The 51,915-nt window shown below is 39.0% G+C and carries 49 protein-coding genes and 1 tRNA gene; 16 read left to right on the plus strand and 34 right to left on the minus strand.

Annotation, left to right across the window (positions count from 1 at the left end):
• The first annotated feature begins 343 nt into the window (after positions 1-343).
• Both Q8M41_RS00335 and Q8M41_RS00340 read left to right on the plus strand, forming a co-directional pair.
• Positions 344-760: a GNAT family N-acetyltransferase gene (locus tag Q8M41_RS00335; RefSeq protein WP_305363238.1), complete on the plus strand. Its 417-nt coding sequence runs from the start codon at positions 344-346 to the stop codon at positions 758-760.
• 79 nt (positions 761-839) lie between these two features.
• Entirely contained in the window at positions 840-1,205 is a 366-nt protein-coding gene (locus Q8M41_RS00340) for a hypothetical protein (protein WP_305363239.1), read from the plus strand.
• 200 nt (positions 1,206-1,405) lie between these two features.
• On the opposite strand, the gene Q8M41_RS00345 is transcribed toward Q8M41_RS00340, so the two are convergent.
• Together Q8M41_RS00345 and Q8M41_RS00350 are read right to left on the minus strand one after the other, a co-directional pair.
• A tRNA-Phe gene (locus tag Q8M41_RS00345) sits at positions 1,406-1,478 on the minus strand.
• Between the two features lie 202 nt (positions 1,479-1,680).
• The gene (locus tag Q8M41_RS00350; protein ID WP_305363240.1) at positions 1,681-2,700 is read right to left on the minus strand and encodes a type I restriction enzyme HsdR N-terminal domain-containing protein; all 1,020 of its coding nucleotides are present in this window, start codon (positions 2,698-2,700) and stop codon (positions 1,681-1,683) included.
• Between the two features lie 447 nt (positions 2,701-3,147).
• Between Q8M41_RS00350 and Q8M41_RS00355 the strand changes: the two genes are divergently transcribed.
• On the plus strand, positions 3,148-3,960 hold the full coding sequence (locus Q8M41_RS00355; RefSeq protein ID WP_305363241.1) for a ZIP family metal transporter: 813 nt from the start codon (positions 3,148-3,150) through the stop codon (positions 3,958-3,960).
• Between the two features lie 302 nt (positions 3,961-4,262).
• On the opposite strand, the gene yiaK is transcribed toward Q8M41_RS00355, so the two are convergent.
• Entirely contained in the window at positions 4,263-5,246 is a 984-nt protein-coding gene (gene yiaK / locus Q8M41_RS00360; protein ID WP_305363242.1) for a 3-dehydro-L-gulonate 2-dehydrogenase, read from the minus strand.
• Between the two features lie 234 nt (positions 5,247-5,480).
• On the opposite strand from yiaK, the gene Q8M41_RS00365 reads away from it, so the two are divergent.
• From Q8M41_RS00365 to Q8M41_RS00380, 4 genes are all read left to right on the plus strand, one after another.
• A complete protein-coding gene (locus tag Q8M41_RS00365) occupies positions 5,481-6,362 on the plus strand; it encodes a bestrophin family protein (RefSeq protein WP_305363243.1) in 882 nt (293 codons plus the stop codon).
• Positions 6,363-6,472: 110 nt separating this feature from the next.
• Positions 6,473-8,647, plus strand: coding sequence for a DUF5916 domain-containing protein (locus Q8M41_RS00370; RefSeq protein ID WP_305363244.1), 2,175 nt, complete (start codon positions 6,473-6,475; stop codon positions 8,645-8,647).
• 833 nt (positions 8,648-9,480) lie between these two features.
• Entirely contained in the window at positions 9,481-10,782 is a 1,302-nt protein-coding gene (locus Q8M41_RS00375) for a (Fe-S)-binding protein (protein WP_305363245.1), read from the plus strand.
• A gap of 183 nt (positions 10,783-10,965) precedes the next feature.
• Entirely contained in the window at positions 10,966-11,757 is a 792-nt protein-coding gene (locus tag Q8M41_RS00380) for a (Fe-S)-binding protein (RefSeq protein WP_305363246.1), read from the plus strand.
• 200 nt (positions 11,758-11,957) lie between these two features.
• Here Q8M41_RS00380 and Q8M41_RS00385 read toward each other — a convergent pair whose 3' ends face one another.
• The gene (locus Q8M41_RS00385) at positions 11,958-12,458 is read right to left on the minus strand and encodes a hypothetical protein (protein WP_305363247.1); all 501 of its coding nucleotides are present in this window, start codon (positions 12,456-12,458) and stop codon (positions 11,958-11,960) included.
• A gap of 84 nt (positions 12,459-12,542) precedes the next feature.
• Positions 12,543-13,298, minus strand: a complete 756-nt coding sequence (locus Q8M41_RS00390) for a DUF3575 domain-containing protein (RefSeq protein WP_305363248.1) — start codon at positions 13,296-13,298, stop codon at positions 12,543-12,545.
• A gap of 203 nt (positions 13,299-13,501) precedes the next feature.
• On the opposite strand from Q8M41_RS00390, the gene Q8M41_RS00395 reads away from it, so the two are divergent.
• A complete protein-coding gene (locus Q8M41_RS00395; protein WP_305363249.1) occupies positions 13,502-13,975 on the plus strand; it encodes an ABC transporter ATPase in 474 nt (157 codons plus the stop codon).
• 129 nt (positions 13,976-14,104) lie between these two features.
• Here the strand turns inward: Q8M41_RS00395 and mtgA are convergent, their stop codons facing one another.
• From mtgA to rpsF, 4 genes are all read right to left on the minus strand, one after another.
• On the minus strand, positions 14,105-14,791 hold the full coding sequence (gene mtgA, locus Q8M41_RS00400; RefSeq protein ID WP_305363250.1) for a monofunctional biosynthetic peptidoglycan transglycosylase: 687 nt from the start codon (positions 14,789-14,791) through the stop codon (positions 14,105-14,107).
• Positions 14,792-14,918: 127 nt separating this feature from the next.
• The gene (rplI, locus tag Q8M41_RS00405; protein ID WP_305363251.1) at positions 14,919-15,362 is read right to left on the minus strand and encodes a 50S ribosomal protein L9; all 444 of its coding nucleotides are present in this window, start codon (positions 15,360-15,362) and stop codon (positions 14,919-14,921) included.
• A 16-nt stretch (positions 15,363-15,378) separates the two neighbouring features.
• Positions 15,379-15,642 (minus strand): 30S ribosomal protein S18, encoded by a 264-nt coding sequence (gene rpsR / locus Q8M41_RS00410; RefSeq protein WP_305363252.1) that lies wholly within the window; start codon positions 15,640-15,642, stop codon positions 15,379-15,381.
• The gene (gene rpsF / locus Q8M41_RS00415) at positions 15,642-16,010 is read right to left on the minus strand and encodes a 30S ribosomal protein S6 (RefSeq protein WP_305363253.1); all 369 of its coding nucleotides are present in this window, start codon (positions 16,008-16,010) and stop codon (positions 15,642-15,644) included. The genes rpsR and rpsF overlap by 1 nt, the downstream gene beginning before the upstream one ends.
• Before the next feature lie 529 nt (positions 16,011-16,539).
• Here rpsF and Q8M41_RS00420 point away from each other — a divergent pair.
• From Q8M41_RS00420 to Q8M41_RS00430, 3 genes are all read left to right on the plus strand, one after another.
• Positions 16,540-18,366 (plus strand): DNA polymerase III subunit gamma/tau, encoded by a 1,827-nt coding sequence (locus Q8M41_RS00420; RefSeq protein WP_305363254.1) that lies wholly within the window; start codon positions 16,540-16,542, stop codon positions 18,364-18,366.
• Positions 18,367-19,310: 944 nt separating this feature from the next.
• On the plus strand, positions 19,311-20,546 hold the full coding sequence (locus Q8M41_RS00425) for an isocitrate dehydrogenase (NADP(+)) (protein WP_305363255.1): 1,236 nt from the start codon (positions 19,311-19,313) through the stop codon (positions 20,544-20,546).
• 125 nt (positions 20,547-20,671) lie between these two features.
• Positions 20,672-21,514, plus strand: a complete 843-nt coding sequence (locus Q8M41_RS00430; protein ID WP_305363256.1) for an oxidoreductase — start codon at positions 20,672-20,674, stop codon at positions 21,512-21,514.
• A gap of 154 nt (positions 21,515-21,668) precedes the next feature.
• Here the strand turns inward: Q8M41_RS00430 and Q8M41_RS00435 are convergent, their stop codons facing one another.
• Positions 21,669-22,400 (minus strand): RluA family pseudouridine synthase, encoded by a 732-nt coding sequence (locus Q8M41_RS00435; RefSeq protein ID WP_305363257.1) that lies wholly within the window; start codon positions 22,398-22,400, stop codon positions 21,669-21,671.
• A gap of 13 nt (positions 22,401-22,413) precedes the next feature.
• Entirely contained in the window at positions 22,414-23,229 is an 816-nt protein-coding gene (gene panB, locus Q8M41_RS00440; RefSeq protein WP_305363258.1) for a 3-methyl-2-oxobutanoate hydroxymethyltransferase, read from the minus strand.
• A gap of 253 nt (positions 23,230-23,482) precedes the next feature.
• Between panB and carA the strand changes: the two genes are divergently transcribed.
• The 3 genes from carA (at position 23,483) to Q8M41_RS00455 (ending at position 26,649) form a co-directional block, all read left to right on the plus strand.
• Entirely contained in the window at positions 23,483-24,583 is a 1,101-nt protein-coding gene (carA, locus tag Q8M41_RS00445; RefSeq protein WP_305363259.1) for a glutamine-hydrolyzing carbamoyl-phosphate synthase small subunit, read from the plus strand.
• A 136-nt stretch (positions 24,584-24,719) separates the two neighbouring features.
• Positions 24,720-26,012, plus strand: coding sequence for a phosphopyruvate hydratase (gene eno / locus Q8M41_RS00450; RefSeq protein ID WP_305363260.1), 1,293 nt, complete (start codon positions 24,720-24,722; stop codon positions 26,010-26,012).
• Positions 26,013-26,349: 337 nt separating this feature from the next.
• On the plus strand, positions 26,350-26,649 hold the full coding sequence (locus Q8M41_RS00455) for a septum formation initiator family protein (RefSeq protein ID WP_305363261.1): 300 nt from the start codon (positions 26,350-26,352) through the stop codon (positions 26,647-26,649).
• Between the two features lie 171 nt (positions 26,650-26,820).
• Here Q8M41_RS00455 and Q8M41_RS00460 read toward each other — a convergent pair whose 3' ends face one another.
• The 11 genes from Q8M41_RS00460 to fabG all read right to left on the minus strand — a co-directional run bounded on the left by Q8M41_RS00460 (position 26,821) and on the right by fabG (position 38,320).
• Positions 26,821-27,330 (minus strand): CPBP family intramembrane glutamic endopeptidase, encoded by a 510-nt coding sequence (locus tag Q8M41_RS00460; protein ID WP_305363262.1) that lies wholly within the window; start codon positions 27,328-27,330, stop codon positions 26,821-26,823.
• A 698-nt stretch (positions 27,331-28,028) separates the two neighbouring features.
• Positions 28,029-28,241, minus strand: a complete 213-nt coding sequence (locus tag Q8M41_RS00465; RefSeq protein WP_305363263.1) for a hypothetical protein — start codon at positions 28,239-28,241, stop codon at positions 28,029-28,031.
• 5 nt (positions 28,242-28,246) lie between these two features.
• Complete coding sequence (locus tag Q8M41_RS00470; RefSeq protein WP_305363264.1) at positions 28,247-28,432, minus strand: hypothetical protein; 186 nt, start codon at positions 28,430-28,432, stop codon at positions 28,247-28,249.
• Positions 28,433-29,871: 1,439 nt separating this feature from the next.
• Complete coding sequence (locus Q8M41_RS00475; protein WP_305363265.1) at positions 29,872-30,129, minus strand: HTH domain-containing protein; 258 nt, start codon at positions 30,127-30,129, stop codon at positions 29,872-29,874.
• Positions 30,126-32,300: a peptidase domain-containing ABC transporter gene (locus tag Q8M41_RS00480; protein ID WP_305363266.1), complete on the minus strand. Its 2,175-nt coding sequence runs from the start codon at positions 32,298-32,300 to the stop codon at positions 30,126-30,128. The genes Q8M41_RS00475 and Q8M41_RS00480 overlap by 4 nt, the downstream gene beginning before the upstream one ends.
• Positions 32,297-33,484, minus strand: a complete 1,188-nt coding sequence (locus tag Q8M41_RS00485) for an HlyD family secretion protein (RefSeq protein ID WP_305363267.1) — start codon at positions 33,482-33,484, stop codon at positions 32,297-32,299. Before Q8M41_RS00485 ends, Q8M41_RS00480 begins: the two co-directional genes overlap by 4 nt.
• 384 nt (positions 33,485-33,868) lie before the next feature.
• Positions 33,869-34,108 (minus strand): hypothetical protein, encoded by a 240-nt coding sequence (locus Q8M41_RS00490; protein WP_305363268.1) that lies wholly within the window; start codon positions 34,106-34,108, stop codon positions 33,869-33,871.
• Between the two features lie 74 nt (positions 34,109-34,182).
• Positions 34,183-34,506: a hypothetical protein gene (locus Q8M41_RS00495; RefSeq protein WP_305363269.1), complete on the minus strand. Its 324-nt coding sequence runs from the start codon at positions 34,504-34,506 to the stop codon at positions 34,183-34,185.
• A 20-nt stretch (positions 34,507-34,526) separates the two neighbouring features.
• Positions 34,527-36,614, minus strand: coding sequence for a hypothetical protein (locus tag Q8M41_RS00500; protein WP_305363270.1), 2,088 nt, complete (start codon positions 36,612-36,614; stop codon positions 34,527-34,529).
• 53 nt (positions 36,615-36,667) lie between these two features.
• Entirely contained in the window at positions 36,668-37,393 is a 726-nt protein-coding gene (locus tag Q8M41_RS00505) for an SIMPL domain-containing protein (RefSeq protein WP_305363271.1), read from the minus strand.
• A 183-nt stretch (positions 37,394-37,576) separates the two neighbouring features.
• Positions 37,577-38,320, minus strand: coding sequence for a 3-oxoacyl-[acyl-carrier-protein] reductase (gene fabG, locus Q8M41_RS00510; RefSeq protein WP_305363272.1), 744 nt, complete (start codon positions 38,318-38,320; stop codon positions 37,577-37,579).
• Between the two features lie 67 nt (positions 38,321-38,387).
• On the opposite strand from fabG, the gene Q8M41_RS00515 reads away from it, so the two are divergent.
• Positions 38,388-39,080, plus strand: a complete 693-nt coding sequence (locus Q8M41_RS00515; protein WP_305363273.1) for a trans-aconitate 2-methyltransferase — start codon at positions 38,388-38,390, stop codon at positions 39,078-39,080.
• Here the strand turns inward: Q8M41_RS00515 and Q8M41_RS00520 are convergent.
• The 12 genes from Q8M41_RS00520 to truA all read right to left on the minus strand — a co-directional run bounded on the left by Q8M41_RS00520 (position 39,065) and on the right by truA (position 51,085).
• On the minus strand, positions 39,065-39,451 hold the full coding sequence (locus tag Q8M41_RS00520; RefSeq protein ID WP_305363274.1) for a methionine-R-sulfoxide reductase: 387 nt from the start codon (positions 39,449-39,451) through the stop codon (positions 39,065-39,067). The genes Q8M41_RS00515 and Q8M41_RS00520 overlap by 16 nt on opposite strands.
• A 79-nt stretch (positions 39,452-39,530) precedes the next feature.
• Complete coding sequence (locus tag Q8M41_RS00525; RefSeq protein ID WP_305363275.1) at positions 39,531-39,974, minus strand: septal ring lytic transglycosylase RlpA family protein; 444 nt, start codon at positions 39,972-39,974, stop codon at positions 39,531-39,533.
• 139 nt (positions 39,975-40,113) lie between these two features.
• Positions 40,114-41,811 (minus strand): AMP-binding protein, encoded by a 1,698-nt coding sequence (locus tag Q8M41_RS00530; RefSeq protein ID WP_305363276.1) that lies wholly within the window; start codon positions 41,809-41,811, stop codon positions 40,114-40,116.
• Positions 41,812-41,968: 157 nt separating this feature from the next.
• Positions 41,969-42,301 (minus strand): hypothetical protein, encoded by a 333-nt coding sequence (locus Q8M41_RS00535; RefSeq protein WP_305363277.1) that lies wholly within the window; start codon positions 42,299-42,301, stop codon positions 41,969-41,971.
• Positions 42,302-42,341: 40 nt separating this feature from the next.
• Positions 42,342-42,593: a hypothetical protein gene (locus Q8M41_RS00540; protein ID WP_305363278.1), complete on the minus strand. Its 252-nt coding sequence runs from the start codon at positions 42,591-42,593 to the stop codon at positions 42,342-42,344.
• 105 nt (positions 42,594-42,698) lie between these two features.
• Positions 42,699-43,628: a 5'-nucleotidase gene (locus Q8M41_RS00545; protein WP_305363279.1), complete on the minus strand. Its 930-nt coding sequence runs from the start codon at positions 43,626-43,628 to the stop codon at positions 42,699-42,701.
• 180 nt (positions 43,629-43,808) lie between these two features.
• Positions 43,809-44,495: an RloB family protein gene (locus tag Q8M41_RS00550; RefSeq protein WP_305363280.1), complete on the minus strand. Its 687-nt coding sequence runs from the start codon at positions 44,493-44,495 to the stop codon at positions 43,809-43,811.
• On the minus strand, positions 44,495-45,781 hold the full coding sequence (locus Q8M41_RS00555; protein WP_305363281.1) for an ATP/GTP-binding protein: 1,287 nt from the start codon (positions 45,779-45,781) through the stop codon (positions 44,495-44,497). The genes Q8M41_RS00550 and Q8M41_RS00555 overlap by 1 nt, the downstream gene beginning before the upstream one ends.
• Positions 45,782-46,154: 373 nt before the next feature.
• Complete coding sequence (gene sucD, locus Q8M41_RS00560; protein WP_305363282.1) at positions 46,155-47,033, minus strand: succinate--CoA ligase subunit alpha; 879 nt, start codon at positions 47,031-47,033, stop codon at positions 46,155-46,157.
• Between the two features lie 132 nt (positions 47,034-47,165).
• Positions 47,166-48,449 carry a dicarboxylate/amino acid:cation symporter gene (locus Q8M41_RS00565; RefSeq protein ID WP_305363283.1) on the minus strand — a complete coding sequence of 428 codons (1,284 nt, stop codon included), beginning with the start codon at positions 48,447-48,449 and terminating at the stop codon, positions 47,166-47,168.
• 63 nt (positions 48,450-48,512) lie between these two features.
• Complete coding sequence (locus Q8M41_RS00570) at positions 48,513-50,279, minus strand: ABC transporter ATP-binding protein (RefSeq protein WP_305363284.1); 1,767 nt, start codon at positions 50,277-50,279, stop codon at positions 48,513-48,515.
• Between the two features lie 41 nt (positions 50,280-50,320).
• Positions 50,321-51,085, minus strand: coding sequence for a tRNA pseudouridine(38-40) synthase TruA (gene truA, locus Q8M41_RS00575; RefSeq protein WP_305363285.1), 765 nt, complete (start codon positions 51,083-51,085; stop codon positions 50,321-50,323).
• Between the two features lie 112 nt (positions 51,086-51,197).
• On the opposite strand from truA, the gene Q8M41_RS00580 reads away from it, so the two are divergent.
• Positions 51,198-51,665, plus strand: coding sequence for a DUF4293 domain-containing protein (locus tag Q8M41_RS00580; protein WP_305363286.1), 468 nt, complete (start codon positions 51,198-51,200; stop codon positions 51,663-51,665).
• Positions 51,666-51,915: the final 250 nt, after the last annotated feature.

Genomic DNA, 51,915 nt, shown 5'->3' on the forward strand with positions numbered 1-51,915 from the left:
GTTCAAACTCTAAGAGATAAAAGGAATGAGGCTATTTCTCTACGACAATATACTTCCTGAGTTATTTAGACGCTAATGTGCTCTCATTCCTTCTCACTTTAATTTCATAAATTTAAAGCTTTGTAAACATAGGAGACGCTACGCTACGGTCAGCAGATCGTAATCTCTTTAAAAGAATCACAGAACGGTATTAAATAAAGGGTTGGGTTATCGTAGCGCAGAACTATAAAGACCTGAAATTCGATCTTCTTCAAGACGGCAGTAAGACTGAATTTGTTTTCAAATCGGTCGGCTCTGTAATTGATTGAAGAATGAGTATAAAAGATGAAAAAAGCCACAATACATGACCAAACATTTTTATGTATCGACAGACAAAACTAAATTAGATATTGATTTAATAGTCGACTTTCTTAATTACGAATCTTACTGGGCTAAAACCAGAAATAAGGCTACAATAGAGAAATCAATAATGAATTCAGTATGCTTTGGCATATTTGACCAAGAAAACAGGCAGGTTGGTTTCGCGAGGGTAATAACAGACTTTGCTGTCTTTGCATGGATACTGGATGTATTCATACTTCAAGAATACCAAGGTAAAGGCCTGGGGAAATTATTGATGCAGGAAATAATGTCTCATCATGATTTATCTGGTATAAAGAGATGGGGATTAGGTACAAAGGATGCGCATGGATTATATCAAAAATTTGGTTTTAAATCTTTATCAAACCCTAACGAAATGATGGAGAAAATAAGCAAGTAAATATATTATACTACATCTGTTTATAGCGTTACCGCTCCTGAAGTTGGAGAAGAATTAAAACTACACAAACTATTAAAATATGAAAAGGAAGTATTTTGCCATATCCGCTGGGTTAATAGCCTTAATAACTGTCATACTATCTCTGCGACCTGTACCGATTCTTGCTGAGAAAGACTGCTTAGTTTTGAAAGGGACTGTTTTAAAAATTTATGAAAGTGGTGTAAAGGATGTAGTAATTGAACTTAGTGGCAATAATCAAAAATTTTATGTAAACAGAGGCTTGCAGCGAGGATTAAATTTAAAAGAATTACAAGCGAAATTGACCGGCTCTGAGATTATTTTAAAATATCCGGACCACTGGACACCTTTGGACCCCGGAAAATCGATCATTCATATCTCCAAAATTGAGCATGAAGGACAAACGGTTTTTACTGAACTGAATTGAGCATTGAGTAGACAGTCTATCTGCCCTTATTTAGTTTAGCACTCAAATACACCAAATTTACTAACTAATTCCTCTATATCACCCATTGTTAAACCGGCGTACAAATGTTAGATAGGACGGCTATTAGAAATATTGAGCAAAAAGGTACTCTGGACTATCCTAAATCAAAAAACCCCCAGATCTCTCTGAGGGTTTCGATGTGGTACCAGCTGGAATCGAACCAGCGACACAAGGATTTTCAGTCCTTTGCTCTACCAACTGAGCTATGGTACCAGACCATACCCGTTTTGTTCGGGACTGCAAATGTAGTGTCTTTTTTCGTTTAAGAAAATAATATTTGAAAATTTCTGTTAGGATTTAAGTCCAATATCTAATAATGGTTTTCATGATCAGAGGTAGCAATGCGCAAATATCTGAACACCAGCATTAAACATTTGATTGAATTTAAATTAAGCAGTTCTACCAAAACTTTCTGTTAGTCAAAATATTGAAGTGCGCTTTCTGTCAAATCCTTTTTAAGTGCAAGTACACTATCAATATTATCAAGTTCAAACTCTTTTGCCCCAATTATCATTTTCTTCTTTTTACCATTAAAAATTAGAGTACAAACATTCTTCCTAATATTGCCGTCAACAACGATTATAAAACTGTTCTTTTGATCTTTATAAGAAAGTCTGTCAGAGTGTATCTTTTTATGATGAAGTAAAATGGTTTTGATAATGTGATAATATTTAAGCTCATCTTCTGTAGTTACAATTCCATTATTCCCACCCTTCTTTGTTTCTTCAATTGTTAACTTATCTAATGCGGACTTTAAAGAAAATGAATTAATTAAATCTTTGATTTTAGTTTTTATACTATCATTTGCCCGAATAATTCCCATCCTTGAAGAAATTGCTTTAATTAAATCATCTGAAGGAGCCATTAATTCCTTAAATAGCGCTTCATCAAATTTGCTTAAAAAATGAGTCTCGTTGGCTTCGTCAATTAATTCTTTTATTTCAATTGCACTTCTATGAAACTTAGATAACATTTCATAGTCAGAATCATCATAATTATTTAAATAAAAAACATAAAAGGGGCTTTTATTAAGAATGGAATCCTTCTTTTCAGAGGCATAGAATCTATATTCAATACCGTTTGTAAGAATTCCAACCTTGGCGGAGGATGTATTAACAAAATAATTATTTAATTGTCCTGCATCTTTATCATTCAGCTTTTTCCCAAATCTCTTACATTCAATTACCATAACAGGCTGTTTCGAATTAATACAAATTGCATAATCAACACGATTAATATCTCTATCGCCAAAATCAGCTGAATGCTCAGTGACCAAATCCTTCAATCTGTTATAGCCCAATATTTCCAAAAATGGCTCAATTAAATAACTACGGGTCTGAGCTTCATTTGAACACTTTTGTTCTCCAATAGCTAGTGCCTGAAATTTGCTTAATTCCTTCTTTATATAGGAGACGAGTTGTTTTTTGTTAACCATATTGAAATAAGTTTAATTTGCAGCTTAATTAAATATAGTAATTTATATTAAGTAAGGACTTCAATTTCAAGGTAGTACCAACTGGTTCCGATAGCTATCAGGACGAACCAGCGACACAAGGATTTAATGCATTCTCAACTGTCAACTGCCAACTAAACAGATCTCTCCTCGCGATCAAAGTCCCATTGAACTGAAAATCCTTTTCGCTCGAGATGACGGTGAATGAAAAATACCCTAAAATAACCATCAATTCTGCTTAAAGAAATATTTCATAATGTAAAGAAGGATTCCAATTTGCTAATTTTCTAATTTGCTAATTTTCTAATCCACATCTGCGTCTACTGAGCTTTTTCCTAAACTACGAACAGGAATGCCCACACTAGATTTTTTTATTTAAAACCTCAGTTTCCTTTTATATTTTCACATTAAAATTGTGTAGCATTACGAATGAATATCAGCTGGTTACTTGAGTATAACCCCATATTTTTAGCCTTTATGGCCACGCTTTTTACCTGGGGAATTACTGCTCTGGGAGCATCCTTAGTCTTTTTCTTCAAAACAATAAACAGGAGAGTTTTGAACTTAATGCTGGGCTTTGCTGCTGGTGTTATGATTGCCGCCAGTTACTGGTCGCTCCTGGCTCCTGCAATAGAAATGGAGAAGGATTCACAATACCCCTGGCTACCTGCTGTTACCGGTTTTTTAGCAGGCGGTGCATTTATCCTGCTGATTGATAAAATATTGCCGCACTTACATTCCAGATTATCCATCGATAAGTCGGAAGGAATTAAAACCTCCTGGGACAGGAGTATTTTATTAGTACTGGCAATTACACTGCATAATATCCCCGAGGGACTAGCCATTGGAGTTGCCTTCGGAGCTTTAACCAATAATCCGGACTTGGGTGTACTTTCGGGCGCCGTGGTTCTGGCAATTGGCATTGGCTTGCAGAATTTCCCTGAAGGCACTGCGGTTTCGGTACCATTAAGGAGGGAAGGCTTGTCAAGGAGGAAAGCATTTTTCTACGGACAATTATCAGGAATGGTAGAACCACTGGCTGGTGTCCTTGGAGCCTATCTGGTAGTTACAATCACTCCACTACTCCCTTATGCCTTATCTTTTGCAGCCGGTGCGATGATCTTTGTTGTTGTTGAAGAATTGATACCTGAATCCCAATCAGGCGGTGAGACCGATCTTTCAACTATCGGAGTGATGATTGGATTTGCATTAATGATGCTGCTGGATGTTGCTTTGGGATAGATTTCCCTCATTATCCTTTAGAAGTTTACAGATTTTTACTCTACCCATGACATGTTGCAAAATATTTAAGGATACAGCCATTTGAAATCAATAATTCAGGCCATAATTTGGAGTTAAAACAGCGAAGTTCCTTCACTGCGTTCAGGATGACAGGCTGGAATGCTGCTATTAAGAAATGGCGTACAAAAAGCACTGTCATCCCGATAGCTGCCCTTCAGCAGCTGAGGGAACTCAGTGATTTTAGATCGAATTTTGTTTCATGAGTCTGGTAACTGGGACAATGCTTTGGGTTATACCCTTTATTACATTTTCAAAAGCTCTTCCCATATCCGCTCATCTACCGGAATACCATGCTTTTCATTAAAGCGGCGGGTTGCCAGGGTATTTTCTCCGGGATAGCTGATACGCCCGCCGGGTTCTACCGGAGTACTCGATTTTGTATATCGAATGATTTCTTCAATAAGCATTTGATTGTAATCGCTCTTGTACAAACAGAGGAAAAACTGGGATACCGCTGATTCCTTAACCGTGGAATTAATCGCTGCGGTAGACTTTCCCCCGCTGATTGCAGTAAGCAGGACATCCAGAACAAAAGCCAAACCTGATCCTTTCCAATAACCTATCGGCAATGCTCTTCTGGATCTGATTATTGCCGAAGGATCATTAGTTAAATTCCCTTCCTCATCATAGCCACCGTAAACCTGCAGTTCCTCATTCTTCAAACTGCTTTGCTGTAATTTACCATAGGAAAATTGCGACATCGCCATATCCAGCACAATATGTCCCTCAGCACGCGGAACAGCAATAATCAAAGGATTATTGCCCAAACGGGGTTCTTTGCCTCCCCAGGGCGGCATATTTGCCATCGTGTTTGTAAAACAGATGCCGATACATCCCGCATCAGCAGCCTGCCAGCCATAAGTCCCTCCCCGCATCCAATGATTCGTGTTCCGCATTGCAAGACAGCCAATCCCATTGCTTTTAGCCAGTTCAATTGCCCTGCCCATCGCCACGGTTGCATTGTACATCCCCGCACCTGAACGTCCATCCCAAATCTCAATCATACCATGAGAATCAACAACGCCCGGCTCAGCGTATATATCAACTACCCCCTCTTTTACAGTATTAACAAAAGCAGAAAAACGGTTCAAACCATGGGAATACACTCCATCCCTGCTATTTCCAGCAAAGATATCCGCACATAATTCGGCCTTGCCCTCTTTAAATGACAGGCTTAGTAAGACTCGTTTAAACTCCTTTTTCAGATCTGCAAACGGAACAAGCATAATTTCTTTATTTAAACCCTCTTACAGCAAATTTGCAAGTTTTTTGTGAATATTTAGTTGTTGGTTGGTTAGGGGATTTCCAGTTCTCAATAATCAACTCATTGGCTAAGTTCCCTCCTGCGTCGGGATGACATCGTGCTTTGTTTCACTCTCCGTTTCCAATTCTCAACTCTCCACTCTCAATTCTCAATTGCAAATTCCCAGTTAATCAGAACAATTTCCTTATTTTGCCTTATGATCGTTTACAATCCAAAAGACTGGTTCTATGCAACCTTTTATCTTCATAAATCTGATACGGCGCGCAAGCTGTTTCCGCTTATACTAGCTCTGGCTGCATATTCTGCAGGTATTGCTTATCTGGAACTGGAGTACATCAAGCTTTCGGATGTTAGCTGGGTAAAAAATATCACCATTGTCCATAATTTATTAGGTTTTGTAATGTCTATTTTATTGGTATTCCGCACAAATACGGCATACGATCGCTGGTGGGAAGCCCGTAAACAATGGGGAACACTGACCAATGTAAGCCGGATGCTCGCCATAAAGATGAACGCATTTCTTAAGCCTGATGACCGGGTGAACCGCAGTTTCTATAAAAAAGCAATTCCTTTATTTGCCGATACCTTATTTGATCATCTTCGCTCAAACAAAACCCGGTTCATGCTGGATGAGATTGAGCATCCCGAATTTGAAACGCTCGATGTGCAGAAACATGGCCCCAATCAGGTTGCCTCGATGATCTTTATCCGCAGCAATAATCTGTATCAGGAAAGGGTTATCAGTGGCGATCAGCTGATTGTAATCAATACAGAACTGAATGCCCTGACCGATGTTTGCGGGGCATGCGAACGGATCAAAAATACACCCATACCGATGTCTTATAGCTCATTTATTAAGAAATTCATCTTCATTTATGTGCTTACACTTCCGGTGGGTTTCGTATTTTCCATGGGCTATTTTGTCATTGCTGCAGTTCCCTTTATCTTTTATGTTATGGCTTCCCTGGAACTGATTGCCGAATCCATAGAAGACCCATTTGGGATTGATCCTGACGATCTCCCCATCGATAAAATAGGCGAAAATATCAGAAAACATGTTACAGAAATAATACACTAAATAGCGGAATTAATTGATTTTATGTAATTAAATATCATCAGGTATTTGCTCTTTTTTGTTAATTTTAAACCCGATCCCAGAGGGATTTCACAGCTTTACTATTTGTTGTTTTGAGATATTTATTCCTGTTTATACTTTGTATTCTTTCCGGCACCAGACTTTATTCTCAAAAAATAAATAGCGCCTACAAACTTCATATTTCTGAAACAAAACTCCCTATTGTAATCGATGGATTTATTGATGAGGAAGCATGGAATGTACGGGATTCGGCTGCTAATTTTTTCATGGTTAGTCCGATGGACACCAGCTATGCAAAGGTCAGAACCACTGTCCGCATGACCTACGATCAGCATAACCTGTATATTTCAGCCATTTGCTACGAACCCAAGCCGAATACAAATTATGCGGTTGAATCGCTGAGGAGGGATTTTGCCTACACCAAAAATGATAATTTTCTGCTTATTGTAGATCCCTTCGACGACCAGACCAATGGATTTACCTTTGGTGTGAATGCGGCAGGTGCGCAATGGGACGGACTTATATTCAATAGCAATGGCTACGACCTGAGCTGGGACAATAAATGGTACTCGGAAGTGAAGCATTATGCGGATCGCTGGGTTTTTGAGGCTGCTATACCCTTTAAATCAATCCGTTATAAAAAAGGTATTCAAACCTGGGGAATCAATTTCAGCCGACTGGATATCAAGGCTCCTGAAAAATCGGCCTGGGCAAAAATTCCAAGACAGTTTAATGTGGCCTCGCTGGCCTATACCGGAAATCTGATCTGGGATAATCCACCGCCTGAAGCCGGAACCAATATCTCTGTAATTCCTTATGTTTTAGGAGGATTTACCAAGGATTATGAGAACAATACCAGTACTAAATTTAAACGGGATATTGGTGCTGATGCCAAGATCGGGATCACTTCATCTTTAAATCTGGATCTGACAGTAAACCCTGATTTTTCACAGATTGAAGTCGATAAACAAGTCACTAACCTGGATCGTTTCGAACTCTTTTTCCCTGAACGCCGGCAATTCTTTCTCGAAAATGCAGATCTCTTTGCAAATTTCGGCTATTCTACAATAAGGCCATTCTTTTCGCGAAGAATCGGACTGGGTGTACCCATTGAATTTGGGGCTCGCCTGAGCGGTAGTCTGAATAAGAAATGGCGTATCGGAGCAATGGATATGCAGACCAAGAGCATGGATGATACAGGCCTTCCGACTCAGAATTTCGCGGTTCTTGCCTTGCAGCGAAGGGTATTCTCGCGGTCCAACATCCGCTTTATGTTTGTAAATAAACAATCTCTTAATTATGATCCGGCACAACATCCCGGGAAACCGGTCTACAATGCTTTTAACCGGAATATCGGACTGGAATACAATCTTGCTTCGACGAATAACCTCTGGACAGGAAAATCGATGTTCGTCAAATCATTCAGTCCGGTAAAGAACAGTGATGACCTGGTGCATGCCGCCAACCTGCAATACAGCAGCAAAAAATGGCTCCTAAGCTGGCAGCATGAATATGTAGGCGAAAATTATACCGCAGAAGTTGGTTATGTACCCCGTATTAATTACATCAAACTGAATCCAAAACTCAGTTATCAGTTCTTCCCGAAAGGAGGTAAAATATTGAACCACGGGCCGATTGTGAGCTCAACACTCTATTTTAACAAGTCTTTCAATCAGACAGATAATGAAACTTCATTCAACTATAAATTCACTCACCGGAACCAGAGCACATTTGAAGTTTGGACCTCAGATAATTTCATCCGTCTGCTCAGACCTTTTGACCCTGTAAATACAGGAAAAGGTAATTTAAGTACCGGAACCGAGCATATGTGGAATACCTGGGGAGCTAATTACTTCTCCAAGCCACAAAAACTATATACCTACTCCTTTTCAGGTCAATATGGTGGCTATTTTGCTGATGGAAACCGGTTAAATCTATCGGCAGATCTTGGCTACCGCTTTCAGCCTTATGTAAATATTGCGATGAGCACCAGCTATAATCACATTGTTTTGCCTCAACCCTGGGGAACAACCAATTTCTGGCTTGTTGGTCCAAGGACTGATGTTACTTTTAGTAATAAACTGTTTTTTACCACCTTCATTCAGTATAATAACCAACAGAAAAACCTGAATATCAATACGCGACTTCAATGGCGGTATAAACCGGCAAGTGATCTTTTCCTGGTTTTTACTGACAATTATTACCCTTCTCCTTTTGCCATTCGGAATCGAGCCCTTGTGCTGAAGTTCACCTATTGGTGGAATTAGAATAATAAGCTTCATCTGAAATACTCATTACCTGAGTTGGATGTAAGGAATGTTAATAGATAGCATATAATTTTTCAGATATTCTCTGGAGCTAATTAATTTGATTTTGAAAATCAATGCCTGTGTGTTATAGGCTAGTTCAGCCCTTTCCTCCAATGTAGTTCCGGCAAGAAATCGCGTTTTATTTCAAATTACGAATAGCCGGAAGCTACATCCTCCGGCAAGGTTTATTTTACCCGGTGCTGTTTTTCATTGGGACGGCAGCCCGGCAAAAGGACCATTTGCAATACGGAACCGTGCCCTGGTGTTGAAATTTACGTATTGGTGAAATTAGAATCCTAATTATGCTTCCTATCATCATATCTAGCTTAAGGCAAATGCCAGTGGGTATTGGAATGTCATCTGGCCTAAGTAGTATCTCCCCGTTCACTTTTTTTCCTCCGCCCAAGGCGGATGGTGCGGTAGAGACAAGCCAAGCCTCAGTACTGACTTTCGAAGCAGTCCCGAACTTTCGGGACAGCGGCGGGGTTTATTCGCTGTTTGTATATTGTTAATTAAGGTACTCATGGTCTCGTCGTTCCTCCTCGGCATGGTCCTTTTTTCCTGGAGAAAAAGGACTAGGCCCCCGCGACCATGAGCGGTATTAGTTCGGTTGATTCTTGATGACATCCCGTTTACATCTGATAAATAACATGAAAATATCTGTGGGCATTCAGTAAACCGATAATGGAGCACAAAGCATAAGAATTGAGCAAATAAAAAATAAATATTATGCTTGCATAGTAATTGATTTGAAGGATAATACTTATTTTTACGTATTAACCTATAACCATATGGTTCTACAAATCCTTTTTCTGATTATTGCAGCAGCAGCTATCGCACTTTTCAGTCTGAATGTGCGCAAGATCATCCGGAATATTAATCTGGGCAGACCTCTTGATCGTTCTGACCGGCCATCCGAGCGTCTGGCTATCATGCTGAAGGTCGCTTTCGGTCAGTCGAAAATGGCTAAACGTCCGGTAGCTTTTGTCCTGCATCTCTTTGTTTACATCGGCTTTGTAATTATAAATCTCGAGGTACTCGAGATCATCATCGATGGGCTTTTTGGCACACACCGCATTTTTGCAGAACCCCTGGGCGGACTTTACAATGTTTTGATCGCCTCTTTCGAAGTACTGGCAACATTGGTTTTGATCGGGGTCATCGTTTTCTTCGCACGAAGGAATATTGTTCATATCAAACGTTTTAGTGGCACAGAAATGGGCACATGGCCCCGGTCAGATGCAAACATTATCCTGATCGTGGAGGTTTTGCTGATGAGTGCATTTTTAACCATGAATGCGGCAGATTATAAACTTCAGCAATTAGGTACTTTGCATTATATCAGTGCCGGATCCTTTCCTGTCAGCAGTTTTCTTGTTCCACTCCTGCCCGATTCAGAAACGGCATTGATTGCTATTGAACGATCCTGCTGGTGGTTCCATATCATCGGAATTTTTGCCTTTTTGAACTACCTGCCCTATTCCAAGCATTTCCATATCATTCTGGCTTTCCCGAATACTTATTTTTCGAATCTGAAGCCTAAGGGTGAATTCACGAATATGGCATCGGTCAGCAATGAGGTTAAAGCAATGCTGGATCCGACGTATACTCCTGAGCCGGTACCTGAAGGCGGGCGTTTCGGTGCAAAAGATATCGGCGACCTGAGCTGGAAAAATTTAATGGATGCTTATACCTGTACCGAATGCGGAAGGTGTACCTCAGTTTGCCCGGCGAATATCACAGGAAAGCTGCTTTCTCCGCGCAAGATTATGATGGATACCCGCGATCGGATGGAAGAAATGGGAAAAAATATCGATAAGCACGGCAAGGATCATCAGGATGGTAAATTCTTATTGGATAGCTATATTTCGAGAGAAGAAATCTGGGCCTGTACCACCTGCAATGCCTGTACTGATGCCTGTCCGGTAAATATTGACCCACTATCCATTATCGTTGAATTAAGAAGATTTGCCGTGATGGAAGAATCACAGGCTCCGGCGAGTATCAATGCCATGTTCGGAAATGTAGAGAATAATGGTGCGCCATGGAAATATGCGGCGGTGGATAGGTTGAATTGGGTGGAAAATGATTAGACAATTTGTTGATTTGTCAATTTGTCAATTGATTAAAATGTAATCAGAATAAGTTGATATTAATATTAAACGACCGAATCATGATTTTAATAACAATTTCCTCTTATTCTCGACTGCATTGACAAATAGACAAATCGAATAATTGACAAATCAAATAATCGAATAATCGACAAATTATTACATATGGACAAACTAACAGTTCCAACAATGGCCGAATTGGCTGCAAAGGGTGAAAGTCCGGAGATCTTATTCTGGGTTGGATGTGCAGGAAGCTTTGATGAACGGGCACAGAAGATCACACGTGATATCTGCAAAATCTTGCAACATGTAGGAATTAAATTTGCGGTTCTTGGTACTGAAGAAAGCTGCACCGGAGATCCGGCAAAACGTGCGGGAAATGAATTTCTTTTTCAGATGCAGGCGATGAGCAATATCCAGGTGTTGGATGGATATAATATCAAAAAGATAGTAACAGGCTGTCCGCATTGTTTTAACACCCTGAGAAATGAATACCCTGGATTGGGCGGCAATTATGAGGTGATCCACCATTCTCAACTTATACAACAACTGATTGATGAAAGCAAATTGAAAGCCGAAGGAGGAGAGTCGTTCAAAGGAAAAAAAATCACCTTCCACGACCCCTGCTATCTGGGCAGAGCCAATAATGTATATGAGGCTCCCCGAAAGGCTCTTGAAATTCTGGATGCCGATCTGGTAGAAATGAAACGCTGTAAATCAAACGGACTCTGCTGCGGTGCCGGTGGTGCTCAAATGTTTAAAGAACCAGAAAAAGGGAAAAAAGATATCAATATTGAACGAATCGACGAAGCATTGGCGCTGAATCCTAATATAGTGGCATCCTCCTGCCCTTTTTGCATGACTATGCTGAGTGATGGGGTAAAGAACTATAATAAAGAGCAGGAAGTCAAAGTGCTGGATATTGCCGAAATTACCGCAAGAGCAAACGGGCTTTAAACTTCGGATATAATAAAAAAGGTACTTTCAATCACGAAAGTACCTTCCAATTAATAAAAGTTAACCAATCCAATCCTTAATAATCGCTTTTTAAGGTATTAAATCTGATTAGAGTTTAAAGCAAACGAATTTACAGTTCCCCAACCAGAATAGAAATACCTATAAAGGGGTATAATTCAAAAATAATTTCAGGGTTTCCCTCACTTATTCCGGTCCAGGAGCCGCTTTATTTCGAGCAGATCATTATGGAGGGCTGCAAGATCTTCAGCCTCAACACTGCTCAATGGAAGGCGAAAATGGGTAGCCATCGAATCAACATTACCACTGCGATCATTAAATGTTTGCACAATTATATCATCTTCCTGCGTTTGAATTGACAGATCTCCTGATGAGGTGTTCCCGAGGTAATCAATGGCTTTGATGCGCATCAGATTGAAAGAATAATATTCCTGCTTACCATTAGTATAGGTCCGGCGGTATCTCAGAAAACCTTCTTCGTTCAAAAGCAACTCAAATTGCCTGATCTTTATGGATTCTGATTCAGCATTATGGAGGGTGTTTAGTTTTACCTGAGTACGTAGTGCAAGTTGATGCAGCTCTTCGTCAGCTCCTGCGGTGGCACTGCCAAAAACCATGAACAATCCTGCAAGAATAAGGGGAAGATAAACCCTCTTTAAACTACTTTTAAACCCAGTAAACATGAACAAGAAAGCAAATTCATGTTTAAATTAAAAAGAAATGCCGGATTTTAAGAAAAATCCGGCATTTCTATGAATAAAAACTGATTAGAAGCGGATTCCAAGGCATAAACCGGCTCTCAAACCGGCCCATGGACCTTTGATATCTAATCTGGCACCATTGGCATCAACCGTTGTTGTAGTTTCTGCAAATGGAATTTCAAGATTCTGCAGTTCGTTTCTTAACTCTGTTTGTTCCTGTGCATTCAGTGTTTTTTTACCGTCCAGCAATCCATTTGAAGAACCATATTGTGGTCCAAGCATCCACCAGTCGAGATATACTTTTCCTCCCAGCTTCCATTGCGCACCTAGTAATAAACCACCAGTAAAGGTATTCAGTTTTCCACTGAGAGGCATAGTTTGATTCACGCCATTGACATCAAATTCAAATGGCATTTCTGCTGTATAACTGCTGATACGGGCAAATGGAGCAAGATAAAAACCTCGCATAGCCTGTTTTCCCATGTAAAATCGAATTTCAGGTGTGAATGCCACGTTCCCGGTTTTAAAATTATCCAGTTGTCTGTCAGCTTCAGGATCATCTATTGCATTGGAAATTGCATTACGCATTGGAAGGCCTCCCTTTGGCATAATACGGATCCCCAATCCGGCAGTTACTTTCCGGCCTATCTTATACTCATAGGCAAGAGAGAAATTTCGCAATGGTAATGAAAGAAGATTCAATTTTAGAATACTGTTTCCGGAATCTGTACCTACATTCCTGCTTTCCACTGAATCTTTATCCTGTGAAAAGGCGGAGGAAGCACCAATTAGGACTGCGAGCAAAAAAAATAATTTTTTCATAATTTGCTTTTTTTGTGAGCGTTTATATTTTACTGTATAAAAATAAGGACATAAATTGAATTTAAAAACGATTTGAAATCAGTTCCCGAAAATATCTAATCAGCATTTGAAAGTAAATACCTGAAATTGGGTATTTTGATCATGATTTTGTAAACCTGCAAGATAAAGGTCTGTGGTATACCACGAATTCGTAATTTTACAGTATGAATATTTCAGAAAATTCCAGGGTTTGGATATATCAGTCCGACCGTCCCTTCACAAATGAGGAAGAGCAGGCGATACAGAAGATATTGAACGATTTTACTACAGAATGGCAGGCACACGGACATGCGCTGGCTGCACTGGCTGAGATCTATCATCATCAGTTTATCGCGCTTTCGGTTGATGAGCAAATTGCAGGTGCTACCGGATGTAGCATTGACAAATCAGTTCATCTGATGAAAGAACTGGAATCTAAATTCAACATCAATCTGTTCGACCGTTTCAGAATGGCGTACAAATCAGGCGAAGACATTATCAATTGCAGCCGGGAAGAGTTTGAAGAGCGGATCAAAAAGGGAATTGTGGATGGTAAGACTTTGGTTTTCAATAATCTGATTAGTCGCCGGAAAGAGCTGGAAACCTCATGGAATATCCCATTGGCGGATAGCTGGCATGCTAAGGTATTTTCTTTTTGAACCAGGAGTCAAGAACCAGGAGCCAAGACATCAGGTGCTTCATTTGAAATTTAGTACCCTTTACTGGCACCAGATAACTGATAACAGATAACGGGATCTAGAAGTTCAGGGCAGGCAAAGATTCAATCTTTAGAAGGGCAATTTCTTCAAACCCCGCATATTCCTCAAAATCAATCCCTGCTTATAATAAACAAATCGGGTTGGCCTTGCAGGACTCCAGCGCAAAGGGTTGGGTAATACCGCAACAAGTAGAGCTGCCTGTGACTTACTCATGCTGCTTGCTGATTTCCCCCAGTAATTCTGTACAGCAGCTTCTGCACCGTAAATACCATCACCCATTTCGATCACATTCAGATAAACTTCCAGAATGCGCTCTTTGCCCCATAATAGTTCAATGAGAACGGTAAAATACGCTTCAAAGGCTTTACGGATATAAGATTTTCCGGGCCAAAGAAAAACATTTTTAGCTGTCTGCTGACTGATCGTGCTACCTCCCCTGATTCTTTTACCCTTTTTATTTTTCTCAAATGCGGTCTCCATCGCCTTGAAATCAAATCCTTTGTGATTCAGAAAATTAACATCTTCACCGGCAATGGCTGCTCTCTTCAAATTAGTTGAAATATCTTCTATACGTATCCAGGATTTATCAATTTTCAGGTCTTTACCATCAATCTTACGTTCAATAGCACGCTGCAACATTAGAAAAGTAAGAGGTGGGTTGATGAACCGGTAGCTGAGTACCCATACTAATGAGATAGCAAGGAACCAAAAGATCGCTTTTTGAATTAGACCAATGATTATTTTGAAAGTATTCAAGTTTTAAAATACAGGAGATTATATTTCTAAATTATCATTAAAAAAAATTGCCTTCTGAAAATTCAGAAGGCAATAAAAATATAATTTTTTCCTGATTTCTTTCCGCAATTAAAACGGAAAAAGGAAATTACTCAGCAATAACTTCAAAAGGCACTTTAACTTTAACCTCTTTGTGCAGGTTAAGGTTTGCAGTATACTCACCTACAAATTTAGGCTCAATATCGAAAGTGATGCGACGACGGTCAACGTCAAAGCCTTCTTTCTTCAAAGCATCTGCAATCTGGATCGTGTTAACAGATCCGAAGATCTTACCACTTTCACCAGCTTTTGCACCAATAGAAAGTTTAACACCTTCTAGTCTGGCAGCAATTGCATCTGCATCCTTTTTGATTTTATCCTGCTTAAAAGCAGCTTGCTTCAAATTTTCAGCCAATACTTTTTTTGCTGACTCAGTCGCCAGTGTGGCATAACCCTTTGGAATAAGGTAGTTACGTCCAAAACCCGGCTTCACATTCACAACATCATCTTTCTCTCCGAGATTCTTGATGTCTTGTTTTAAAATTAGTTCCATTTCGCTTATCTCCCTCTTATTTTAATGAATCAGTAACATAAGGTAATAAACCGATATGACGCGCACGCTTAACAGCCTGAGCTACTTTACGCTGAAATTTCAGTGAAGTTCCGGTCAAACGACGTGGTAAAACCTTACCCTGATCATTGATGAACTTTAACAAAAAGTTTGCGTCTTTGTAATCGATGTATTTAATACCGTTCTTTCTGAAACGGCAATATTTTTTACGGCTCTCGTCAACCTTTGGAGCGGTAACGTATTGGATTGTATCTTTTGCCATTATTTCGCTACCTCCTCAGTTTTAGTTTCCTTGTTTTTGTTGAAAGCTCCGCTACGCTTCTTCTCACTGAAAGCAAGTGCATGCTTATCCAGAGATACAGTCAGAAAACGCATAATGCGTTCGTCGCGCTTGTATTCAACTTCAAGTTTGTTAATAAACTCACCCGGAGCTTTGAATGTAGTTAGGTGATAGTATCCTGTTGTCTTCTTTTGAATCGGATACGCTAGTTTTTTCAAACCCCAATTGTCTTCATGGACAATTTCGGCTCCGTTATCAGTCATAAGCTTGTTGAATTTGGTTAATACCTCTTTCACTGCTTCTTCAGATAACAACGGGGTCAGAATGATCACTGTTTCGTACTGTTGCATTGTTGCTATTTGTTTTTTTAATTTATTAAACTCCAAACCCTGTAAATCAGGGTTTAAAGCGGGTTGCAAAAATAGACATAATTTTCTATTTATCAAATGGTTTTAAGAGATTCCGATAAGAAAACATGGAGGGTTCCAATTCCTAATAATAAGGAGATCCAAATTTCTAAGAAAATTAAGAAAATGGCCTGAGAAAGGTAAAAAGAGTTAATAGCCCTGAGAACTACCTTGTATTACTTCTTATTACATAAGCAATAAACCCAACGGTAAATTTTATAAAATTATTAAATGATTTCATATTTATATTCTTGCTCAAATATCCGACATAACCAAATATGGTGCCATACCCAATATCGGGTATTTTTTTAAAAGGAATCAAGGCCGGAATAATCACAGGCGACCTTTAGATCTATAAACACTGATTCAATATAATGAAGAACTTCGGTTAAGTTTTTTTTGGACTGAAACTGTGAAGAAAAAACTTGATCTAAGTTTGGTTTAACCCATTCCTCTTTCTAATTTAGTCCCGATGGATAATTTCGTAGTATCAGCCAGAAAGTACAGACCAGCAACCTTCCAAACTGTTGTTGGTCAGCAACATATAACTGGCACCCTGAAAAATGCCATCAAAAATAATCAGCTGGCCCAGGCATTTCTTTTCTGCGGACCAAGGGGAGTTGGTAAAACTACTTGTGCCCGGATCCTTGCCAAGACCATCAATTGCCAGAATTTAACAATTGATGCCGAAGCCTGCGGGGAATGTAATTCCTGTATCTCTTTTCAGAACGGCAACTCCTTCAATTTTCATGAGCTGGATGCTGCTTCCAACAATTCGGTGGAGGATATTCGAAATCTGATTGAACAGGTTCGCATCCCGCCTCAGGCTGGAAAATACAAGGTCTATATCATTGATGAGGTCCATATGCTATCGCAACAGGCTTTTAATGCCTTTCTGAAAACACTGGAAGAGCCTCCTCCCTATGCAATCTTTATTTTAGCAACTACAGAGAAACATAAAATTCTGCCTACGATCTTATCACGCTGTCAGATATTCGATTTTAACCGTATCCGGATTGAGGATATGGCTCAGCATCTGGCAGAAATTGCCGATAAGGAAGGCATCAGCTATGATCAGGATGGTTTGCATATGATCGCGCAAAAAGCTGATGGCGGATTGCGGGATGCCTTGTCCATGTTTGATCAGATTGTCAGTTTTTCAAATAAGAACGTTAATTACAAAGCAGTTATTGATAATCTCAATATTCTGGATTATGATTATTACTTCAAATTAACAGATGCTATTCTTGCAGAGGATGTGGCGGGTTCACTGCTTATTTTTGATGAAATTTTAAGCCATGGGTTTGATGGCAATCATTTCATCACCGGTCTCGCCTCTCATTTCAGAAATTTACTGGTTACAAGAGATAGCTCTACCTTAAAGCTTTTGGAGGTAAGTGAAGGAATCAGGCAGAAATATCAGGCACAGTCGCAAATTGCCCCGCTTTCCTTTTTAATTTCTTCCCTGAATATCAGTAATCAATGTGATCTCAACTATAAGACCAGTAAGAATCAGCGATTACAGGTAGAGCTGGCATTGATTAAACTATGCCATATTCCGTCGGTCATCAACCTTTCAGCCGCAGGAATGCCCTCCGTACCGGAAGGGGAAATAAAAAAAAAACTTAATCCTTCGGTAAAACCTGAAATTTCTGTCAAGCCGGAGTACCCAGTCCCTGAAAAGGAAATAATACAATCCATACAGGTTCTTGAAGAACCGATAAAAATCACTTTAGCTGCAGAAATTCTTGTCTCTGAACCTCAAAAAGATAGTTCTGAGCCAAAAACTGAGGTAAAAAAGCCTATTGTTAGTATGCCGAAGCCTTCATTGAGTGCAAACAGTGTATTAATTCCAAATCTGAATGATCTTGAAGCGAATTACAACAAAAAGGAGGACGAAAGACCTGAATACCTGAGCGGCGAAAGTAAAGTGGACTTTAATGCAGATGCACTACTCCGCTTTTGGAATACCTATGCTGTTAAGATGAAGAATGAAGGTAAGATCAATATCTTCACGATCATGACTTCCTACCCTCCCCGTCTCCTGCCAGATTATATCATTGAACTGGATATTGAGAACAAACTTCAGGAAGACCTCTTGCACACCGAAAAAGTTGAACTGCTGAATTTCCTTAGGACAGAACTTAAGAACTTTAGTATAGACCTTCAAACAAAACTATTGGAACAACTTCAGAAAAAACGTTTGTACACCTCCAATGAAAAATACCAGCACATGCTTGAAAAGAACCCGAATCTCGAGGAATTCAGAAAGCGATTTAATCTCGATCTGGATTATTGATCTTGCTGATTAGGATTTTCATGAGTGCCAATTATTTTATCATCCATAGTAAAGGTTTTTAATATGGATATTTTAGCTAATTTTTAAATTAGAGACCCCGCTTTCACCTTGCCTCCCTCTATAGCCGGGAAGGCCAATTTCTTTTGAGGGCCAAAAGAAACAAAAGCCTTCTTCAATCCCTAGGTGCCTTGGCCACAATTCCCCCACACATCAAAAAAAAGCGATCGCTGCTTTTGGGGGATATCAGGATATGTAAGTTTTCCGGTTATGATCCCAAAATCTGATGCTCGGATGTACAATATGAATGAATCTGCTCCTTTTTTTTGATTTTGCTGGCACTGGTCCCGGTTTTAAACCGGGAGAATCGTCCTTCGCAAAGGCTTATCTGATATGAACGGTTTTGGGACAGTGCTCTGGGCTTACAACCGTTCATAAATTACCGCTATTGCCGACTGCAGGGACCGGCCTTCCGGGATTTGGCAGGAAAGCCGCACTTAATCCCTACATTAACTATAATATTGCACTGCACTTAAGCAATCCGGAGAAGTGTTGCAGATTCATTCAACACTTTAACTGCCAAACACACGGCTTGGATTGCACCGATAGGATTAAGTGTGGATTTACAACAAATACCGGGAAGCCGCGGCTCTTTTGCTTACTTTTCCAGCTGAAGGGAAAAGTAAGTGCCCTTCCGCCGCAAAGGCGGACTAATTTTAATATTTAGGACAATTTTTATTTTACTAGGCACTAGTGAACCTATTCTATCTATATTTTTACGTTCGGACAAAACATTAATTAATGGTAATTACAGGTAGATTAGTGTCCTGTAGTTTCGAATACCTCTTAAACGTAAAAATTACCTGAATTTTCCTCACTCTCAGATTTTCAGGTGTATTCAAAATTCCTATCTTTGTCGAAATTCCAAAAACCTCATTATTAAGTATATGTCAGTACAAAAAATTAAAGTTGCAAATCCGGTAGTAGAATTAGACGGTGATGAAATGACCAGAATTATCTGGAAGTTTATTAAAGATAAACTGATTACCCCATACCTGGAACTTGATATTAAATATTACGATCTTGGAATGGAATACCGGGACGAAACTAACGATCAGGTAACCATTGATGCAGCAAATGCGATCAAACAATATGGCGTTGGTATCAAATGTGCAACCATCACTCCCGATGAGGCACGTGTTACCGAATTCAAGCTAAAGCAAATGTGGAAGTCGCCAAATGGTACGATCAGAAATATTCTTGACGGTACTGTTTTTCGTGAGCCAATTGTGATGAGCAATGTTCCGCGCCTGGTACCAAACTGGACTGCTCCAATCTGTATCGGTCGTCATGCATTTGGTGATCAGTATCGTGCAACTGATTTTGTTACTAAAGGAAAAGGTAAGTTAACCATTACTTTCAGTCCTGAAGATGGCGGTGAAACACAATCATTCGAGGTTTATAACTTCAAAGGTGATGGTGTTGCCCTGGCAATGTACAATACCGACGAAAGTATCTACGGTTTTGCCCGTGCTTGCTTTAATCAGGCATTGTCAAAAGGATGGCCTCTATACCTTTCTACAAAAAATACAATTTTAAAGAAATACGATGGTCGCTTCAAAGATATTTTTGAAGAAGTTTATCAGAATGAATTTAAAGCAGCTTTCGATAAAGCAGGTATTGTTTATGAGCATCGTCTGATTGATGACATGGTTGCTTCTGCATTGAAGTGGAACGGTAACTTTGTATGGGCTTGTAAAAACTATGATGGTGATGTTCAGTCGGATACAGTTGCCCAAGGTTTCGGATCTTTAGGATTAATGACCTCAGTACTGATTACACCGGATGGTTCTACGATGGAAGCTGAAGCAGCTCACGGGACAGTAACACGTCACTACCGTGATCACCAGGCTGGAAAACCAACCTCAACCAATCCGATTGCATCAATCTTTGCATGGACCAGAGGTCTTGAATTCCGCGGTAAACTGGATAATAACCAGGCATTAATCGATTTTTGCCATGCTTTAGAGCAGGTTTGTATCGAGACCGTAGAAAGTGGAAAAATGACCAAGGATCTTGCTGTTTGTATCCATGGAAACAAAGTAAGCCATGGAGATCATTACCTGTACACTGAAGAATTCCTGGATGCTATTGACCAGAATCTAAAAGCAAAACTCGCTTAATTCCAATTTGAATTATATAGATAGCCGCCATTTAATTATGGCGGCTATTTTTTTTTGCGCTGAAATCTGATTTATTCATAAATCCGGATGTTCAATAGTATTACTCATAATTAGTAAATTGCAGCATGAATACTTCAAACCGAATTTGGCTCATTACCGGTGTTTCCGGTGGACTTGGAAGGGCATTGGCAAAAGAAGCAGCCTTGCAGGGAGAGATCGTTTATGGTACTCTCAGAAAACCTGAACAGATCTCTGCATTCAATGAATTGGTACCAGGTAAAACCTTCGGAATTCAGCTGGATGTCAACAATCATGGGCAGATAAAGTCAGTCATAGAGCAAATTATCGCTCAATCAGGCCGGATAGATGTTCTGGTAAACAATGCAGGTTATGGATTATTTGGAGCAATCGAAGAGTTGAGTATGGAGGAAGCCAGAATGCAGATGGAAACAAATTTCTTTGCGGTGCTGGCAATGACTCAGGCAGTATTGCCCATCATGAGAAAACAAAGGTCAGGTCATATATTTCAGATTTCTTCGATGTCGGGTTTACGTGCAAATTCAGGAACAGGTTTATACAATGCGAGTAAATTCGCGCTTGAAGGAATGAGTGAAGCACTTGCATTAGAACTTCAGCCCCTGAATATTCTTTTAACACTCGTAGAACCCGGACCATTCCGTACCGACTGGGCGGGTACATCCTCAGTCAGCGCCAAAAATAAAATTGAAGATTATGAGTTAAGTTCCGGTGCAAGACTCCGTCTGCTTCAAAGTACCAGTGGAAAACAACCGGGAGATCCTGCAAAAGCCGCCAAAGCTATACTTCTTGCAGTAAATTCAGAACATCCTCCGCTTCGCCTGCTATTAGGTAAAGTAGCCCTGGATGCGATCCGCGATAAATTCAGAGCTGTGGAAGAGGAATTCTTAAAATGGGAGGCTGTTAGTCTGGATACTTCGTTTGAAGAGTGATATTGGGGTATGAGGTATCAGGGGCAGTCATAATATTAATCAAATGAATTATTCCTTGTTCTTTGCTCTTTGTTCTTAAAATTAAGTTTCAAATGAACCAAAATTTAGTCGTGATTCCTGGCTCTTGGCTCTTGACTCAGATAAGGTATCAGTACTAAAAGCTCTCGAATCGCTCCCAAAATCCATCCTTTGGTAAGGGAGCAAAGATACTGACAGGTTCCTGCTTTACAGGATGCAAAAACTGCAACCTCCTGGCATGCAGGCAAATGCTCTTTTTGAGACTGCCGCGGGGGTAGCCATATTTATTGTCCCCGACAATCGGGCAATTCATTGTTGAAAGTTGTACACGAATCTGATGGGGACGACCGGTTATCGGATCTACTTCTATCAGATAATAACCTCCAAGCTCTCCTATTAATTTGTAATGAAGTTCTGCTCTCTGACTACCTGGAACCTCCTTGTCATATGCCTTGGTTACGTTTTTCTGAGGGTTTTTCACAAGCCAATGTACCAGAGTGCCTTGTTCAATGGCCGGACAGTTTCTTACCACCGCCCAATAGGTTTTATGCATATCCCTGCTCTTGAACATCTTATTGATGCGATCAAGGGCTTTACTGGTTTTGGCAAATAGAATTACTCCGCTTACGGGCCGGTCGAGGCGATGCACCACACCTAAAAATGCCCCGTTTGGTTTATTGTACTTTTGGGCGATGTATCGTTTAACTTTCTCGTCCAAAGATTCGTCGCCTGTATCATCAACCTGCACGATATCACCAGCACGCTTATTTACTGCAATCAGATGATTGTCTTCAAATAAAATATCTTTATCGGTAATATCTGCCTCAAGGACAGGAAATTTAGCTTTCTTATATTCGGGAGCAGCCATGAAGAGGTATTAATTAATATTGTTCCTTTTCATCCGGGAAGTTGCCTCTTTTCACATCCTTCACATAGGATTGCACAGCGCCATTAATCTGATCAAACAAGTTGAGGTATTGCCTCAGAAAGCGGGGTTTAAACCCTTTGGTTAATCCGATCATATCATTAATAACCAAAACCTGTCCGTCGCAATGAGGGCCAGCCCCAATCCCTATGGTTGGAATTTTAACAGAATCTGTTACTTCTTTAGCAAGTTTTGCAGGTATCTTTTCGAGCACTACAGAAAAACAGCCGGCATCCTGCAGAACCATGATGTCCTGTTTCAACTTTTCGGCTTCGGCTTTTTCTTTAGCCCTAACTGTATAAGTACCAAATTTATAGATCGACTGCGGAGTTAAACCCAAATGTCCCATTACCGGAATTCCTGCTGTAATGATTCGTTCAATTGATTCACGTATCTCGAGTCCCCCCTCCAGTTTTACGGCATGAGCCCCTGATTCTTTCATGATCCGGATTGCCGAATTCAGAGCTTCTTTTGAATTTCCCTGATATGAACCAAATGGAAGGTCAACCACAACAAGGGCGCGTTTCACAGCCCTGACCACAGACTGGGCATGATAGATCATTTGATCCAGTGTAATTGGCAGCGTAGTTTCATGTCCGGCCATTACATTTGAAGCTGAATCACCAACAAGGATAACATCGATTCCACCTTCATCAACAATGGTAGCCATTGAATAATCGTAAGAAGTCAACATGGCGATTTTTTCGCCCTTTTGTTTCATTTCCTGGATCGTATTTGTAGTGATCCGCTTTACCTCTTTGTGTACAGACATGTAGCAGGAATTTATGTTGGCTCAAAGTTAGGATTAAATGAAACAATACTTCCATAATATTCTTTATCAGAAATTGAAAAACAATACAAATTTTCATCAGAAATCTCTTTTACTTTTAGTATTTATTCACTAATTTTGTCCCCCGTGATAAATGAAGTAAAAAACTTCAGTGTTCAAACCTCAACACAACGGAAAATCTTCCGGAATCTTTGCTTTTCAATTGATTTTCAAATCCCTTTTCAATATTTAATAAATGAATAATTACATCAAATTACCTGCTGTTCTATTACTTGCAGATGGAACTGTTTACCACGGAAAAGCGGCTGGAAAGATTGGTACAACAACCGGCGAAATTTGTTTTAATACGGGCATGACCGGATATCAGGAGATTTTTACAGATCCATCCTATTTCGGACAGATTATGGTAACTACCAATGCCCATATTGGTAATTACGGGATCCACAATGAAGAGATAGAATCAGATAATATCAAAATTGCCGGACTGGTTTGCAAAAACTTCAATATTACCTACAGTAGAAAAATGGCCGATAGTTCCATACAGGATTATTTTCTTGAAGAGAAGATCGTTGGGATCTCTGACGTAGACACAAGGTCCCTGGTCAGACACATTCGTGATAAAGGTGCAATGAATGCAATCATTTCATCAGAAATACTGGATATCGAAGAATTAAAAGCAAAATTAGCTAAGGTTCCATCAATGGACGGACTCGAGCTATCCTCACAGGTTTCAACAAAGGAAGCTTATGAGTATGGCGATAAAAATGCCCCAAAACGTGTTGCAGTTCTGGATCTTGGTGTAAAGAAGAATATCCTCAGAAATTTTGATAGCAGAGGTGTATTCTCAAAAGTATTTCCTGCAAAGACTTCATTTGCTGAAATGGAAAAATGGAACCCTGATGGCTATTTCATCAGTAACGGCCCCGGCGACCCTTCGGCAATGCCTTATGCTATCGAGACAGTAAAAGAAGTTTTAAAATCAGAGAAACCACTCTTTGGTATTTGCCTTGGTCATCAGTTACTGGCATTGGCTAATGATATCCGCACAATGAAAATGTTCAATGGACATAGAGGATTGAATCATCCTGTAAAAAACATCATTATCAATCACTGTGAAGTTACCTCACAGAATCATGGTTTCGGAGTAATTCCGGAGGATGTCAGAAATTCAGATAAAGTGGAAATTACCCATTTGAACCTGAACGACCAGTCGATAGAAGGAATCAGAGTGAAAGGTAAGAAAGCATTTTCAGTGCAATATCACCCTGAATCATCTCCCGGTCCGCACGATTCAAGGTATCTGTTTGATGATTTTGTGGCTTTGATGAATAACTAATTTCTCTCCATTTCCTGAAAACAGACCAGAAATTCTTTCAATGCTCCCGAAAATGAGTATTTTTAAAAATATAACATTCAGTGTATTAAGTACACTATGTAATCAGAATATATACATTTCTTAATAAAATAATATCATGAGTTTAATTCTCGACGTTCACGCAAGACAAATTCTGGATTCACGCGGAAATCCAACCATAGAAGTTGATGTAATCACCGAAAATGGCATTCTTGGCCGTGCGGCAGTACCTTCAGGAGCATCTACTGGTGTTCACGAAGCTGTGGAGCTTCGCGACGGGGACAAGTCGGTTTACCTTGGGAAAGGGGTATTAAAGGCTGTAGCCAATGTGAATGATAAAATTGCCCGGGAACTAAAGGGTATTGATGTATTTGAGCAAAACAGTATCGATAAATTATTGATCGAAATAGACGGAACTGAAAATAAGGGAAATCTGGGAGCCAATGCTATTCTTGGTGTTTCTTTGGCCGTAGCCAAAGCTGCAGCTCAGGAAAGTCGCCAGTCTTTATACCGTTATATTGGTGGTGTAAATGCCAATACTTTACCAATCCCGATGATGAACATTGTGAATGGCGGCTCACATTCTGATGCTCCGATCGCTTTTCAGGAATTTATGATCATGCCAGCCGGTGCTTCATCATTTTCTGAAGCTTTACGTTGGGGAACGGAAGTATTCCATACCCTGAAAAAAATCCTGCACGACAGGGGCTTATCAACAGCTGTTGGTGATGAAGGAGGCTTTGCTCCTAAGTTTGAGGGGACTGAAGATGGGGTTGAGACAATTCTGGAAGCGATCGAAAAAGCAGGCTATACTCCTGGAAAAGATATCTTCCTAGCCTTTGACTGTGCCGCTTCTGAGTTTTACAAGGACGGAAAATATGATTACACCAAATTTGAAGGTCCAAAAGGTGCAATAAGAACAAGTGCAGAACAAGCGGATTATCTTGTATCCTTAACTGAAAAATATCCGATCATCTCAATTGAAGACGGAATGGACGAGGATGACTGGGATGGTTGGAAATTATTAACCGAAAAAATCGGATCAAAAGTTCAGTTAGTAGGTGATGACCTGTTTGTTACGAATGTAAAGCGTTTGCAGAGAGGAATTGATACTGATACAGCCAATTCTATCCTGGTAAAAGTAAACCAGATCGGAACATTGACCGAAACAATTAATGCAGTTTCATTAGCACAAAACAGCGGCTATACTTCGGTTATGAGTCACCGCTCAGGAGAAACTGAGGATTATACAATTGCAGATCTTGCTGTAGCATTAAATTGCGGACAAATCAAAACAGGTTCTGCATCACGTTCAGACAGGATAGCGAAATACAATCAACTTCTGCGCATTGAAGAAGAACTTGGCAGCAGTGCACGCTTTCTGGGAAAGAACTTTAAGTACGTTAAATAAACAAAAAACACACTATAAAACCTACCGTGTACCCACAAATTTTATCTCATATAATCAGGCGTCCAACCGACTCTGAAGGTGGTCGCATGTGTTGCTTTGTTACATGCGCCCGCCCAGGGCGGGCGGGATTTCCGCGTTAATTTAGTGCTATAAACATTTGACCCGTTCCGGGTCATTGCAATGCAATTAAAAATAAGAGCTGGCGAATAGATTCGGGTACACGATAGCCTTTAAAACGAGGGCATTAATTCCTGTTTGTTAATAAGTTGATAATAAGACGTATTAAAACATCCCGGAATTTACAATCCCGGGATGTTTTTGTTTTATATTTGTATTGATGTACCGTTTTTTAGATCTGATTCGTAATAAGTATTTCATTGCAGGCATTGCATTTCTGACCTGGATGTTATTTTTCGACCGTAATGATCTGATGTCACAATACGAATACCACACACAACTGAACAAACTTCAGGCTGAAAAAGAATTCTATCTCAAAGAATCCGAAAAAGCAGTTAGAGACCTCAATGAACTGACTACAGACAAGACAAAGCTGGAGAAGTTCGCCCGCGAAAAATATCTCATGAAAAAAGAGAATGAGGATGTTTTTGTGATTATTACAGAGAAAGCGAAGAAATAAAAATCCCATTTTAACTAGATCGCTCTAATCTCCTTTCTACAAATAATTTTCTACTCTTCTTAATATATCTGGTAATTATTCAATTAAGAAGTAAAATCAATTAATAAAGCAGGGAATCTAATTACCTCTTTCTTTTAAAATCTTATCACCTGCTCCATCCCATGGAACTTGTTAAATATGTTTCAGTCCGAAAATAAATAAATTATAAAGTCCATGAACAATTGTGGTACAACTATAAGCATCCTGCTTTCTGTATTTGATAATAATATAAAAAGCATTTAAAAGCATCCCAACAACAAATGTAGTGACCACATAGATATAATTATAAGTGTGGGCTAAGCCAAATACTGCTGCCGGCAGGATAATAGACAGCACAATGGATTCCTTTTTAAATAAAAACCTGGTCAATGAGATGGTCAGATTGATTAGGAAGTACTGAAAGATGAGGGTTTCTACAAATGGTGCAAAAATAACCACTGCAAAAAATTCTTGTTTAATACTCTCAAATGGAGGAAAATTAGCAGATACTCGAAGACCCCAAAATTGAGAAAAATAAGAGCTCAATAATGAAAAAATCAAATGTACAAGTACTGTCAACAGAATAAGCTGAGGTGTGCTAACTTTTCGAAAAGCATGAAGAATATTTTCTCTGGTATCCATATAGAATATCTGGCAGATCATGTCTGAAGTTTAACTTTTAGATAAACGATTTCTGTATCAGAAATATAAAATAATATAATTACTCAGCTAAGAATTATATATGCAAATAGCCATAACACTAAAGCTTATTGCCTGATTGTTTCATTAAATATGTTTAAGCCCAACACAAGCAAATTACTTACTACATGTACTATAAATGAATAAAGAAATGCATTCATATTCCTTTGTTTGATAAGAGTGTAAAAAATACTATACGAGAGACCCGAAATTACCATTTGAGTCATGTAGATATAATCATATAAATGACTCCATGAATAGCATATTGCGGAAAGAATAATAGATAGTATAATTAATTCCTTCTTAAACATGAGTTTTGACAAAAAAAGAGTTATATCAATTATCGCATACTGATAAAGGACGGTTTCAGAAAGTGGGGCAATGAATAGAACGATTAAAAGTTCTTCATATAAACTATCGAATGGTAAGAAATTAGCGTGAATTATATATAAAAAATCATTCCGAATCGCTGCAAAAATGAATGCAAGTGTCAAGTTGAATGCAAGCACATAGAGAATCAGGTTTGGAGTTTTTAACTCTCGAATACTTGAAAGAGTGCTTTCTTTTAAATTTACTTTCGAATTAATTAATACCATTTCTAAATTAAGGTTAGGTTAAAAATACAGGCAGGCTAGCTAACATCTAACCTGCCCATACTGTCATTAGGCCTGAAATCTCAATTTCTGGCCTTTAGCAGCACCTGCGCCGAATGCTCTTACCATGTCAATGGTCCAAAACAACCCATATGAGACATAGTAGGCCAGGTCATTGGCAAAACTCGTTCCTTGACCAGGTGTATCACCACCATTGCAGGATAGCAACTCAGCGGAAGTCAGAGGCTGACATCCAAGCAATTCTATTCTTTTCTTTTTCATAGCAATTATTTTTTATTATAATAATCATCGTACGCACTTCCAGCACCTGATTTTATGTCTTCCCAATTATCCATCACATAATAAAATGCAGCACCATACCATGTCCTCTTGAGGATTTTTTCAATTACACTTCCTCCCCTGATTGACAAAGCTTCCTCCTTATCAATCTCAACTAAATTCAAATTATTCATGTTTTCCCATTATGATAAATACCTACTCTTTCCAGGCTTTTCGGTTTCTGCCTTCTGCCGTACAGCATTGATCGCGATAGTCTAAGTAAAACATCTTCAATACAAAAAAACTATAGTGAGGAAAATAATTTTAAATAGTAATGTCTAATAATCAGCGTATTAAAATGAATAGGAATTACTTAACCGGCTACAGCGTTCAGGGTATTCCAATGGCCGGATTGGCAGAAATTTAAGATTTCAGCCTTCTTGCTTATCGATAAAACGAGCCGTTCATCTGCTAAAACGATTCGCAAACACCTGGATGAATGCGCCGATATAATTAATGAATCAGCAAACGTTCAGGACTTGGGTTTTCATGCTATTTAGGTACAGAATTATACCCATCCCTAAAACCTCTTGCCAGATCTTCCCAATAAAAGAAAAAGCCAAAACAATTAAAACAAAGACTGCAAACCAGATTAATTTAGCATAATTCTCATAGGTTGTTGAGTTTAAGTGGTTGATTAAAAAGAAATTATAGAAAAAATAAACATATTTATCTATTTGAAAAATTATTTGGCAGATCAATGAGTAAACGGTAATTGAGGTTCAATGACCATCAATTGGGAATCACTAGTATCCGGTTAAAATAAAAATTAGCGCCAATTATTAAATTAGTCCGCCTTTGCGGCGGAAGGGCACTTACTTTTCCCTGCAGCTGGAAAAGTAAGCAAAAGAGCCGCGGCTTCCAGGTATTTGTTGTAAATCCACACTTTTTCCTATCGGTGCAATCCAAGCCGTGTTTTTGGCAGACTAAGTGATGAGTGATTCTGCAACACTTCTCCGGATTGCTTAAGTGCAGTAATCTATGACTGTCAATGCAGGGAAAAAGTGCGCCTTTCCTGCCAAATCCCGGAATGCCGTTCCCTGCAATCGGCAATACCAGTAATTTATGAAAGGTTGTAAGCCAAAGCACTGTCCCAAATCCGTTAATATCAGATTAGCCTATCCGAAGGACGATTCTCCCGGTTTAAAACCGGGACCAGTGCCAGCAAAATCAAAAAAAAGAAGCAGACTCATTCAAATGGCACTTCCGAGCATTAGATTTTGGGGTCATACCCGGAATGCTTTCATATCCCGATATCCCCAAAAGCAGCGATCGTTTTTTTTTTTGATGTGTGTGGGTTTGTGACCAAGGCACCTAGGGATTGAAGAAGGCTTTTGTTCCTTTTGGCCTTCAAAAGAAATTCGCCCCCCGGCAATGGAGGGAGGCAAGGTTGAGAGGGGCTGCTTATTTTGAAATTAGCTAAAATGTCAAATTGAAAAGCATAAATCTAAATCTTTTAAATATTCCTCAATTTAATCGGACATCAATGATTGGAAATGATCAGCAAGCCTTGATTGTAAATCATTTGGATGTACAACTCAGAATCATAAAACCACATTCAATACTTCAACTATCACGGCATTTCCTCCTCTGTGAGTGTTTTAAAATCAATGGATATCTTCATCTGAAAACTACGGCTGTAATAATAAGTACCCAACTGACGGGAATAAACAATGGGAGCATCCCGCAATTTAAGCTCGTCAATTAGTTTATAAACCATCGAAGTAGATAGATTTAGTCTTTGAGCCAGCTGATCTGGGGTACCTGTTCGCCGATGCTTGATCAACTCATGCAGCCGGTTAATACGCTCAATTTGTTCCAGCAGCTTCATTTGGTATCAATTAAACCGTGAAATTCCATAGGCATTTGCTGAGTCCACAAGTGATAATACTCTCCATGATAAGCTATCAGTTCAGCATGCTCTCCTTCTTCCACCACTTTTCCATTTTTTAAAACAATGATCTTTCCTGCACTTTGAATGCTGCTGAGGCGGTGGGAGATCACAATCACTGTTTTCTTCTCAGAAAGCAAAAATTCTATTGCATTCTGAACATATCTTTCAGACACCGGGTCGAGGGAAGAACTCGCTTCGTCCAAAATGAGGATTTCAGGATCGCGGTACAGAGCACGGGCTATCGCAATTCTCTGCTTTTGTCCACCCGAAAGGCTTGCTCCATTCTCACCAAGCTGGGTTTGAAATCCATTAGGTAAGTCATCAATAAATTGGGTAATTCCAAGCATTGTACAAATACCCAGAATCTTCTTCATATCAGGCTCATCACCTCCAATAGAAATATTAGTGCTTACATCAGCGGCAAAAAGGTCTATCTTCTGTGGTACTACAGCAATGATTCGGCGCAAGGAGTTATTACTGATATGTTTTATCGCATAATCCCCGATAAAAACCTGACCATTATGAACAGGATAAATGTTCTGCAGAATAGACATCAGGGTAGATTTTCCGGATCCGCTCTCCCCGACTATTCCTGTCATTTTTTGATATGGGATCTCCAAATTTAATTTATCAAAAACCATGACCCGCGAACCATATCGAAAGGAAACATCAACGAACCTGATATTTCCGAGGTTTGTTCTTTCGAGTTCAAACTTATGACCCTCGCTCTCCTGCTCCATATCCATAATTTCAAATAAGCGATCGGAAGCAATGATCGCATCCTGAACAGTTTTATTCATCCCCACAAAAGAAGAAACCGGTCCTGTAAAATAGCCTATCAGGGTATAAAAAGAGAGTAATTCACCCGGACTGATTTGCTTATCCAGAACAAATCCTGCACCGACCCAAAGTAATATAATAGTAAATGAATGGGAAACCAGCTCGGTAGAAGATCCTGAAAAAACTGCGTTCAGACCGGATTTATAAACCGTTGTCAGTAGTTTCATGAACCGCATTTCAGTTTTCTGATTCGCATGTTCCTCAAGCCCAAAACGTTTGATGGTTCCAACCGAATTCAAACTTTCTACAAGTTGAGATTCTAATTCTGCCGAATTCTCCATCAGCTTCCGTTGAACCTTCTTATTGAGCCTATTGGTAATCAGGTAAATAGCAGAATAGAATGGGATGAGCACCAAGAGAAACAGCGCAAGCTTCCAGTAATAGCTAAACATCATCGCGAAAGCAAATACCAGCATAAAAAAGTTTACCGCCAGATTGATGGATACATCATTTATGAACAAACGAATCTTTACAGCATCCCCAATTCTGGAAGTAATTTCACCAACCCGCATTGTATCAAAAAACTGCTGAGGTAGTTTAAGAAGATGCTTATAATAGCCCAGAATGAGTCTGGCATCAATCATTTGCCCTGTTCGAATAATAAAAATACCCTTTAGGGTGCCTATAAATACCTGCAGAAGAAGTATGATGAACATCCCGACACTCATGAGGTTGAGTAAATTCCTGTTCCCATCAACCAGCACAAAATCTACAATCTTCTGAACATAAATTGACATGGAGAGTCCCAGGAGGGTATAGATTACAGCACCGAACAAAGCCTGGATAAGAATGGAACGATGAGGCTGTAAAAGTATATAGAAACGTCTGTAAAAGCTTATTTTTTGATTTCCCTGAACAAAATTGTCATCCGGTGCTAATAAAATCAATACCCCGGTCCACTCCTCTCTGAAATCGTTCAGCTTTTTCACAAGCAATTTCCCGTCAGCAGGATCCATGATACTGATCTTATCCTTATTTATCTTATAGATGACCACATAATGATGAAGTTGAGCATTGACAATGACATGTGCGATTGCCGGAAGTGGTATTTTTAAAAGGCTTTCAAAAGCTCCCTTAACCCCTTTTGCCTCAAATCCAAGTCGAACGGCAGCTTCAAGCATACCGGCAACATTTGTCCCCTTTACATCTGTTCCGGCATGCTGCCGGATTCTCGCAACCGGAACATCAAGATTATAAAAACTCGCAACTGAGGCCAGACAAGCTGCCCCGCAATCAGATATGTCACGCTGTTTTACCCGGATGTTCATATTTCAGGAGATGCGGCCGAAAAATTTGGATTTAGCCAATCGTCGAGTTTATCATAAAGCAATTGGAACAAAGTACGCTCTGAGACCATAAAGCGGGCAGTGAAACTCATTCCCTTTTTGAGGTATCCTTTATACTCGTTCTTAAGTTTCAAATAATCACTCTCCAGTACACAACGTACCTTGAAGACCGCCACTCCCTGATCCGAGAAAATAATATCATCTGAAATGTCAATTACTTTGCCCGAAATCAAACCCCATTGATTGTAATTGAAGGCATCAACCTGAAAGTTTACCAACTGACCTTTTCTGATCAGGCCAATATCTGTTGGCTTAACATAACAGAGAGCAATCAATTGAGCATTTGGAGAAATTTCTGCAATCTTCTGGTTTGCAAAGACATAAGAACCTGCCTGCATGCCAACTAGGCTTTGTACCGAACCATTAGCAGGGGTCCGAAGGGTAAACAACTTATTCTGTTCTTCAATTTCAGCCTCCCGCGAAAGCAATTCGCTCAGCTCCCTCCGGTAGCCGCCAGCTTCCATTTCCCATTGTGATCTCCATCGGTTTATTAGCAGGGTTTGATCAGATATGGCTTTATCATATTCATATCTGAGCTTTTCACTTTCTGACAGAGTAATTGCTCCCTTTTCATACAAGGTATTATACCTCCTGAAAATTCGTTCTGCCTGATCTCTATTTAAAAGGCGTTCTTCGAATTCCTGACGGAACTGTAGCCAGGAAGCTCTATACTGCTCAGTTAAAAATACCGGCTCAGCTGTGGACTTATCCGGAGGACTAGCATGATTGACTATCCGTCCCACATCTTCAAGAAGCTGACTGAGTAGTTCTGATCGTCTGCTTAAAATTTTTCTTTGTTGTCCGGGTAAAGATGAATCAATGACCAGAACAGTATCCCCGGCTGATATACTTTGATTCTCCTTCATCCTGACCTCAACTATCCTTCCACTTACTGATGAAAAAAGCTCTATGCGCTCTAAGGACGACTGTATCACACCCTGACTATTAATACTGATCTGAATAGGAATGAAAGGTAGCAAAATCAAGGCAATGATGGTCGCAGATAGGATGACAGTATATATAATCCCACTGCCTGCACCGGAATTGTACTTATATCCAATTGATGCTAAGGGAGTATGCTGATCATTCCAGGCTGATACTGACATTTTCGGAAATTTACATTTTAAGAGTCCTGGTAATTGTTAAGATCTAATTCAATTACCTGAAATAAATGTACTCTTGAAGGTCTTAAACCTGAATTTGATGCGATTTATTTTAGCAAGCGGTATCTCCTGTCAAGTTAACGGCAGGTATTTGAGAAAATCAGAAATTGCCACCAAAGCCCGTTTTACAAGATAGAATTTTAAGATATTATGGTAATTTAACGTGGGGTCGAATATAAAATCTTTCTTAGGCTATTTAAATTGGATAATTTTCTCTTGTTTTAGAAAGGAAGGTCTGTTTCTCTTCGTTCCTGGCAAGCGCACGCGCAATGTCATTATTTAAGGGGCAGGAGGTTCTGGCCTTCGCCAGAATGACAATGCATTTTTTTAATAATGGTGGAGATCCTGACTTTCGTCAGGATCGTAATCCTCAAATAATGACATTTCGCGCGCACCAACAGCTCCAGGCTGCCCGTCCCAATGAAATACAGCTCCGGGTAAAATAAACCTTGCCGGAGGAGGTAGCTTCCGGCTGGTGGTAATTTGAAAGAGAACGTGATTTCTTGCCGGAACTATTCCGGAGGAAAGGGCTGAACCAGCCGATAACACATAGGTATTGATTTCCAAAATCTAATCACTGTGTACCAGAGCATTATCTGACCAATTATAACCTTATTATTTTAACCTTCCTTATACCGAACTCAGGTTATCCTGTCAAGCTGATTTAGAAGATCGTCGAGCCCGTCTTCAGTTTTCGTAATCAATTTCTTAACCTGCATATAAAAAGAATCCAGACCTTCTATATCCGGCGAATATCCGCCATACTCTAAGAGGCCAATTTTTGTGTTTAAATGATTAAAGAGTTCAAAAGAAATTGTACCTGCACTTTTTCCAATATAGATCTTAAAGTCACTGATGGAAGTGTAAAATGTATTTCCATCAGCCTCTTCATTCCAGTGCAGTTTTCCCTCTTTAGTTAGTTTCCTAACTTTATTATAAACAGATAAGGTTTTATTCGCTTCCATAAGATTAGCTTTAAAGAAGATTAAATTTCGCCATTTCGCTTTCTTGAAAGCCATTCCAGACTTAATAGAGCAAGTATCATAAAAAATAATAGTTTCAGATCTATAAGCTCACTATACTTTGGGTTTTCATAAAATACTGATTTCACCTGCTCATTTGCTTTGATCAATGCCGGTAGTTCATCAAGCTGCGCAGGAAAGAGCATCTGACCACCATTCTGCTTTGCGATTGTGAATAATAACTGATGATTCGCGATACTCTGTTTATATTCAGAATCTTGCCTGCTTACTATAAATTGTCCTTCTGCCTGATGTTTTACACTCCCAAGAGCTGTAACGGCAGTATAATTGTGCTCTCCGGCAACTAATTCTCCGGCATCAAGTTGATATGAGTTTAAAGTGCGTGAAAAAACGAATGAATAGCTTTTACCATTTTTGTTCTTAAGGGATATATTGACATCAGGCGTATTTACCAACTCAAAAGCATCATTATATAATTCCGCATTCAGAATGACATGTTCATTCTCATCAAAAGTATTCTTTGACGCATAGACCCTGAATTTACGCTTATCATCTGCGCTAACGAGGTACTGTACGGTTTTTGTAATTAACTCATCGATAGCCTCGTGACTGGCATTTTCCTGGAAATCCTCCAGCCTCCAACGCCAGATTCCCTCCCCGGCAAGAACGGCAATTCTGCGCTGAACATCCTCTCCAAACAATAATAATGGCTTTTCTGTCTGTAATTTTCCGATCTGCTGGTTCATCAGCAGACTTGAAGGCCCTTTCAAACCATAATTGCCGAACGGAGTTAAAAGAGGCCCGAAATTACTGATCTTTGTCCTGCTGTTTTCGCTGAGTGTAAAGGCATAAAAATCGGTTTTAATAGCCGCGGTAGCTTCCTGCATCATCCCGCTTGAATTAAGGCTAACTAAGCTTTGTGATGCAGAAAAAGCAGGAATATTACTCTGAGCACCCAAAACATAAAGTATAGGCTTGGCAGCACCCAACTTCAGTACATCCATGGCATTATTACTGATTGAAGGCACCTGATGCAAAATAAGCAGACCTGCTTCCTGAATTTCTGCCGGAGTAGCCTCCTGGCCCATACGAACCTTTACTGAATAGTTCTTATTGATCTCGATGGATTGTCTGATTGCGCTGATATCCGGATGAGGGGCATTGGCAATAATCAGAACGTTCTTTCTCCCGTCAATAACCTCTACAAAAATGGTTTGAGCATTATTGATCAGGGATAACTCGTTTGAAAGAGCTGCAAGTTTGATTTTGTAGGATTGAACCCCCTTTTTTTCTGCAGGTAAGTTCAGTAAAATAGTTTGTCGGAATTCATTGGAATTGATCGATACAGGTTTTGATAGGAGAACATCTGATTCTGAACTAACTGTAAGCATGGAAGTACTCCCTTCCGATTGATAAGCCTCAATACTTACCCCGATCTGAAACTGATTACCCAGATAGGCAATGTTGTTATAATTCACGTTGGTGATCAGAAGATCACGCTTTGCAATAGTATCACCAAGTGCAATGGCATAAATTGGTGCTTTGAGATTCTTACTCTCATATTGCGGATTTGAGCCTCTGTTATAAATTCCGTCAGTTCCAATAATGACAGCCCCAATATTGCGGTTGGAGAATTGATCATCGATTAGCTTAAAAACCGATGAAATATCCGTCAGAGAGCCATCATACTTTACATCAAGTCCACTTTTGATTTTTTCGGCAAAATTGAATGTACGTAACTCATAATCAGCCGAGAGATCCTTTTCAAGTTTTTTGAGCTGATTATTATACTTTCGCCAGTTGAAATCTTTGGTTTTGGAGAGAAGGATTGAAGCTGAATTATCCTGAGCAAGGATAATTAAGGGTTTCTCAACTGTGCGGTTAATTGTTTTGACGAGAGGAGAAAAAAGTAAAAATGCGATCGTAGAAATTGCAATAGATCTGAGAGCAAATAGAAAATATCTTAGGGTTTTATGAAGATGCCCGGATGGTTTATATAAAAGAAAGGCATAAGAAATACCCAATCCCATACAGGCCAGGAGCCATAAATAGCTTTCTGAAGTAAATTGAATTTGAAATAATAGCGGCATAGCTAATACAAATATGCCTTTTTAAATCTAAGCTTTCAATCTTTCATGAGATATTAATCTATCTCGAAATTAGCATTGACCACCGCAATTATCTCCTTTCTGATGGAACTGACATCATTCACACCATAATCAGAAATCAGGTTTGAATTTTCGGGAGTGATTTGTAGCACTCCCATTCTTGCACTTTTGAGAGCTCCCAGTTCCCGCCCTGTAGCTTCTGCAATCCGCTCGCCACGAATCATAGCATCTTTGGCGGCTGCCGCTTGTATCTCGATTTTTATATCTCCGATTTTGGTATAGTAATATTCAGGCTGATTAACCTGAAAATTAACTCCCCGCTCAACCAATGAACTGATCTCAATAGACATCGCTTTAATCAATTGAACGTCAGAAGCTGAGATATCTATCATTTGAGAGGCATTAAAAGACCTGATACCCGTGTTCTGTCCCTGCTGATTAAATGAATAATTAGGAAAAGACGTGATCGTTTGTACATTAACTTTATCGCTGGTAAAGCCTTTAGACTTAAAGTATTCCATTAGGATCGGCTTTTGAGCCTGAAGTAAACGATAAGCTTCTAAAGCCGTTGCAGCCTCAACACTCAGAGTTCCACGCAATACCCCCAGATCAGAAACAATAACCTGTTTGGCAGAGCCTGTCACAGTGATCGTCTGGTTCTCACTTTTAATCTTTCGCCATGTACCTGAAAATATGAAAGTAGAAACGATCAGGGAAAATCCTAAAATGGCAAATGGAATGATGAAGCGATTGTTTATCATGATATTAATTTAAGCATAAATTATAAACAACAATGACAAATTCTATACCATCTTTAGGATGAAAGCAGAAAGCGCAAAGCTTAAAGCAGAAAGCTAAAAGCAGAAAGATGAAAGGAAAAGTAAATTGATCCCTCAGATCTCGTACCTCAGACATCAGACCTCATATCTCTGACCTCACATCTCCTACAGCATCCCCCCATCAACCGGAATCACCTGCCCCGTGATGTAAGAACTCATGTCAGAGCCCAGGAATACGCAAAGATTTGCGACATCTTCAGTTTCACCTGCACGTTTCAAAGGGATTGCCTGTGCCCAGCCTTCAACTACCTTTGGATCGAGCACTTCGGTCATTTCGGTTCTGATAAAACCCGGAGCAACAACATTGGAACGGATATTTCTTGAACCCAGTTCTTTGGCAACTGATTTAGAGAATCCAATAATCCCGGCCTTGGAAGCTGCATAATTTGCCTGCCCGGCATTTCCCTGCACTCCTACAACTGAACTCATATTGATGAATACACCTTTTCTGTTCTTCATCATAATCTTTGATGCAGCCTTGGTTACATTGAAGATAGATTTAAGGTTGACGTTTAAAACTTCATCCCAGTTTTCTTCAGTCATACGCATCAATAAACCATCTTTCGTTATACCTGCGTTATTGACTACAACATCCAGACTTCCAAAATCAGCCACAATGTTGTTGATCAGTTTCTCAGCCTCATCGAATTTTGAAGCATCCGAACGATATCCTTTGACCTTGGTTCCAAAGCTTTGCAACTCCTTTTCTAAAGCCTCACCCTTCTCAACAGAAGAAAGATAGGTAAATGCTACATCTGCACCATGTTCAGCGAATTTTTCAGCGATCTTTCGGCCAATCCCTTTTGATGCTCCGGTAATTAATGCTATTTTTCCTTCAAGTAATTTCATAATGGATTTTAAATTGAAACTAGAAATTTTCCAAAAATAAATTAAATTTTATCAACAGGAGTATGCTATGGAACATCTTGAACAATTTTATGACGAATTAAGCAGCAGCTATACCGAACTAATCAGTAAATGTGTACCGCGCTATCATGAAATGCTTTTTAACATGTTCCGGTATATTCCTGAAAGTTTTAAGCCAAAGCGTATTATTGACCTGGGATGTGGTACCGGAAACCTGACCCAGGAGATACTGAACCACTTTCCGGATGCCGAGATCCATGCACTCGACCTTTCCGAAGATATACTGGATGAGTGCAAAAAGCGTTTTCCCGGCGCTAAAAATATCAGCTACATCAAGGCTGATTTCAGACAGATGAGCCTTGAGTACAGTACTTATGATCTGGTGATGTCTAGTATAGCAATTCACCACATTGAAGACCCATTTAAAATACAATTATATCAGGATGTATACAGTGCCCTGAGATATAATGGCCTATTTATTTTTGCAGATCAAACCAGGGGAATTACCGATGAGATCTATAAAAAGAATATTTCATGCTGGAAAGAGGAAGCCATAAAACTTGGCTCAACCGAGGAAAACTGGAAGATGTGGATGGAGCACCAGGATGCACATGATCATCATAGTCCGGTAGGCTGGCACCTCAATCAGCTGGAAAATGTCGGTTTCAAACAGGTCGACCTGCTCTCTAAGTATTTAATGTGGGGAGTATTCTGGGCAAAAAAAACTCAGGAAAAACGCTGAGCAGACAGATTCACCACAGGTACAAATTTCATTGAAAGTGAATTCACGCAATGACGGGTATTTTTCGGAGTTAATTTTTCACCTTCAAAAACATGCCCTAAGTGGCCGCCACAATTATTACATAATATTTCTGTCCGATTGCCATCTCTGTCGGTCAGTTTCTTCACTGCACCCTCAATTTCATCGTCAAAACTTGGCCATCCGCAATGAGAATCAAATTTATCTTCAGAACGGTACAAAGGAGAATTACATTGCCTGCAGCAGTAAACTCCTGACTTCTTATTTTCGAGATATTCTCCTGAATAAGGTCTCTCAGTGCCTTTATGCAGGATGATGTATTCTTCTTCGGGTGTTAATTTGTTGTATTCCATTTAAGACAAATATAAGTAAGCTGCCTAAAAGAGTTCAAATCGCGTGGAGATATGACATGGAGTATACAATTTGAATTATCTATGAGCCTGGCTTAATCTTCGGAACTTGATAACAGATCTCCACTTTTGCGACGCCCTTCCCATAGAACCCAAGTTCTCTGGCAGCTGCCTGGGAGAGATCAATAATAAAGACTTTAGAATGAGGACCACGATCATTCACTCTGACTTCAACAGTACGCCCATTTTCCAGATTAGTTACCGTCACAAAAGTTCCGAAAGGTAATTTAAGATGGGCGGCAGTCATTTTCCTATTGTTGAAAATTTCGCCGTTTGCGGTGCGTCTGCCATGAAATTTACTGGCATAATAAGTAGCCCTTCCTTTAACAATACGGAGACTATCAGTCCGGAAATTTTGATTAAGTATGCTATCAGTCTGAATACTATCCTTCTGTAAATCTATTTGTTGTGCCGAAATCGAAGAAATTGAAATAAAGCTGAAGAGTATAAAAATTAGTGTTTTCATCTGCTTCATTCATTGGTTAATAAATGCAAAGGTCGCGATTTTGAGCCGAAAGAGCAAATTCAACCTCCTGCAGCATTATATGGATTAGAGACCAAATCTCTTTTTCTATTGCTCAGGTGTGATATTACAGCTTGATGTGCTAATATTTTTTGTGGAAATGTTCATGCTCCTTATCCGTTGGATTTAGACGATGCTTAGCTTCGTTAACCCTCAGTTCTATCCTTCTGATCTTACCACTAATGGTTTTCGGCAATGAATCAGGAAATTCTATTATTCTTGGCACCTTATAATTTGCTAATCGTTTTTCAGCAAATGAAAATATGTTATCTGCCAGCATCTTACCTGGACTGACTCCTTCTCTCAGCATAATAAATGCCTTAACAACATACCCTCTTATTGGGTGAGGACTTGCTATTACAGCTGCCTCTACAATATCTTCATGTTCTATAAGAGCGCTTTCAACTTCAAAAGGGCCAATTCTATATCCGGATGCTTTAATTATATCATCATTTCTACCTACAAACCAAACATAGCCCTCTTCATCCTTATATGCTTTATCGCCAGTGTAATATAAATTATGCCTGAATACCAATGAAGTTCTTTCTTTGTCATTTAAGTATTCTATAAACAATCCATTATTTTTCATGGTGTTTAACTGAACACAAATTACACCCTCCTCCAGGGGTGGGACTTCATTACCATCATCATCAAAAATTCCTATATCATATAGAAAAGTGGGCTTGCCCATTGAACCAGGTTTCAAGTCGTTTCCCGGTAAATTGCAAATCAAGGCAGTGGTCTCAGTTTGCCCATATCCATCACGAATTGCAACACCCGTAGCTTTTTCCCATTTATCAATCACATCGGGGTTCAATGGCTCGCCGGCGGCACAGCAAGACCTAAGGCTTAAATTATAAATACTTATATCTTCCTGAATCAACATTCTTATGACTGTAGGCGATCCGCAAAAAGTTGTAATCTTAAATTCTTCCATTGCCTCTAATTGTTCTTTAGCAATGAAGCTGTCTGTTTGATTGGCAAATATTGTTGTACCGCAATTCCAGGGAGCAAAAAAGCTGGACCATGCAAATTTTGCCCAGCCTGGTGAAGAAATATTATAATGGATGTCACCTCTTTGGCATCCCAGCCAGGAAGAAGTTGTTAAATGTCCAAAAAGATAGGTAAAATGTGTATGAACAACAATTTTTGGTAAACCCGTTGTTCCAGAGGTAAAGAAATACAAAAATGGATCATCAGATTTAGTTCTTACCGTACTTGCATCCCTTTCTTCATCATGAATATCTTCAAAACTATTCCAGCCATATTTTTGACCTCCCACAATGATCTTGAGTCCGATTTGTGCTCCAAGCTTTTTTTCGGCTTCGTCAATCAGGTCAGCATGGTCAATGTGAGCGATAATAATTTGAGGTAAAAGGGTATTAAACCGATACAATAGATCGTGAACGGTCAGATTCGTGGCGGTTGGCATTATGATAAACCCACCTTTAATTGTTGCCAATATACTTATCCAATTTTCAGGGATTAATGGTAAAACCGAGTAAATTATGTCTCCCTTCTGACCACCATGTTTTCTGATATAATTGACCAATTGATTTGATAATTTATAGATAGCTTCAAATGAAAAAACTTTTTTTGAGTTTTTATACTTCCATATCAAGGCATCAGAATTTCCATGCTTTAAAACATTCATCGGATAGAAAATATCTTCAACCCAATTGAAGAAATCTGGTTTATCGAGTTGTAAGGATGAAAGCGAATTCAACTCTCCTTTTTCGATGTTTCTGATTACTTCTGAGTAAAAATTAAGGATATCCATTTTGTGTTTTTATTGAAGGTAAGGGTTTGGGGTTTGGCGCAGTGGCGGATTTTCAGCACAAATATACATTAGCAGCACAAAGCTTAAACCTTGCACTAAACTGTCATAGAAGCACTTAACCCGCCATTGAGCCAATCGTCTTTTGGCGGCAGGTTTTTTAATATACCGTCTTAATAATTGCTGTCACACCAGATATAAGTTCATCAACTTCTTCTTGTTTTGGTTCCCTTGTTTTACTATGGTCACACAAGTTTCTTATGTCACCTAAATGCTGAATTTTCCTCCAAGTCGGAGTATCATAAATTCCTGAAGATTTTAAAATATCATTAAAGTCCGAAATTGACGAGTTCTTTTTTGTTAATTTCAAATTATGATTAGTCAAAACCTGTCCCAAATGTTTTTCAAGGACTACTCCTGCAATTGCACCGGCACCCCGTGTAAATTTATTTTTATTAAGTTCTTTGGCTGCATCAAGTTCACTATCAAACAAGTCTGCTTGAACTAACTGTCTTATATCGAAAAGCGTGCTTTCAAATCGTCTTTTTATGGCCTTTAAAATATTTAATTAAGACAAGAGATTCTGAATACCAACTTTGATATTCTTTATTGAAAGGAAGTATTTTTTTAATGTATTCCTGCACTTTTTTTTCATCCTTGAATGCAGCTTTGATTTGTTCCGCAATTTTTTCAGGGTAACATTCATATTTTATTGAAACATCCAAGTTATCTCCCTTGTCAATCAAATGTTTTAGATCTTCCTTGTATTTTTCAATATTCTTCATTTTCTATTGTGAATTTAAACTTACCGCTAATGTTTTGCAGCTTGGCGCATTGGCGGTTTTAGAAGCACTGAACCCGCCATTTTGCCAAACTGCTGATAACACCAGCTATTTTTCTTTCTTTTTCTTTAAAGGTGAGTCAGAACTATATGGTACTTTTGCAGAAGGCACTACTTTCTTTGCTCCGTCTAAATGTACATCTTGGTCGTCAAAGAAAATATGAGCATTAAATGCTTTAAGTATTTTGTCTTTCGGCATTCCACCAAGAAAAAATGCCTCATCTACATAAACGTCCCAATCTCTTAAAGTTTTTATCACTCTCATATGGGAAGGACTGTTTCTCGCAGTTACTATTGCTAAACGTAATGGTGTCAATTCAATTGTTGTATCCATATACTGTTGAATTCTTGATAGAGTTTTTAACAACTTACCGTGTGGTCCTTCTTTTAATGGGATATTTTCATTGTCACTCTCATTTTTATGAAAGGCATCCATTCCTTGTGATTTATATATCTGTTCTGATTCGTCCGAAAATAAAACAGCGTCTGCATCAAATGCAATTCTAACAGTGTCCTTTTCAGATTGAAAATTAGTTGGAGGTTCTAAAATTAAAGCTGCTGCCGCAGTTTTAGAGTCAATTACTTCTTGAACATCTTGTTCGTTTTTAGAAAGGAATAAATCTACTTGAAAGGCTTCTATATAACTTGCAATTTTTTCACCGCCAGTAAATGCAGAGCGTGTAATGTCAAGATTTAAACTTTTGATAGAATTTAATACTCTCACACCTGTTTCTGGACTATTACTGGACATAACTATTACTTCAACAAGTCTATTGGTTGTTGATAGTTTATTTAGATTCAATAAGGCTTGAACCAAGTGAAAAGCAGTTCCTGGTTTGAGTTCTTCATTTTCTTTTTCTCTTTGAACTCTCCTATATTCAGAAATTCCTTTTTCTTTGAATAGTTTGTCTTCCTCTTCAAGGTCAAAAAGTGTTCTGGAAGAAATTCCAACAATTAAAGTATTTGTAAAATCTGGCATATTTTTAACTTATTGGGTTTTGGTTTATAATTGCTGCTAACGTTTTGCAGCTACCCGAAGGTGGCAATTTCGAAGCACTTCACTGTCAACCAACCACAAACTTTGATGGATGCACAAAGCTTGATTTAACCACTGAACCGCCACTTTTGGGTAGGTGCTGTTGGCGGTAGTACTTCTTTGCTAACTTCTCAAATTCCTATTCAATTCCTCCACTAATTCATATACTTTAGTATTGGGATTTTGTTGATGGTATGGGAGATTCTCTTGTTTCTCAAACAGTAACCTTGCTCTTTCGATTGCTTTTTCTTGAGAAGAATTTTTGTCATTCTTTAAGATGTCATATATTTTCAAACAAAAACCATATTTTTTACCATCCTTTACATAATTTATTTCAAATTTTTTGCCTAATTCTGTATAATAAAAAGACCTCAAATGTTGTGATTCAGTCAAATTGTAATGTAAATAAAACCACAACTCAAAAGCATCATTTGAATACGCTATTTTGTAACCAAGTAATAAAGCCTTTGAGATTGCATTATCAAAATCTGCAAATTCATCAGCACCTCTTTTGACATCCATATCAAAAACACACCAAACTTCATTATATTCTTCTTTAGCATTTTCAACAATTTCTTTTGTTGATTCTACTAATTTGAGCTTTGCCTGTCCTTTAAGGTCAATTGCCTTAATTTTTACACCCAAAACAGGAAAGGATTCAAAATACAGTTTTTCCGTCTGTCCCTCACAAACAATGAGTATTGTTTTGTTGATTGGGATAGTTTCTATCTTATAGCCGCTTGGTTGTGTTCTTTTATTCCAAGCCTTATTTTTATCAGTAACCTTAATAGCTTTTGTACTTTTTGGCATTATTCAAAAGTTATTAAGTTAGTAAAATCTCCAAGGAATGGTATTGCTCCGTATTTCCCTTGAATATAATCTTTTTCAAAAGAAGCATCATTTCTAACCCCCTTTATTTCAACTAATGTATATAGATGACTAGCACCATATTTATCTTTTTCAACAAAATCAATTTGGTCTCGTCTCAATAAATCTGATGATAAAAGATTAGTGTCGTGTGTTGTGAATATTAGTTGAGCTTTTTTATTTTCTATTGAGTTATAAAGTTCAACAATTTTTTTAGTCAATAAGGGGTGAAACCTTGAGTCAAACTCATCGATAAACAATGGCGTGCCTTCTTTTATAGACCTATAAATAAAAGGACTTAACTCAAACATTTTTTTTGTACCCTCAGATTCTTGCATACCAAATGAAAAATCACTTTTACCTTCAGACTTTAGTTCGGCATTGTATTTAGTCCTACTTGAGACAATGATCTTTCCTTTTTTCACGTCCTCTTTTACTTCATCCTCTAAATTGTCTGGTAAATTTTCGTTTGCAATTTCAACTGTATCCAAATCATCAATACCGATGTCTGCTTTTTTAAGAAAATTCAAAATAAATTTCTTTTTAACTGAATCGCTTAATGAATCACCTGCAATTCCGTACATTCCCCGATGTCCTAATCCACTAATTATTGAGATAGCAGAAATTGTTTTGACAATCTGTTTTGAAAGTTTACCAAATCCTGTTGAAGATAAGTGGGTTAGAAAAAGTGATGTATCTGTGAATATAGGGTCTTTTGAATTTTCAAAAAGTTTTTGATACATTACACCTTCTTCAAAATGAGTTTGATTAATCTCAACAATCAATTTGTTCTCTCTAATGAATAAAGGTTGTTCTCTTTTGTTGGGTGTAGAAAATAACCATTCACTTTTTATGGATTTATCGTCTGCTTCAAATCCGTATCTATATCTTGTTTTACCAATTCTAAAAATTAATTGAAAAAAGGTAGGTTTATTTTCTGTTTCAGTGGATAATTGAAAAGAATCTATTAAACCTAGCGCTTTTTCCTCTTTAACTGAATCCTTGATAATCCTTATAAAGGACACTAAAGCCTTAATTACATTACTTTTTCCACTGGCGTTTGCCCCATAAATAGCTTTGGCTTTTAAGAGGCTTAGGTCATTGTTTATTGGGAAAACATTGTTGTCGTCAAGTTCCGTATTTTTCGATTTAATCTTTGCGGCTGTCATATTCAAAGTTTGAATGTCTTTGAACGACCAAAAATTCCCGAAACTAAATTCTTCTATCATCGTTTAATTGATTATTTGTAATATATTCGCAAATATACGAATAAGAAACTAGTAGCAATCAATTTTATTTGAATATTTTATTGTGGACGAGTTTTCAGTATTACCGCAAACTAATTAATATAAGTTATAAAACACTCTCGGTCTTCCCAAATGAGTAGGCTTGTGGTAGTTTTTATCCTATACTAAATATCCCCATTCTAAGCCCAATTCCCTAATCCAAATTAAAAATTATTCACCGAAGGTTCATTTTAAATTACGCCAGACTAAAAACAAACATTATAAAATCAGCATAAAAAAACCGGCCTCTCAGCCGGTTTATATTTTACAAAGTAGAAATGAATCTTGGTTCTTGGCTCCTGGTTCTTGAATCTTCCTATCCCAATTTCGCCAGTTCCTCAGCCATTGCTGCACCGATCTCTGCCGGAGATTCAACAACGCGAATACCGCATTCTCTCATGATCTTCATTTTTGCAGCTGCAGTATCATCGGCTCCGCCAACAATTGCTCCTGCATGACCCATACGGCGTCCAGGAGGCGCTGTTTGTCCTGCGATAAAGCCTACAACCGGCTTGGTGCCGTGCTCTTTGATCCAGTAAGCCGCTTCAGCTTCCATTCCACCACCTATCTCACCGATCATCACAATACCTTTAGTCTCAGGATCATTCATCAACAGCATTACGGCTTCCTTAGTTGGTGTGCCAATGATTGGATCTCCACCGATACCAATTGCTGTAGTGATTCCTAATCCGGCTTTAACAACCTGATCAACTGCTTCATAAGTTAATGTTCCTGATTTAGAAACGATTCCTACACCACCTTTTTTGAAGATAAATCCTGGCATAATACCAATTTTAGCTTCATCAGCAGTGATGATACCCGGGCAATTCGGACCGATCAATCGGCAATCCCTATCTGAAATATATTCTTTCACCAAGATCATATCCTTTGTCGGGATACCTTCGGTAATACACACAATAACTTTAATTCCTGCTTCGGCAGCTTCCATGATCGCGTCAGCAGCAAAAGCCGGTGGCACAAAAATAATGGATACATCGGCACCTGTTTTATCAACGGCGTCCTTAACCGTATTGAAAACAGGGCGATCTAAATGACTTTGTCCTCCTTTACCCGGAGTTACACCACCTACAAGCTGTGTTCCATACTCTATCATCTGGGAAGCATGATATGTTCCCTCATTACCTGTAAAGCCCTGAACTATTACTTTTGAATCTTTATTAACCAGTACACTCATTGAATATTTTTTTGTACAGCAAAGCTAAGAGAATCGCTTAGAATGTCAAAAAGTAAAGGAAAAAGATTTAGAGCATGTTTAAATTCATCTAATATTTTTACAATAGAAATTTAAACAGGCTCTTATTGTTTTTTATTCATAGGAAGAGCTGATCACATCTTCAGCAGTTTTGGGACTAATTGCTCTTTTATAAGCCTCCTGATCAAATTCCTTTTCGCTTTTTGCAATCACAACCGAAGCAACTCCATTACCGATCAGATTGGTAATAGCCCTGGCTTCTGACATAAAGCGATCAACTCCCAATAAAATGGCAATACTTTCAATAGGAACAACCTTTAAGGCCGTAAGTGTTGATGCCAAAACAATAAAGCCACTGCCTGTTACTCCTGCTGCTCCTTTTGAAGTGACCATTAACACTCCAATTATGGTTATCTGCTGGCCAATACTCAGGTCAATATTAAAAACCTGGGATAAAAAGATAACTGACATTGAAAGATAAATTGATGTCCCATCCAGATTAAATGAATAGCCTGTAGGAACTACAAGTCCCACAACAGATTTGGAACAGCCAAATTTTTCGAGTTTTAACATCATACTAGGCAGCACCGACTCGGAGGACGATGTTCCCAAAACAATAACAATCTCCTGCCTGATGAATTTTAAGAACTGCCAGAGACTAAACTTATACAGATAGCAGATCAGATTCAGCACCACAAATATGAAAAGTGCCATGGTCATATAAACAGCAATCATCAGCTTTCCAAGTGGGTAAAGCGTTGATAAACCGTAAGTTCCGATCGTAAAGGCCATGCCACCAAACGCTCCAAATGGGGCCAGTTTCATGATCATTTTCATAATATTAAAAATCACCTGCGACAACTTTTCAAATGTGACAATCAGGGAGCTGCCTGTTGATCCCATACGACTCAGGGCAAAGCCAAAAAGCACCGCAAAGAACAGAATCTGGAGAATATCGCCTTTGGCAAAGGATTCGAATATATTTTTAGGCACGATGTGGGCGAAGAATTCGAGCCAGTTCATCTCAGAAGCTGATTCCTGATAAGTCTGTATTTTTGAAGGGTCGGCATGAGTGGCAGCAACGTCAACTCCTTTACCGGGCTGAAATATATTGGCAACCAGTAATCCTATGATAATTGCAAGGGTCGTAATCAGCTCAAAATAGAGCAGAGCCTTACCACCTACCCTTCCCACTTTTTTCATATCCCCCATCTGGGCAATACCAAGCACGATGGTAAAAAATATGATTGGAGCAATCAGCATACTGATCATATTGATGAAGGTCTGACTGATCAGTTTGGCTGTAGGTGCAAATGCCGGAAAATTCATGCCGACGAGAACGCCGATAAAAATTGCGACAAGCACCTGAAAGGTAAGATGGGAAACAACTCGCTTCATAAAATTTGGAACAAAATCATAAATACCGATTTGATTTATTTTTCAGGATCAGAAACCTAAAAACTAAGGTTTTGCTATACCCTCTGAATTAAACTGAAGATCATATAATTTTCTGTAAAAGCCATTTAATTTTAAAAGCTGCTGATGGGAGCCCATTTCCTTGATTTCACCATGATCCAGAACTATGATCCGATCTGCATTCTGGATGGTTGAAAGACGGTGAGCGATCACAATAGAAGTCCGGCCCTGCATCAGTTTATTAATTGCATGCTGAATAAGCTCCTCTGTTTCGGTATCTACAGAGGCTGTTGCTTCATCCAGCACCAGGATTTGTGGATCATATACCATTGCCCGGATAAATGAAATCAGCTGAGCCTGCCCGGCAGACAATGTTGCTCCCCGCTCCATCACATCATAATCGAAGCCTCCGGGAAGTTTCATTATGAATTCGTAAGCACCTACCTCTTTGGCTGCCTGAATGAGCCTTTCTCTGCTAATCTCCTCATTACTCAGATTGATATTATTTGCAATGGAATCTGAGAAGAGAAACACATCCTGCAAAACTGTCGCAATATGTGACCTAAGGTAACTTAACTTATAATCACGGATATCATTCCCATCAACAAGTATACTTCCCTTGTTAATCTCATAAAAACGATTCAAAATATTAATTATGGAAGATTTTCCCGCTCCCGTTGCCCCTACAAGTGCCAGCGTTTCTCCCGGCTTAACATGGAAAGAAATATCTTTTAATACCCAGTTCTCATCGTTATAGGCAAACCAAACATTTTTAAATTCAATATCGCCTTTCAATTTTTCAGGATGCAATTTGCCTTTATCTTCCGTCTGCTCATCAGTATCCAGTACATTGAAAATCCGCTCAGCACCAACCATACCCATTTGCAGGGTATTGAACTTATCTGCAAGTTCCCGGATCGGCCTGAACAGCATATTGATATACATGATGAAAGAGACAACCACTCCCGGACTGATCTCATCCGAAAGAATAGATTTCGAGCCATACCATACCAGAAGTCCGATTGACGCAGCAGAAATGATCTCGACTACCGGAAAGAAAATGGAATAATACCAGTTTGAACGAATATGTGCATCACGGTGCATAGAGTTAATCTGCTTGAATTTCTTCATCTCCTGATCTTCCCGGGCGAAATATTGAATGATTCTTATTCCGGTAATATGTTCCTGTAAAAAAGTATTCAGATTGGCCACCTGAGTCCGCACATCCTGAAATGCCGATTTAATCGCTTCCTTAAAAACAAGGGAAGCCATAATCAATAAAGGCATTGGAATCAATACCACCAGGGTCAGTTCCCAGTCAACATAAAGCATCACGGCAATGATGGCAATTACCTGCAGAATATCGCCAACAATTACAATAAGTCCCTCAGAAAATATATCTGCAATAGTTTCGAGGTCTGATACCGTTCTGGTAATCAACTGACCAATGGGTGTACGGTCGAAATATTTAAGTCTCAGGCTACTGATATGATTGAATACTTTAACCCGTAAATCCTTAATTACCGATTGCCCTAAAATATTTGTAAAAAAAGTATGAAAATATTGAACGACAGTCTGGATCAATAGTAGCCCGACCATCAATAGGCTCATATCAATTAATCCTGTATGGTCATTTAAAAGAATATATCTGTCGAGGGTAAATTGAATCAGCCATGGCCGAAGCGGGGCCAGAATGGCAAGCAATATTGTTAAAACAATTGACCAGATAAATATACTACGATAAGGAGTAACGTACCGGAATATCCTTCTCAACAAGTTTACATCTACTGCATTACCGCTAACTTTAGCCATTTTTATTTTCGATCATTTATTTTTTAAACTAAATCGGACATTTAAATTTCATCCGAAATATAGGGGTATTTCACTTCTGTGAGGAATAAGCCACAAGCCGGTACTGATTCGCCTGCATTTGAGCGATCCTTACTTTCGATAATACCGTGAATATCCTCCACATTCATTTCCTTTTTACCTATTCTGACCAGTGTGCCGACAATTGCCCGAACCATATTCCGAAGAAAGCGATCGGCAGAAATATGAAAAACTATGCCCTTATCTGCAGGAAGCCATACTCCCCTGCTAATTACACAGTTATTGGTAAAAGTTTGGGTATTTGACTTGCTGAAGCAACTGAAATCACGATATTCCATCATCAATTCTGCGGCATTATTCATCAACCCTAAATCTGGTCTATCACGTAAAAGCCATGATAAATTATGAAGAAATGGGTCCTTTGAAAAATGAATATGATACTCATAAGAACGTAAACTAGCATCAAAACGGGCATGAGCCTCCGGAGCAACTTTGATGAACCTTTTGATCACAATATCATAAGGGAGCATCGCATTAATACTGAGTAGAAATCTAGGATTCATCACATCAATATCAAGGGGAAAATCGGCATGTGCAAAAAGTTGCCGGGCATGTACTCCGGTATCGGTGCGGCCGCATCCAAGGGTTTCAATTTCCTGCCTGCAAATTGTAGATAATGCTTTGTTGATCAACTCCTGCACTGAAAGGGCATTCTGCTGAATCTGCCAGCCATGATATGCCGTTCCGTTGTAAGCCAGTTCCAGGAAATATCTCTGTGTTGTATTCAATCTCTAAAGCTAATTTTGAAATGCCAAAGATACTCAACCGCAGCCTCAATACATTGCCTGAATGAATAATCACAAGGCTAAAATATTTATATTTGCTTCAAATTATCATCCCATGCTACAACGAGTACAAACCATCTGGCTTTTTTTTGCTACCGCTGCGATTTTTAGTCTGTTTCTATTTCCTTATTTGCAGGCTATCAATCCTGATGGCACTTCAAAGGCTGTAAAAGTAACCGGTGTTTATGAAAGCATAGGGGGTAATGTCGTTCAGACTGAACCTTTCCTGGCCTTAACGATAGTAACGGTTATACTTGGATTGATTCCATTCCTGGCTATTTTTCTGTTTAAAAACAGGAAAAAACAAATGATGCTTTGTTATATCTGCATCGCAGGTATACTGGGTTTTAGTTTCTGGATGGTTCAAACCGCAAAGCAGGTACTTGGGAATATCACCTTGCAAACAGAGAATTACGGACTTGGTGTCATACTGCCATCCCTGAGTGTATTGTTTGTTATTCTGGCACTCAGGGGAATCAGAAGTGATGAGAAACTGATCAAATCGACGGAGAGGTTGAGGTAGTGCGGGTCTTGCGGGTCTTGCCCGCAATGACAGGGGTCTGGGATATTTCGCGTTTCTGCGTCTTTACGAGAGCCTTTTTTTGGACAGACATATCACTGAATAGCCCGGTGCTTTAGTGGCTGTTGCACAACTGAGATATTTAAAAATAAATTTATCTATGTCATTGATTATTAATATCTTAATGCATGCAAGGCAAAAAAGGCTATCAGGAAAAGTTGTTTATCACTTTTCGACTATCTGACCATGTTCC

The sequence above is a fragment of the Daejeonella sp. genome (genome assembly GCF_030684675.1).
In the GTDB taxonomy this organism is placed as follows: Bacteria; Bacteroidota; Bacteroidia; order Sphingobacteriales; family Sphingobacteriaceae; genus Daejeonella.

Excerpts from the sequence above, each read along its gene's own strand:
- Q8M41_RS00335 (WP_305363238.1), top strand. The coding sequence starts at position 344 with ATGACCAAACATTTTTATGTATCGACAGACAAAACTAAATTAGATATT.
- Q8M41_RS00340 (WP_305363239.1), top strand. The coding sequence starts at position 840 with ATGAAAAGGAAGTATTTTGCCATATCCGCTGGGTTAATAGCCTTAATA.
- Q8M41_RS00350 (WP_305363240.1), bottom strand. The coding sequence starts at position 2,700 with ATGGTTAACAAAAAACAACTCGTCTCCTATATAAAGAAGGAATTAAGC.
- Q8M41_RS00355 (WP_305363241.1), top strand. The coding sequence starts at position 3,148 with ATGAATATCAGCTGGTTACTTGAGTATAACCCCATATTTTTAGCCTTT.
- yiaK (WP_305363242.1), bottom strand. The coding sequence starts at position 5,246 with ATGCTTGTTCCGTTTGCAGATCTGAAAAAGGAGTTTAAACGAGTCTTA.
- Q8M41_RS00365 (WP_305363243.1), top strand. The coding sequence starts at position 5,481 with ATGATCGTTTACAATCCAAAAGACTGGTTCTATGCAACCTTTTATCTT.
- Q8M41_RS00375 (WP_305363245.1), top strand. The coding sequence starts at position 9,481 with ATGGTTCTACAAATCCTTTTTCTGATTATTGCAGCAGCAGCTATCGCA.
- Q8M41_RS00380 (WP_305363246.1), top strand. The coding sequence starts at position 10,966 with ATGGACAAACTAACAGTTCCAACAATGGCCGAATTGGCTGCAAAGGGT.
- Q8M41_RS00385 (WP_305363247.1), bottom strand. The coding sequence starts at position 12,458 with ATGTTTACTGGGTTTAAAAGTAGTTTAAAGAGGGTTTATCTTCCCCTT.
- Q8M41_RS00390 (WP_305363248.1), bottom strand. The coding sequence starts at position 13,298 with ATGAAAAAATTATTTTTTTTGCTCGCAGTCCTAATTGGTGCTTCCTCC.
- Q8M41_RS00395 (WP_305363249.1), top strand. The coding sequence starts at position 13,502 with ATGAATATTTCAGAAAATTCCAGGGTTTGGATATATCAGTCCGACCGT.
- rplI (WP_305363251.1), bottom strand. The coding sequence starts at position 15,362 with ATGGAACTAATTTTAAAACAAGACATCAAGAATCTCGGAGAGAAAGAT.
- rpsR (WP_305363252.1), bottom strand. The coding sequence starts at position 15,642 with ATGGCAAAAGATACAATCCAATACGTTACCGCTCCAAAGGTTGACGAG.
- rpsF (WP_305363253.1), bottom strand. The coding sequence starts at position 16,010 with ATGCAACAGTACGAAACAGTGATCATTCTGACCCCGTTGTTATCTGAA.
- Q8M41_RS00420 (WP_305363254.1), top strand. The coding sequence starts at position 16,540 with ATGGATAATTTCGTAGTATCAGCCAGAAAGTACAGACCAGCAACCTTC.
- Q8M41_RS00425 (WP_305363255.1), top strand. The coding sequence starts at position 19,311 with ATGTCAGTACAAAAAATTAAAGTTGCAAATCCGGTAGTAGAATTAGAC.
- Q8M41_RS00430 (WP_305363256.1), top strand. The coding sequence starts at position 20,672 with ATGAATACTTCAAACCGAATTTGGCTCATTACCGGTGTTTCCGGTGGA.
- Q8M41_RS00435 (WP_305363257.1), bottom strand. The coding sequence starts at position 22,400 with ATGGCTGCTCCCGAATATAAGAAAGCTAAATTTCCTGTCCTTGAGGCA.
- panB (WP_305363258.1), bottom strand. The coding sequence starts at position 23,229 with ATGTCTGTACACAAAGAGGTAAAGCGGATCACTACAAATACGATCCAG.
- carA (WP_305363259.1), top strand. The coding sequence starts at position 23,483 with ATGAATAATTACATCAAATTACCTGCTGTTCTATTACTTGCAGATGGA.
- eno (WP_305363260.1), top strand. The coding sequence starts at position 24,720 with ATGAGTTTAATTCTCGACGTTCACGCAAGACAAATTCTGGATTCACGC.
- Q8M41_RS00455 (WP_305363261.1), top strand. The coding sequence starts at position 26,350 with ATGTACCGTTTTTTAGATCTGATTCGTAATAAGTATTTCATTGCAGGC.
- Q8M41_RS00460 (WP_305363262.1), bottom strand. The coding sequence starts at position 27,330 with ATGATCTGCCAGATATTCTATATGGATACCAGAGAAAATATTCTTCAT.
- Q8M41_RS00465 (WP_305363263.1), bottom strand. The coding sequence starts at position 28,241 with ATGAAAAAGAAAAGAATAGAATTGCTTGGATGTCAGCCTCTGACTTCC.
- Q8M41_RS00470 (WP_305363264.1), bottom strand. The coding sequence starts at position 28,432 with ATGAATAATTTGAATTTAGTTGAGATTGATAAGGAGGAAGCTTTGTCA.
- Q8M41_RS00475 (WP_305363265.1), bottom strand. The coding sequence starts at position 30,129 with ATGAAGCTGCTGGAACAAATTGAGCGTATTAACCGGCTGCATGAGTTG.
- Q8M41_RS00480 (WP_305363266.1), bottom strand. The coding sequence starts at position 32,300 with ATGAACATCCGGGTAAAACAGCGTGACATATCTGATTGCGGGGCAGCT.
- Q8M41_RS00485 (WP_305363267.1), bottom strand. The coding sequence starts at position 33,484 with ATGTCAGTATCAGCCTGGAATGATCAGCATACTCCCTTAGCATCAATT.
- Q8M41_RS00495 (WP_305363269.1), bottom strand. The coding sequence starts at position 34,506 with ATGGAAGCGAATAAAACCTTATCTGTTTATAATAAAGTTAGGAAACTA.
- Q8M41_RS00500 (WP_305363270.1), bottom strand. The coding sequence starts at position 36,614 with ATGCCGCTATTATTTCAAATTCAATTTACTTCAGAAAGCTATTTATGG.
- Q8M41_RS00505 (WP_305363271.1), bottom strand. The coding sequence starts at position 37,393 with ATGATAAACAATCGCTTCATCATTCCATTTGCCATTTTAGGATTTTCC.
- fabG (WP_305363272.1), bottom strand. The coding sequence starts at position 38,320 with ATGAAATTACTTGAAGGAAAAATAGCATTAATTACCGGAGCATCAAAA.
- Q8M41_RS00515 (WP_305363273.1), top strand. The coding sequence starts at position 38,388 with ATGGAACATCTTGAACAATTTTATGACGAATTAAGCAGCAGCTATACC.
- Q8M41_RS00520 (WP_305363274.1), bottom strand. The coding sequence starts at position 39,451 with ATGGAATACAACAAATTAACACCCGAAGAAGAATACATCATCCTGCAT.
- Q8M41_RS00525 (WP_305363275.1), bottom strand. The coding sequence starts at position 39,974 with ATGAAAACACTAATTTTTATACTCTTCAGCTTTATTTCAATTTCTTCG.
- Q8M41_RS00530 (WP_305363276.1), bottom strand. The coding sequence starts at position 41,811 with ATGGATATCCTTAATTTTTACTCAGAAGTAATCAGAAACATCGAAAAA.
- Q8M41_RS00540 (WP_305363278.1), bottom strand. The coding sequence starts at position 42,593 with ATGAAGAATATTGAAAAATACAAGGAAGATCTAAAACATTTGATTGAC.
- Q8M41_RS00545 (WP_305363279.1), bottom strand. The coding sequence starts at position 43,628 with ATGCCAGATTTTACAAATACTTTAATTGTTGGAATTTCTTCCAGAACA.
- Q8M41_RS00550 (WP_305363280.1), bottom strand. The coding sequence starts at position 44,495 with ATGCCAAAAAGTACAAAAGCTATTAAGGTTACTGATAAAAATAAGGCT.
- Q8M41_RS00555 (WP_305363281.1), bottom strand. The coding sequence starts at position 45,781 with ATGATAGAAGAATTTAGTTTCGGGAATTTTTGGTCGTTCAAAGACATT.
- sucD (WP_305363282.1), bottom strand. The coding sequence starts at position 47,033 with ATGAGTGTACTGGTTAATAAAGATTCAAAAGTAATAGTTCAGGGCTTT.
- Q8M41_RS00565 (WP_305363283.1), bottom strand. The coding sequence starts at position 48,449 with ATGAAGCGAGTTGTTTCCCATCTTACCTTTCAGGTGCTTGTCGCAATT.
- Q8M41_RS00570 (WP_305363284.1), bottom strand. The coding sequence starts at position 50,279 with ATGGCTAAAGTTAGCGGTAATGCAGTAGATGTAAACTTGTTGAGAAGG.
- Q8M41_RS00580 (WP_305363286.1), top strand. The coding sequence starts at position 51,198 with ATGCTACAACGAGTACAAACCATCTGGCTTTTTTTTGCTACCGCTGCG.